Annotated in this window: 47 protein-coding genes and 1 pseudogene (1 of these 48 running past the window's edge); 27 read left to right on the forward strand and 21 right to left on the reverse strand. The window is 69.6% G+C overall.

Annotated features, from left to right (window positions below):
- Positions 1-392: pseudogene (locus tag ACFPOE_RS17265) on the forward strand (tripartite tricarboxylate transporter permease) (it extends 1,079 nt beyond the left edge of the window).
- A 175-nt stretch (positions 393-567) separates the two neighbouring features.
- Positions 568-1,026: a hypothetical protein gene (locus tag ACFPOE_RS17270; protein WP_376851526.1), complete on the forward strand. Its 459-nt coding sequence runs from the start codon at positions 568-570 to the stop codon at positions 1,024-1,026.
- 47 nt (positions 1,027-1,073) lie between these two features.
- Here the strand turns inward: ACFPOE_RS17270 and ACFPOE_RS17275 are convergent, their stop codons facing one another.
- Positions 1,074-1,484, reverse strand: a complete 411-nt coding sequence (locus ACFPOE_RS17275; protein ID WP_376851527.1) for a hypothetical protein — start codon at positions 1,482-1,484, stop codon at positions 1,074-1,076.
- A gap of 174 nt (positions 1,485-1,658) precedes the next feature.
- Between ACFPOE_RS17275 and ACFPOE_RS17280 the strand changes: the two genes are divergently transcribed.
- Together ACFPOE_RS17280 and ACFPOE_RS17285 are read left to right on the forward strand one after the other, a co-directional pair.
- Complete coding sequence (locus ACFPOE_RS17280) at positions 1,659-2,366, forward strand: response regulator (protein WP_376851528.1); 708 nt, start codon at positions 1,659-1,661, stop codon at positions 2,364-2,366.
- A complete protein-coding gene (locus tag ACFPOE_RS17285; RefSeq protein ID WP_376851529.1) occupies positions 2,363-3,766 on the forward strand; it encodes a sensor histidine kinase in 1,404 nt (467 codons plus the stop codon). Before ACFPOE_RS17280 ends, ACFPOE_RS17285 begins: the two co-directional genes overlap by 4 nt.
- Before the next feature lie 362 nt (positions 3,767-4,128).
- Here ACFPOE_RS17285 and ACFPOE_RS17290 read toward each other — a convergent pair whose 3' ends face one another.
- Positions 4,129-5,397, reverse strand: a complete 1,269-nt coding sequence (locus ACFPOE_RS17290) for an SURF1 family cytochrome oxidase biogenesis protein (RefSeq protein ID WP_376851530.1) — start codon at positions 5,395-5,397, stop codon at positions 4,129-4,131.
- 132 nt (positions 5,398-5,529) lie between these two features.
- Positions 5,530-6,753, reverse strand: a complete 1,224-nt coding sequence (locus ACFPOE_RS17295) for a lanthionine synthetase C family protein (RefSeq protein ID WP_376851531.1) — start codon at positions 6,751-6,753, stop codon at positions 5,530-5,532.
- Between the two features lie 105 nt (positions 6,754-6,858).
- On the opposite strand from ACFPOE_RS17295, the gene ACFPOE_RS17300 reads away from it, so the two are divergent.
- Both ACFPOE_RS17300 and ACFPOE_RS17305 read left to right on the forward strand, forming a co-directional pair.
- A complete protein-coding gene (locus ACFPOE_RS17300) occupies positions 6,859-7,332 on the forward strand; it encodes a MarR family winged helix-turn-helix transcriptional regulator (protein ID WP_376851532.1) in 474 nt (157 codons plus the stop codon).
- Between the two features lie 11 nt (positions 7,333-7,343).
- Positions 7,344-8,237, forward strand: a complete 894-nt coding sequence (locus ACFPOE_RS17305) for a CPBP family intramembrane glutamic endopeptidase (RefSeq protein WP_376851533.1) — start codon at positions 7,344-7,346, stop codon at positions 8,235-8,237.
- Here the strand turns inward: ACFPOE_RS17305 and ACFPOE_RS17310 are convergent.
- The 8 genes from ACFPOE_RS17310 to ACFPOE_RS17345 all read right to left on the reverse strand — a co-directional run bounded on the left by ACFPOE_RS17310 (position 8,230) and on the right by ACFPOE_RS17345 (position 16,616).
- Entirely contained in the window at positions 8,230-8,463 is a 234-nt protein-coding gene (locus ACFPOE_RS17310) for an HNH endonuclease (protein WP_376851534.1), read from the reverse strand. The genes ACFPOE_RS17305 and ACFPOE_RS17310 overlap by 8 nt on opposite strands.
- A 98-nt stretch (positions 8,464-8,561) precedes the next feature.
- Positions 8,562-10,919: a DUF6600 domain-containing protein gene (locus ACFPOE_RS17315; RefSeq protein ID WP_376851535.1), complete on the reverse strand. Its 2,358-nt coding sequence runs from the start codon at positions 10,917-10,919 to the stop codon at positions 8,562-8,564.
- A 146-nt stretch (positions 10,920-11,065) separates the two neighbouring features.
- On the reverse strand, positions 11,066-11,785 hold the full coding sequence (locus ACFPOE_RS17320) for an arylmalonate decarboxylase (RefSeq protein ID WP_376851536.1): 720 nt from the start codon (positions 11,783-11,785) through the stop codon (positions 11,066-11,068).
- A gap of 2 nt (positions 11,786-11,787) precedes the next feature.
- Positions 11,788-12,759, reverse strand: a complete 972-nt coding sequence (locus ACFPOE_RS17325) for a tripartite tricarboxylate transporter substrate-binding protein (RefSeq protein ID WP_376851537.1) — start codon at positions 12,757-12,759, stop codon at positions 11,788-11,790.
- Positions 12,760-12,790: 31 nt separating this feature from the next.
- Positions 12,791-13,945 (reverse strand): mandelate racemase/muconate lactonizing enzyme family protein, encoded by a 1,155-nt coding sequence (locus ACFPOE_RS17330; protein WP_376851538.1) that lies wholly within the window; start codon positions 13,943-13,945, stop codon positions 12,791-12,793.
- 84 nt (positions 13,946-14,029) lie between these two features.
- The gene (locus tag ACFPOE_RS17335) at positions 14,030-15,691 is read right to left on the reverse strand and encodes an L-lactate permease (RefSeq protein WP_376851539.1); all 1,662 of its coding nucleotides are present in this window, start codon (positions 15,689-15,691) and stop codon (positions 14,030-14,032) included.
- 117 nt (positions 15,692-15,808) lie between these two features.
- Positions 15,809-16,282: a MerR family transcriptional regulator gene (locus ACFPOE_RS17340; RefSeq protein WP_376851540.1), complete on the reverse strand. Its 474-nt coding sequence runs from the start codon at positions 16,280-16,282 to the stop codon at positions 15,809-15,811.
- A gap of 37 nt (positions 16,283-16,319) precedes the next feature.
- Entirely contained in the window at positions 16,320-16,616 is a 297-nt protein-coding gene (locus ACFPOE_RS17345; RefSeq protein WP_376851541.1) for a hypothetical protein, read from the reverse strand.
- A gap of 327 nt (positions 16,617-16,943) precedes the next feature.
- Here ACFPOE_RS17345 and ACFPOE_RS17350 point away from each other — a divergent pair, with 327 nt between their 5' ends.
- From ACFPOE_RS17350 to ACFPOE_RS17375, 6 genes are all read left to right on the forward strand, one after another.
- On the forward strand, positions 16,944-17,444 hold the full coding sequence (locus ACFPOE_RS17350; RefSeq protein WP_376851542.1) for a spore coat protein U domain-containing protein: 501 nt from the start codon (positions 16,944-16,946) through the stop codon (positions 17,442-17,444).
- Between the two features lie 11 nt (positions 17,445-17,455).
- The gene (locus tag ACFPOE_RS17355) at positions 17,456-18,169 is read left to right on the forward strand and encodes a fimbrial biogenesis chaperone (RefSeq protein ID WP_376851543.1); all 714 of its coding nucleotides are present in this window, start codon (positions 17,456-17,458) and stop codon (positions 18,167-18,169) included.
- A gap of 90 nt (positions 18,170-18,259) precedes the next feature.
- Positions 18,260-21,058 carry a fimbria/pilus outer membrane usher protein gene (locus ACFPOE_RS17360; RefSeq protein ID WP_376851544.1) on the forward strand — a complete coding sequence of 933 codons (2,799 nt, stop codon included), beginning with the start codon at positions 18,260-18,262 and terminating at the stop codon, positions 21,056-21,058.
- The gene (locus ACFPOE_RS17365) at positions 21,055-21,495 is read left to right on the forward strand and encodes a spore coat protein U domain-containing protein (protein ID WP_376851545.1); all 441 of its coding nucleotides are present in this window, start codon (positions 21,055-21,057) and stop codon (positions 21,493-21,495) included. The genes ACFPOE_RS17360 and ACFPOE_RS17365 overlap by 4 nt, the downstream gene beginning before the upstream one ends.
- A 53-nt stretch (positions 21,496-21,548) precedes the next feature.
- A complete protein-coding gene (locus ACFPOE_RS17370; protein ID WP_376851546.1) occupies positions 21,549-22,553 on the forward strand; it encodes an alpha/beta hydrolase in 1,005 nt (334 codons plus the stop codon).
- A 32-nt stretch (positions 22,554-22,585) separates the two neighbouring features.
- Positions 22,586-22,849: a VF530 family protein gene (locus ACFPOE_RS17375; protein WP_376851547.1), complete on the forward strand. Its 264-nt coding sequence runs from the start codon at positions 22,586-22,588 to the stop codon at positions 22,847-22,849.
- A 32-nt stretch (positions 22,850-22,881) separates the two neighbouring features.
- On the opposite strand, the gene ACFPOE_RS17380 is transcribed toward ACFPOE_RS17375, so the two are convergent.
- On the reverse strand, positions 22,882-23,118 hold the full coding sequence (locus ACFPOE_RS17380) for a hypothetical protein (protein WP_376851548.1): 237 nt from the start codon (positions 23,116-23,118) through the stop codon (positions 22,882-22,884).
- A gap of 106 nt (positions 23,119-23,224) precedes the next feature.
- Between ACFPOE_RS17380 and ACFPOE_RS17385 the strand changes: the two genes are divergently transcribed.
- Together ACFPOE_RS17385 and ACFPOE_RS17390 are read left to right on the forward strand one after the other, a co-directional pair.
- Complete coding sequence (locus ACFPOE_RS17385; RefSeq protein ID WP_376851549.1) at positions 23,225-23,974, forward strand: ABC transporter ATP-binding protein; 750 nt, start codon at positions 23,225-23,227, stop codon at positions 23,972-23,974.
- Complete coding sequence (locus ACFPOE_RS17390) at positions 23,971-26,289, forward strand: CPBP family intramembrane glutamic endopeptidase (protein WP_376851550.1); 2,319 nt, start codon at positions 23,971-23,973, stop codon at positions 26,287-26,289. Before ACFPOE_RS17385 ends, ACFPOE_RS17390 begins: the two co-directional genes overlap by 4 nt.
- An 18-nt stretch (positions 26,290-26,307) precedes the next feature.
- Here ACFPOE_RS17390 and ACFPOE_RS17395 read toward each other — a convergent pair whose 3' ends face one another.
- Positions 26,308-26,691: a VOC family protein gene (locus ACFPOE_RS17395; RefSeq protein WP_376851551.1), complete on the reverse strand. Its 384-nt coding sequence runs from the start codon at positions 26,689-26,691 to the stop codon at positions 26,308-26,310.
- A gap of 300 nt (positions 26,692-26,991) precedes the next feature.
- Here ACFPOE_RS17395 and ACFPOE_RS17400 point away from each other — a divergent pair, with 300 nt between their 5' ends.
- From ACFPOE_RS17400 to ACFPOE_RS17430, 7 genes are all read left to right on the forward strand, one after another.
- Positions 26,992-29,634 carry a PAS domain S-box protein gene (locus ACFPOE_RS17400; RefSeq protein WP_376851552.1) on the forward strand — a complete coding sequence of 881 codons (2,643 nt, stop codon included), beginning with the start codon at positions 26,992-26,994 and terminating at the stop codon, positions 29,632-29,634.
- Between the two features lie 185 nt (positions 29,635-29,819).
- Positions 29,820-31,175 carry a substrate-binding protein gene (locus tag ACFPOE_RS17405; protein WP_376851553.1) on the forward strand — a complete coding sequence of 452 codons (1,356 nt, stop codon included), beginning with the start codon at positions 29,820-29,822 and terminating at the stop codon, positions 31,173-31,175.
- 61 nt (positions 31,176-31,236) lie between these two features.
- A complete protein-coding gene (locus ACFPOE_RS17410) occupies positions 31,237-32,112 on the forward strand; it encodes a branched-chain amino acid ABC transporter permease (RefSeq protein WP_376851554.1) in 876 nt (291 codons plus the stop codon).
- 13 nt (positions 32,113-32,125) lie between these two features.
- On the forward strand, positions 32,126-33,976 hold the full coding sequence (locus tag ACFPOE_RS17415) for a branched-chain amino acid ABC transporter ATP-binding protein/permease (RefSeq protein ID WP_376851555.1): 1,851 nt from the start codon (positions 32,126-32,128) through the stop codon (positions 33,974-33,976).
- Positions 33,963-34,661, forward strand: a complete 699-nt coding sequence (locus ACFPOE_RS17420; RefSeq protein ID WP_376851556.1) for an ABC transporter ATP-binding protein — start codon at positions 33,963-33,965, stop codon at positions 34,659-34,661. The genes ACFPOE_RS17415 and ACFPOE_RS17420 overlap by 14 nt, the downstream gene beginning before the upstream one ends.
- A 31-nt stretch (positions 34,662-34,692) precedes the next feature.
- Complete coding sequence (locus ACFPOE_RS17425) at positions 34,693-35,121, forward strand: MarR family winged helix-turn-helix transcriptional regulator (protein ID WP_376851557.1); 429 nt, start codon at positions 34,693-34,695, stop codon at positions 35,119-35,121.
- Positions 35,122-35,129: 8 nt separating this feature from the next.
- Positions 35,130-35,417 carry a DUF1330 domain-containing protein gene (locus ACFPOE_RS17430; RefSeq protein WP_376851558.1) on the forward strand — a complete coding sequence of 96 codons (288 nt, stop codon included), beginning with the start codon at positions 35,130-35,132 and terminating at the stop codon, positions 35,415-35,417.
- A gap of 4 nt (positions 35,418-35,421) precedes the next feature.
- Here ACFPOE_RS17430 and ACFPOE_RS17435 read toward each other — a convergent pair whose 3' ends face one another.
- Both ACFPOE_RS17435 and ACFPOE_RS17440 read right to left on the reverse strand, forming a co-directional pair.
- Positions 35,422-36,072, reverse strand: a complete 651-nt coding sequence (locus ACFPOE_RS17435) for a glutathione S-transferase family protein (protein WP_376851559.1) — start codon at positions 36,070-36,072, stop codon at positions 35,422-35,424.
- A gap of 141 nt (positions 36,073-36,213) precedes the next feature.
- Positions 36,214-36,960 (reverse strand): FadR/GntR family transcriptional regulator, encoded by a 747-nt coding sequence (locus ACFPOE_RS17440; RefSeq protein WP_376851560.1) that lies wholly within the window; start codon positions 36,958-36,960, stop codon positions 36,214-36,216.
- Positions 36,961-37,111: 151 nt separating this feature from the next.
- Between ACFPOE_RS17440 and ACFPOE_RS17445 the strand changes: the two genes are divergently transcribed.
- From ACFPOE_RS17445 to ACFPOE_RS17470, 6 genes are all read left to right on the forward strand, one after another.
- On the forward strand, positions 37,112-37,933 hold the full coding sequence (locus tag ACFPOE_RS17445; protein ID WP_376851561.1) for an NAD-dependent epimerase/dehydratase family protein: 822 nt from the start codon (positions 37,112-37,114) through the stop codon (positions 37,931-37,933).
- A 44-nt stretch (positions 37,934-37,977) separates the two neighbouring features.
- Positions 37,978-38,964, forward strand: coding sequence for a TRAP transporter substrate-binding protein (locus ACFPOE_RS17450; RefSeq protein WP_376851562.1), 987 nt, complete (start codon positions 37,978-37,980; stop codon positions 38,962-38,964).
- A gap of 30 nt (positions 38,965-38,994) precedes the next feature.
- Positions 38,995-39,489 (forward strand): TRAP transporter small permease, encoded by a 495-nt coding sequence (locus ACFPOE_RS17455; protein WP_376851563.1) that lies wholly within the window; start codon positions 38,995-38,997, stop codon positions 39,487-39,489.
- The gene (locus tag ACFPOE_RS17460) at positions 39,480-40,832 is read left to right on the forward strand and encodes a TRAP transporter large permease (RefSeq protein WP_376851564.1); all 1,353 of its coding nucleotides are present in this window, start codon (positions 39,480-39,482) and stop codon (positions 40,830-40,832) included. Before ACFPOE_RS17455 ends, ACFPOE_RS17460 begins: the two co-directional genes overlap by 10 nt.
- Before the next feature lie 3 nt (positions 40,833-40,835).
- Positions 40,836-41,843, forward strand: a complete 1,008-nt coding sequence (locus ACFPOE_RS17465; protein WP_376851565.1) for a lactonase family protein — start codon at positions 40,836-40,838, stop codon at positions 41,841-41,843.
- A 178-nt stretch (positions 41,844-42,021) separates the two neighbouring features.
- Positions 42,022-42,396, forward strand: coding sequence for a hypothetical protein (locus ACFPOE_RS17470; RefSeq protein WP_376851566.1), 375 nt, complete (start codon positions 42,022-42,024; stop codon positions 42,394-42,396).
- A gap of 196 nt (positions 42,397-42,592) precedes the next feature.
- Here the strand turns inward: ACFPOE_RS17470 and ACFPOE_RS17475 are convergent, their stop codons facing one another.
- The 6 genes from ACFPOE_RS17475 to ACFPOE_RS17500 form a co-directional block, all read right to left on the reverse strand.
- Complete coding sequence (locus ACFPOE_RS17475; RefSeq protein WP_376851567.1) at positions 42,593-43,888, reverse strand: alpha/beta fold hydrolase; 1,296 nt, start codon at positions 43,886-43,888, stop codon at positions 42,593-42,595.
- Positions 43,885-44,262, reverse strand: a complete 378-nt coding sequence (locus ACFPOE_RS17480) for an ArsR/SmtB family transcription factor (RefSeq protein WP_376851568.1) — start codon at positions 44,260-44,262, stop codon at positions 43,885-43,887. The genes ACFPOE_RS17475 and ACFPOE_RS17480 overlap by 4 nt, the downstream gene beginning before the upstream one ends.
- Positions 44,263-44,361: 99 nt before the next feature.
- Positions 44,362-45,672: an NRAMP family divalent metal transporter gene (locus tag ACFPOE_RS17485; RefSeq protein WP_376851569.1), complete on the reverse strand. Its 1,311-nt coding sequence runs from the start codon at positions 45,670-45,672 to the stop codon at positions 44,362-44,364.
- A gap of 21 nt (positions 45,673-45,693) precedes the next feature.
- Positions 45,694-47,424 (reverse strand): response regulator, encoded by a 1,731-nt coding sequence (locus ACFPOE_RS17490; protein ID WP_376851570.1) that lies wholly within the window; start codon positions 47,422-47,424, stop codon positions 45,694-45,696.
- A gap of 40 nt (positions 47,425-47,464) precedes the next feature.
- The gene (locus tag ACFPOE_RS17495) at positions 47,465-54,475 is read right to left on the reverse strand and encodes a HAMP domain-containing protein (RefSeq protein ID WP_376851921.1); all 7,011 of its coding nucleotides are present in this window, start codon (positions 54,473-54,475) and stop codon (positions 47,465-47,467) included.
- Between the two features lie 541 nt (positions 54,476-55,016).
- Entirely contained in the window at positions 55,017-56,726 is a 1,710-nt protein-coding gene (locus ACFPOE_RS17500) for a hypothetical protein (RefSeq protein WP_376851571.1), read from the reverse strand.
- Between the last annotated feature and the right edge of the window lie 15 nt (positions 56,727-56,741).

Genomic DNA, 56,741 nt, shown 5'->3' on the forward strand with positions numbered 1-56,741 from the left:
GCTACTGGCTGTCGGTGTTCAAGATCCCGTACGCGGTGCTGTTCCCCTCGATCCTGTTTTTCTGCTGCATCGGCACCTACAGCGTCAACAACAACCTGGACGACGTGTTCATCACGGCCGTCTTCGGTTTCCTGGGCTACATGTTCGTGCGGCTGGACCTGGACGCGGCGCCGCTGATGCTGGGCTTCATCCTGGGCCCGATGCTGGAGGAGAACTTCCGCCGTGCCATGCTGCTGAGCCGCGGCAGCTTCGGCACCTTCTTCACCCGTCCCATCAGCGCCACCCTGCTGGGCGTGATCGCGATCTTCGTCGGCTGGCAGATCCTGGCCTTCTTCCGGCAGCTGCGCCGGGCCAGGATGCCCCTGGTGCCCGTAGCGATCCCGGAGGGTTGATCGGAGCGCCGACCCGCGCCGCGCGCCGGCGGCTTTCACGGGCCGCGCTTTAAGGTCAGGCTAAGCGTCACCGGCCAGAGTGACAGCAGGTGCATGAACGGTCTTCGTACAGCAGTGCCGTGGAGCAGTGCACCGCGTCAACCGGCTGCTCCGACCGGCGCGAAGGAGAGTAGACATGAAACCCATGGCAAGGACCTCGACACTGGCCGCGACGCTGGGCGCGCTGGCGCTGTTTTGCAGCGCCGGGCCGGCGATGGCGACGGCGGAGCTGCCGCCGGTGCAAACCAGCGGCCAGATCGAGTACCTGACCGGTGGCATCGGCACGCAGGAGTCGGCGGCGCTGGAGCGCGCCAGCAAGCAGTGGCCGCTGACCCTCGAGTTCGCCGTCAAGGACAAGCCGCGCGCCGATTTCGCCGCCGATGTGGCGACAGAGATCCGTGACGCCGGCGGCCACCAGGTTCTGCAAGTCACTTCGGGCGGGCCCTTCATCCTGGCCCGGCTTGCACCCGGCACTTATACCGTCGACGCGACATTCGCCGGGCGGACGCTGCACGAGAAGGTCCGCGTGCGGCACGGCCAGCCGGCGAAGGCGCTGTTCCTGTGGCCGGCCGGGTCGCAGGCGCCCCGTTCGTGATGGCGGTCGCCACCGGTTCACGGGCGGCGCTGGGCGGCAGCGGCGGGTCAGTCGCCCCGCATCGACGTGGCGAACGGCGCGCTTCGCACCGCCAGCAGTGCCAGGCGCTGCGCGTTGATCTTGCAGAACAGGCGAAACGTGCGGGTGAACAGGGCGTCGACGTCCGCCGGGCACCGGGGCTCGCCGGCCGGGGCCCGCAGCAGCGGCGCCTCGCCTAGCGTCGCATCGGCTTCCCCCACGAGCACGCTCGGCCCGTCCAGCCGCAGCGCAAACTCCCACTGGCCGACCGGGCCCTGCCGGCCCTGGCGTTGCAGGGTGACGCGCACTGCTGCGGGCTGCGCGTCGGGTTCGCGCAGGGCAATGAGCACCGCGAATTCGCCGGTGCTGGCGTGCAGCGAGCCGTCCAGGAAGGTGGAAACCGGCGGGCTGCCGGATGGAGGAAGTCTGGCTGGGCACATGCGCCGATGGTCCGCCCGGGCCGGCGTGCGCAGCAGCGTGGCTCCAGCCGGAGCGTGACATTTGATTGCCCGCGGCCCCCCAGCAAAGAAACATTACATTGGAGGCGGCCGCCCGCGCCTGCGGGCCGCTTATCTTTCCCCTATCCGATGGCGTCGAACGAAAAATCAGTCTCCGTGCTCGTGGTCGACGACGACTACGAGATCCGCACCCTGCTCGCGCAGTTCCTGGAAAAGCACGGGATGCGGGCCCACATCGCGGCCAACGGCAGCCAGATGTTCAGCGCGCTGCGCGACGTGCCCGTCGACCTGATGGTCCTGGACGTCATGATGCCGGGTGCCGACGGCATCTTCCTGCTGCGGCAACTGCGCCTCCCGGGACGCCACGCCAGCCTGCCGGTGATCATGCTGACCGCGCGCGGCGAACCCATCGACCGCATCCTCGGCCTCGAACTGGGCGCCGACGACTATGTTGCCAAGCCCTTCGTTCCGCAGGAGCTGCTGGCGCGCATCAGGTCGGTCCTCAAGCGCAGCGGCGCGCGGCGCACCCTGTCGGACCCGGAGACCACGCTCTACTTCTTCGATGGCTGGCGCCTGGATACGCAGAAGATGGAACTGACCAGCCCCGGCGGCGGGCTGGTGGCGCTGACGTCTGGCGAATTCCGGCTGTTGCTGGCCTTCGTGCAGGCGCCCAACCGCCCGATCAGCCGGGAATACCTGCTCGACGTGACGCGCGGACGCGAATACGAAGCCTTCGACCGCAGCGTGGACGTGCTGGTCAGCCGGGTGCGGGCCAAGCTGGTGGCCGGGGGCGGTGCGCCGGAGCTGCTCAAGACGGTGCGCGGATTCGGCTACACGCTGACGCCGACCGTCACGATGCAATGAGGCTGCCGCGCTGGCTGGTGCCCGACACGCTGTTCGGACGCGTCGTGCTCATCGTCGTTGCAGGGTTGTCCGCGGGCTATTTCCTGAGCGCCACCCTGGCACTGCGGGAGCTGCACAGGAACGTGCTCCAGTTGAGCGCCGGCGATGTCGCGCGCCAGGTGGACGCAGCCTTTCGCGTCGCCAGGCTGCGCCGGAGCATGGCCGCCGGCGCCGGCGCCGGCGTCGACCTGTCGACACCCGAGATCGCCGTGTCGGCCGGCCCGGGCCAGCTTGCGGCGGCCGCGCCCTCCAGCGGCCAAGTCGAGGCCGATGTGGCGGGCGCACTCGACGCCGCCATCCGCGCCCGTGTCCCCCAGGTCGAAGCGCTGGCCATTCGCGTCACCCGGGCCACCGTGCTCAAGCCGTGGGATCCCCGGCCGCCGGCCAGCGGGGGCGCCTTTTTCGGTCCGGTCGAACTGGAATTCGTGGTCGACGCGATTGCCGGCGGCGAGTCGCTGCACTTCGCCTCCAGGCCGTCGCCGCCGCCCCGCACGCAGGCGCCGTCCATGCCGGTGGCCGCCGCCATCGGCAACATGGCGATCCGCTTCCTCGCCGTGCTGGCCTGTGCGCTCGTCGCGGCCAAGGTGGTGACGATGCCGTTCGCGCGGATCTCAGCGGCGATCGCCAGGCTGGGCGACGACATCGCGCGCAACGAGCTGGAGGTGACCGGGCCGGTGGAGGCGCGCCGGCTGGCGTCGAGCTTCAACGAGATGCGGGCGCGGCTGGTCCGCTTCGTGGAGCAGCGCACCGCCCTGATGGCCGCGATCTCGCACGACCTGCGCACGCCGCTCACGCGGGCGCGCCTGCGCGTCGAACTGCTGGAGGAGGGCGAGCACAAGCGCAAGCTCGAAGAGCACCTGGACGACATGCAGCAGCTGCTGAACCTGACGCTCGACTACGCCCTGGCGCAGGCCCGCACCCGCGAGCCCGTGCCGGTCGAGATCACCGCCGTGCTGAACCAGGCCCGCGAGGCACTCGGCGAACGCGGCGTGCACGTGCGCATCGAGGGGCCGCCCGTGTCCATCGTCGGCGATCCGCTGGCGTTGAAGCGGTGCTTCTGCAACCTGTTCGACAACGCCGTCAAGTACGCAGGGCGCGCCGATGTCGCCGTCGCTGCGGCCGCCGGCGGCGTCGACGTGGTGATCAGCGACCGCGGACCGGGCATCCCGCCGGAACTGTTCGAGGCGGTGCTGGAGCCGTTCGCACGGGTCGAGCCGTCGCGCCATCGGGACCATGGCGGAGTGGGGCTGGGCCTGACGATCGCCAGGGACGTCATCTATGCCCACCAGGGCAGGTTGACCATGGCCAACGGCGAGTCCGGCCAGGGGCTGGTGGTGCGGGTCTGGCTGCCGGGGAGCTGAGGCCGCGCGGTGGCCCTTGCTTGCAGAGGCCCTCGCACAAGAGCGAAGAATACGCATGGGGTTGTCGCCGCCGGCCGTTGCGGACTCCGCCTTCGCTGGTTCCACCAGGGTCATACCGGATCTGGCCGGAGTCGAGCCGGTCCTTCGGCTTCGGCAGCTATTCGAGTTCCACGTTCAGGGCTGCACCTGCACCGCTTCACCTGCCGCACCTGGCCAAGCTGTATGGCACGTACCTGGCGTTCTATCTCTTCCTCTTGATCGCGGACAAGGTGAGCAGGGGCTAGGCGCCGCTGGCAGCGCCGGGGGAAGCAATGGAAAGCCGCAATCCCGTCGCAGGCCGAAGCCGCTGCGCGCCTGCGCGCTCAATCGAGGAACGTGGTCTTGTGTGCCGATTGCATCGGCCGCCAGGTGACCCACCACGCGCTGCGCTCGATCCCGAAGGGGCCGCGCCAGACAGCCTCGCAGGATTTCTCGCGGATGATCGGCGGCACGCGGCCCGCATATTCGGGATTGACGTCGAATTGAACCGATGCGTTGGGCGGCAGGACGACGGCGCCGGAAAAAAGCGGCTTGCCGCCCGCGCGCACCTTGTCATGGCAGTGCAGCAACATGGCGATCCTGCTGGCCGAGTCGTTCCTGAAGACAAGCTGCCCGAGGCTGCCCGGCTGCAATGGAGTGCTGCCAACCTCGACCTGCTGGAGTCGGGAGAACTCGTTCTGGTAGCGCACGACCATGGACGCGGCGGCGACCGCGGCGATGCCGAGCACGGCCAGGACCTTTGCGTGGCGCCAGAGAGGAAACACGGCGCCGGCTGGATGGCCTGCATCGGCGGCCGGATCGGGAACGGTCTCGGCGAATGCCGGCGCCTTGTCATGGCGGCGCCTGGGCCTGGCCCAGAGGCCGAGGGCTGCCAGCGCTGCCGCCAGGACCAGCATCGCCCAGCCCTTGCGCGCCCTGGATTTGTCCTGCGGGTACAGCTGCGGCCAGCGGCGCTGAAAGGCATCCTGCCGGATGTCCCTCTCGCTGGTATCGGAGTTGGGTTGCTCCAGCACCACCATCGGGACCAGGGGAACGCCGATCTCGCTCGCGTAGCGCGGCAGGCTGAGGTTCTTGCGGAACAAGCCGCTTTCGACCGCCGCCTTCGATTCGGTTCCCAGGGCCGGAATTGCAAGCCGGCCCTGGATGGACACGTCGTGTTTGGGCGGGATGAGGACCTGTGCGCTTTCGCGAGTGGGCGTCCAGCCCCGCTGCACCAGCACGGCAAGGCCCGTCTCGGAGCCGTCGGCATAAGACGATCGCCGTTCGGCCAGCGGCGCCAGCACGTAGAAGCCGCTGCGGCCCGCCATCTCGCCCTCCACGACGACGGTGTGTCCGGTGAATCGGCCCAGCAAGTTCACCTGGCGGTGCTGCAGCGGCTTCAGGTCGCCGGCCCCGGCGACGTCCTTCAACCAGAAGCGTTCTCCGGCGCCGGGCGGCAGGGGCCTTGCAATCGGCATCGGTCCCCACAGCATCCACCCTCCCCAAGCCGCCGCGAGCAACGCGGCTGCCAGCAGCAACCAGTGCCAGGGCAAGCGGCGCCCGGTATTGGCGTGCTCCGGGGAGCCGTTTCGGTGTGGCTGGATCGTGTTCATGCAAGTGGCCCGCAAGGGAGCGGGCGCGGGTTGTGTTTCGAAGGCGGCGCCCGGCCTGTGTGGGCAGGAGTGTATCGAGGCCTGTTGCGGGCCCGAGCCGGGAGCCAGCGCTGCGTCTCGACCGCAGCGGCCTCAGAAGACATCCAGTGTCGGGAAGTTGCTGTCGGCAGCGATGCAACTGCAAAGGTACAGGGCCACGCCGACATCCCCGGTCCACAGGGAATGGCGGCCACCGCCGCGCGCGAGGCGTTGCGCCTCCACCTGGTCGATCGCGTGCATCGCAAAGGAACGCGCCCGGGCCAGCCACAGGGGATCCGAGGTGCGCGTCCAGAGCTTGAGGAATGCGTATCCGTTGCCGGCGGTGCCGTGGCACAGGCCAGGTCCCTTGCGCAGCGGACCGGCGCGCCAGGTGAGCTCGCCGGCCTCCCGCAGCAAGCGGTCCCACTGCGCCGTTTGCGGCGCCGACGCCAGGCGCACCACGATGCCGGGCGCCCCGTGGCAGTCCTGCACCAGGGGAAGGCGGCCGGTCACGGCCACCGGGTCATGGACTGGGTGCCAGTTGGCGCAGCCGTCGGCGCGCAGCGCGAGCCTGTCCAGCGTGGACCACGCCCGTTCGGTGAAGCGGTCGACCAGTTCGCCGGGCAAGAGCGCCGCGCCGTGCAGGAACGGGAAGACGTTGCCGGCCAGGCCGTGCCCCGCCCCCAGGAAGCGACGGACCCGCCCATACAGGTCCTGCTGCCAGGTCCAGCCGCCCACTGCCTCGTCGAACACCATCTCCTCCAGCAGGATGCGCGCGCCGCGCTCGAACAGGCCGACCCAGCGCCGCTCGCCCGTCGCCTGCGCCATGTGCAAGGCCGCCAGCAGCGTGCCGGGCGATCCCCACAGGGGTTCCCTGGCCGGATGACGCAGGTTGCCCTGCACCGTCTCGAACAGCCGGTCCGCGAGGTCCTGCGTGGGGCGTGCCTGCCACTGCAGCAGCAACAGGCCGGAATCGCCCATCAGGAACGACGCCGTCCCTCCCTGTTGCGTCTCACCCAGCGCCCGGTTGCGCTCGACCAGCGTGGGAACGACGTCGCCGAAGTGAAGCCGGTCGTCTTCGACGAACCCGAGCCGTGCCAGCCGGCGCAGCGCCCAGATCACGCCGCCGGCGCCGAGGTAGAGCATCGAGTAGCCCCCGTGCGGCGTCGCCGGTTCGTCCAGCGCGTGGGCGGGCCACAGGCCCTGCGGGGTGAAGGCGGCCAGGCTGTCGTCGACGATGGCATCGAGCGCGGCGCGCGCATGCTTCTCGCTCCACGGCGCCGCGTTGACGCGTTCGTGGCGCCCCGGGTCGAACAGGTCGGTGAATGCGTGGCTCATGACATGAATGCGGTGGTCTGGTGGCAGGCTCTGCGCAATCTTATCGGCGGCTGCCGCTGTGGCGGGTATTCATATAAGCGCTTATGTTTCTGCTAGGATCGCGGCGTGAACCAAGGACTCGGAACCCAGCTTCGACACCTGATCGAACTGCTCGATGGGGCAGTCGAACAAGCCTACGCGGACGCGGGCCTGGATTACCGGCCGCGCTATACGCCGGTGATGCGGGTATTGGCGCAGCGGCAGAGCGCGACCATCGGCCAGCTGGCCGAGCTGGCCGGCATCACGCAGCCGGCCGTCACGCAGACGGTGGCATTGATGAAGAAGGAAGGCCTGTTGCTGGTGATGGCCGGCGCCGAGGACGGCAGGCATCGTGTCGTGCGCCTCGGCCGGAGGGGCCAGGCGCTGCTGCCGCGCCTGCAGGCCTGCTGGAAGGCGACCGCGCGCGCTGCCGACAGCCTTGACGCGGAGCTGGAGGTTCCCCTGTCCGCGTGTCTGGCGCAGGCCATTGCCGCGCTCGGGCACAGGTCCTTCGCCGAGCGCATCCGCCACGCCGGCAAGAAAGCACAACCAACGCCATGACGAGAGCGACGATGAAAAACAAGACAGGCGCGGCAAGGAACAAGGCTGCGATGGCGGCACGTGTGACGGCGTATCCCCTGGTCCGCATCGTCCTGGGCATCGTGCTGACCTTTGCCCCGGTTCCGCTGACGATGATCGTCGTGTCGCAGCTGGTGGCAAAACCGTACCGCATCGTCTGGCCGCAGCTGTTGGCCGCCGTCCTGGTCTGGTTCGGCTACCGCTTCTACGTGCGCCGTGTGGAAAAGCGCCAGCCGACCGAGCTGGCCACGCAGGGCATGGCGCGCGAGCTGGGGACCGGAATGTTGCTCGGTGCCGGCCTGGTCGTACTGACCTTTGCAGTGCTGGCGGCGCTGGGCACGTACCGCTTCGGCGGCATCGACGCCCCGAGCATCGTGCTGTTGATCCCGCTGGCCGAGATGCTGCTGCTCGGGATGGCCGAGGAGATGATGTTTCGCGGCGTCGTCTTCGGCGTGACGGAACGCTCGCTGGGCAGCAAGGCCGCCATCGCGATCTCGGCGCTGGTGTTCTGCCTGGCCCACCTGTCCAACGAAGGCGTCTCGGTGCTGGCGGCGGCGGCGATTGTCGCCTATGGCGTGATGCAGGCCGCGCTCTACCTGAAGACGCGCCGCCTGTGGGCTTGCATCGGCAGCCACATCGGCTGGAACTACTGCCTCAGCCAGGTGTTCTCGTCGACCGTGTCGGGCCACGCGACCACGCACGGCCTTCTGCGCGGCGGGCTGGTGGGCGATTCGTTGCTGACCGGGGGCGTGTTCGGCGTGGAAGGATCGCTCGTCGCGTTGCTGCTGATCGGCGCTGCCGCTGCGTTCTTGCTGCTGGGCCCGGCGACGGACCCAGGCTCGCCGGCCGCCGGCGCGCAGCTGCCTTCGAGTCAACCGCTCAGGTGATGGCGGCTGCGGCGGCCTTGGCGTGCCGTCCGTTGTTGCATGCCGAGTGGCTGATCGCAAGGTTGTCGAGATGGCTGCTACCGCCGTCGGCGATGGGCCTGATGTGTTCCAGGGTGGCGTCGGCCAGCAGCACCGGTTCGCCGCAAAGCCAGCACGGCACCACCCCGTGCAGCTGGCGGGCGACCGTGCGGTAGATCTTCAGGCGGGTCAGGGACAGGCGGCTCATGGGCGGCTAGGTTAGCTCAGTCTGCCTAGCGCTTTTCACGTCCGCTGCAGTCCCCGAGGCGACCGCCACTGCGGCCGGTGCCGGCGCGGCTCGGCCCATCAAGGACGGCGCTGTCCTTCCGGGTCGCGGCCACGCCCGCGTTCACCGCCACGGCGCTCGCCGGCGCCATCTTCAGCCGCGGGAGCGGATGCGGCGGACGCCGCGGGGCGAGCAACCTGCCCGCCTGGCGCGGGTGCCGCCGGCCGCGATGCGGTTGGCGCGGCAGCCGCAGCCGGGGCGGCAGGCGGCCGCGGCGCAGGTGCAGGCGCAGGTGCCGGCGCAGGTGCACGTGCCGGTGCCGGTGCGGGTGCGGGTGCGGGTGCGGGTGCAGGCGGCCGCGACGGCGGCGGCACTGCAACCGCGGCTGGCGGCTGCGGCGCGGCGACGGGTGGCGCCGTCGGCGCACGCGCCGGTTCGCCACGCTGGCTGGCGGGCGCTTCGGGCTGGCGGGACTGGGGCGATGCAGCGCCGGGACCGCGTCCGCGCTCTTCGCGGGCCTCGCCGGCGCGTTGCCGTCCGGCCGCCCCCGGTCCGGCGGCAGGAGGTGCGGCGGCAGGAGGTGCGGCGGCGGCAGAAGCAGGCGGGGCTGCTCGGGCCGGAGCCGGAGCCGGAGCTGGTGCTGGTGCTGGTGCTGGTGCTGGTGCTGGTGCCCGGGCCGGGGCCGGGGCCGGAGCCGCAGGCGGGGCCGGAGTCCGCGTGGCCGCCGGGGCAGGCGTCGGCGGGACCACCGTGGGAGCTGTGGTTGCCGGTGCAGGTGCGGGCCTGGCAGCGGCAGGTGCGGAGGCCACCGGCGCGGTGGGCGTGGCGGCCGGCGCGGCTGCCGGCGAAGGTTCACCGCGCTGCCGGCGACCGCGCCGTTCGGCAGCGGCCGGTGATGCGCTGGCGGGCGGCTGCGCAACGGCCGAGGCCTGGGTCTGGGGCAGCACCTTGACCGCCGGCGCGCTGGCCGGCGCGGCCGGCTTGATGGCGGCGATGGCAGCGGCGTCCAGCGGCCTGCCGGCGTTGGCAGCGAGTGCGCCTTGCCTGGCGGCAAATGGCGGCGGCGGCGGGGGCGGCGCCACTTGCGCAACCACCGGGCGCGCGGGCGCCGTCTCGGGCGGCCGGGCCGCCGGCGCGGCGGCGGGACCGACCACGCTCGCGTGCTGCGGCACCACCGGTGGCGCCGCCATCACGGGCGCGCGGGTGATGGTCTGGTCTGCGCTGCGCACGGCCTGGCGCGCCACCGGCTGCGACTGCGCGAACGCAGCGGCGAGCATCGCGATGATCGCCCCCGGCACTTGCTGGTTGGCGTAAGTGGCCTTCGCATTGCGGTTGTCGTAGCTGGTGGCGACCGCCTGCCGGTCGACCCGGGCATTGCTCGCATTCACCTCGTCGAAGTACTCGCGGCTGGTGGCGTAGGCGGGGCGGTACACGTCGCCGGGGCCGAGCGGGAACCAAGCGACGGTCGAATTCGCGGCGCTGGGAGAACCGCTGCCGACGAAGGCCACCTGCGCCGGCGCATAAACCGGGCGCCTGTCGGCCGGGCCGGGCACCCAGGCCCAGGCGTTGTCCACCCGCGTCCAGCGGCCGTAGTGCGACGGCGCAAAGCCCCAGGGCGCATCGTCGATCCAGGTCCAGCCCCAGGGCTCGACCCACGACCAGTGGCCGTCGCGGTAAGGCGCCCAGTCGGCAGCGACCCGGCGCGGGGTCCAGACCGGGCCCAGCTGCGGGACCGTCTTCCAGGTGCCGAACTGGTCCAGGTCTTCATAGCCGATCATCTCGGGCGCCACGTAGCGGCGCGACGGCGAGCTGTCCCAGCGGCGGTCGCGGGCCACGGACCAGCGCTCGAATTCGTCTGGCGCTCGCAGCGCAACCGGGTCGTAGTCGTCCAGGCCCTCGCCATAGAAGGTGAAGCCCTGGCGCTCGCCGACGATGAAGGCGCGGCGGTCCCCGGAGACCTGCGCCTGGCCCTGGCGCACGGCGACCGTGGTCGAATCGTCGCGCGGACTCACGTCGATGCGGTAACTGCCGGGACGGCGGATCGAATAGGCCAGGTTGGGCGTGTCGACCTCCACGATCTGCCCGCGGTCCAGGCGGCGCACGCGCAGCTGCAGCGTGCCCTGCGTCAGCTCGATCTGGGTGGTGCGGTCGTCGAGATTGAGCAGCGTCAGGCTGGTGCTGCCGGCGGCGCGCACCGCCACGGCGCCCATCTGCAATTCGGCGCGCGCGCCGCGCTCGACCCACAGCCGGTCGCCGGTGATGAGGGGACGGTTGACGACTGCACGGCCCCAGTCGCGCTCGCCGCCGGGCGAGAAGCTGGCGTCGCCGCTGACGTAGGCCAGCCGCGCGACCCGCGTCGGCGGGTCGGCGAGGGCGGCGCCGGACAGCAGCGCGAACAGAACGAGCGAGAGCAGCGCGCGGGCGCGGGACAAGGCCATGGTGTCTCCTGATGGGCAAGCGGTGCGCCCGCGCCCAGCATGTACGCGCAATGGCCGGTCTGGCGTCGGAAAGCAGGCCGTGGCGCTGTCGGGCGTCTTCCCGCCCCGACCGGCCGCTCCGATCGGCGGCGCATGCGCAGCAGCCGTCAGCCTTGCTCGAACAGGCGCCCGAAGCCGCTGCTGCCCGCGTCCCACCCGCCCAGCCGCACGACGTCCCAGAAGCCCGCGGGCGAGCTGGCGGTGGCCGGCAGGCCGAGGTCGTCCTCGATCTGGCGGATGGCGTCGAGCGTCAGCAGGCCGCCGCAGGAGATGAAGATCCCCTGCGCCGACCGGTCCCGGGCATGGACCTTCTTGGCCAGGCGCACCAGCGCTTCGGTGCTGACCTCGCCCACTTCCTTGACACCGGTGATGGCCATGCCTTCGATCGCCGTCACCGTGAAGCCCGCGTGCGCCAGGTAGGCTGCCAGCCTGTCGTTCAGTTCGTCGATGTAGGAGGTGGCCACCGCCACGCGGCTGATCCCCAGCCGCTGCAGGGCGCGCACGATGGCGTGGCTCATGGTGGTGCAGGGGACGCCGGTCGCCTCCTGCATCGCGTGCCGCAGCGACTCGGTGAATTCCGGGCCGCGGTAGAAACTGATCGAGGTGCCCATCATCGAGATCACCTCGGCGCCCGCGTCGCGCAGTTCGACGGCGCGCTGCACGATGCTGTCCACCACCGGCGCGAAGCCTTCCGGCGACACCCCGCCGATGCCCAGGCCGCGCGCGATGAAGCGGTAGCGCCCGCCGTACAGCGTCGGCCCGTCCTGCGGCACCTGCCCGTGACCGGGCGGCACGACCAGGCCGATGCAAGGAGTTTGGTCGTGCATGGTCACTGCGCCGAAATGTGCTGCGCCTTGATGATCCTGGCCCAGTCGGCCGACTCCCGCTTCATCTCCGGCCCCAGCTGCGCCGGCGCCATGTAGGCGGGGAGGGCGCCCTGGGCGGCCGCGGCCTGCGCCAGGTCGGCGCTCGCCAGCACCGTGCGCACGGCCTCGTCGATCCTGGCCACCACGGCCGCCGGCGTGCCGTTGGGCGCAAGCAGCATGAGGCGCGGCGCGACGTCGAAGCCGGGCAGTGCATCGGCCATGGCCGGCACGTCCTCGGCGCCCGCCAGCTTGCCGCTGCTCATGAGGGCAATCGCGCGCAGCTTGCCGCCCCTGGCCTGCGCCAGGCCGGCCGCGGCGCTGACCACGCCGATCGGCACCTGGCCGCCGATCACGTCGGGCACGATCTGCGAGGCGCCGCGGTAGGGCACGTGCACGACGAAGGTGCCGGTGCGTGCCTTCATCAGCTCAAAGCCCAGGTGGTGCACCGTGCCCACGCCGGAGGTGGCATAGGAGTAGCGGCCCGGATTCTTCTTCAGCAGGGCGATCAGTTCCTTCGGGTTGGTGGCCGGCAGGTTGTTGTTCGCCACGATCAGCAGCGGCGCGACGAAGGTCCCGGCCACCGGCGTCAGCGCCGTCAGCGGGTCGATCGGGCTCCTGGCCTGCAGATGCGGCGCGATCAGCAGGCCGCTCTCGCCCATCAGCAGCGTGTAGCCGTCCGGCGCCGAGCGCGACACCAGGTCCGCGGCGATCATGCCGGTGGCGCCCGGGCGGTTTTCCACCACCACCTGCTGGCCCAGCACGGCGGGCAGCCGGGCGGCCAGCATGCGGGCCAGCGCATCGACGCCGCCGCCCGCGCTGTAGCCCACCAGCAGGCGGATCGGCTTGTTCGGGTAGTCCGCCTGGGCCAGCGCGAGGGGCGCGGCCGAAGCCAGGGCGGCGGCCAGCATGGCGCGGCGCGTGAGCGAAGTTTTCAATGCGTTGTCTCCTGTTGTTCTGTTTGTGCCGTCATGCCTTGCCGGCGCCGCGCGAGCCCGGGCGCCTGGCCAGTTCGGCAATCCGTTCGCGGTTCGGCCGGAAGCCCAGGCCGGGCGTCTCGGGCAGCGCCAGCGTGCCCTGGCTGGGCTCGGGCAGGTCGTCGAACACCTGCCTGCAGACCTCGACGGCCACCGAGTGGTATTCCACCAGCGAGCCGTTGGCCAGCCCGGCGTGCAGGTGCATGTTGTGGTGCGGCCAGGCCCCGCCGTTGGCGAATTGCGTGTTGAAGGCAGCCGCCATGCCGGCGATGCGCAGGCACTGCGTGTAGCCGCCGGTGATGCAGGCATTGGGCTGCACCACGTCGACGGCCTGCGCCACCAGCATGTCGCGGAAGCGGCTGGCCAGTCCTTCGTTCTGGCCGGCGGCCAGCGGGATGCGGGTCTTCGCGCGCAGCTTCACCAGGTTCGGGATGTCGTTCTGCGCCACCGGCTCCTCGAAGAAGGCGATGTCCAGGTCCTCGATGCGCTGCGCCAGCGCGGCGGCGTGGAAGTAGTCCAGGCTGCAGTTGGCGTCGATGAAGATCTGCACGTCGGGGCCGACGGCGGACCGCACTGCCTCGATGCGCTTGACGTCCTCGGCGATGACGCCGGCCAGCGGCCTGGGCTCGTCGCGCCGCTGCAGGGCATGGTGGCCCACCGTCATCTTCAGCCGGCTGAAGCCGCGCTCCACCCAGCTCTTGGCCGCCGCAGCGAGTTCGTCGCGCTCGAAGAAGGCGAAGCCGAAGGTCGCATACACCGGCACCTGCGCGCGCGCGCCGCCCAACAGGCGCCACACCGGCTGGCCCAGGATCTGTCCTTTCAGGTCCCACAGCGCCAGGTCGATCGCCGCCATGGCGTGGCTGGCATAGCCGGACTGCCCGCGCGGCGCCAGCAGCCAGTACAGCCTGTCCCACAGCTGCTCATGGCGCAGCGGGTCCATGCCGACCAGCGCGTGGCCGGCGACGTCGTTGACGATGGAGGCGACCACCTCCTCCTCGGTGATGGCCGTCATGCCGGTGCCGATGCGGCCGTCGTCGAGCTCGACGTCGACCAGGCACAGGGACAGGGAGGTGGACTTGGCGCGCGCGCCGGTGCCCATGGTGACGGGCAGGTTCAGCGGCGTCGCCCGAACGGATGTGATCTTCATCGCCCGAGTCTGCGGGCTGGCGGGCGCGCAGGCAAGCGGCGGTTGCGCCGGGCGCTCAGGCGACCGGCGCTACCCGCCCGGTCCTTACTTGACCACCATCGCGGTGAACGGGAACACGTAGGCCTGCAACGTGACCAGGATCCCGACCAGCGCGGCCAGCGCCAGCGAGTGGAAGAACACGTAGCGCAGGATCTCGCCTTCCTTGTTCAGCCAGCCGGTCGCCGTCGAAGCCACCACGATCGACTGGGCGTCGATCATCTTGCCCATCACGCCGCCCGAGCTGTTGGCGGCGCCCATCAGGTTCACCGGCAGCCCGAGCTGGCCGGCCGCCACCTTCTGCATGCCGCCGAACAGCACGTTGGACGCCGTGTCGGAGCCGGTGAGCGCGACGCCCAGCCAGCCCATGAGGGTGCCGAAGAACGGGTAGAACGCGCCGCTGGCGGCGAACGCCAGGCCCAGCGTGGTGTCCAGGCCGGAGTAGCGCGTCAGCGTGCCCAGCGCCAGCATCAGCGCAATCGTCAGCAGGGAGAAGCGCACCTTCCAGAAGGTGGCGCCGTAGGTGCGCACCAGCTCGATCGGGTTGTAGCGGGCCAGCAGGCCGCCGATGATGGCCGCGACCAGGATCGCCGTGCCGGTGGCGGACAGCAGCGTGAAGGCGTAGACCGCGCCTTCCTTGGTCACCTGCGGCACCACCGGGGGCACCCGCTCGATCAGGTTGTGCAGCCCCGTGATCGGGTAGTTGGGCGCGAACAGGCCGTTGAGCCAGTTCTTCACCGGCGGCAGGCCCCACAGGAACACGAACACCGCCAGCAGCACCCAGGGCATCCAGGCGCGCAGCACGTCGCCGGTGGGATGCACCGTGCGCGGCGCGGCCGGCGCGGCCGAGCCGGCATCCGCCTCGTGCCCGCGCGGCACCACCGAGGTCCAGATCTGCGCCGGCTTCCACACGCGCAGGAACAGCGCCAGCGCCAGCATCGAGACGCCGGCGGAGATCACGTCGACCAGTTCCGGGCCGATGTAGTTGGAGACGATGAACTGCGGCACGGCGAACGCCACGCCCGTGACCAGGATGGCGGGCCAGATCTGCAGCATGCCGCGACGGCCGGCGAAGGCCCAGATCAGCCAGAACGGCACCAGCAGCGAGAAGAACGGCAGCTGGCGGCCGACCATCGCCGAGATCGCCATCACGTCATAGCCGTGCACCTTGGCCAGGGTCAGGATGGGCGTGCCCAGGGCCCCGTAGGCCACCGGCGCGGTGTTCGCGATCAGCGACAGGCCCGAGGCCGCCAGCGGCGAGAACCCCAGCCCGATCAGCATCGCCGCCGTGACGGCGACCGGCGTGCCGAAGCCCGCTGCGCCCTCGAAGAACGCGCCGAAGGAAAAGGCGATCAGCAGCAGCTGCAAGCGGCGGTCTTCGGTGACGCCGGCGATCGAGTCCTGCAGCACCTTGAACGAGCCGTTGCGCTCGGTGAGCTGGTGCAGGAAGATGATGTTCAGAACGATCCAGCCGATCGGCAGCAGGCCGGTGAGGGCGCCCAGCCAGGCCGCGCGGGCCGCCATGCCGGCGGGCATGCCGAAGGCGAAGATGGCGATCACCAGCGCCGCCGTCAGGCCGGCGGCCGCGGCGACGTGCGCCTTCATGTGGAGGAACCCCAGCCCCACCAGCATCACGACCACCGGGATGGCCGCCAGCAGCGTGGACAGCACCATGCTGCCCATCGGGTCGTAGACCTGTTGCCATGACATCGCCTGTCTCCTCTGTTGTTGATGAAAAAAAGGCGTAATAGCAGAGCTTGCCCGAGCCTGGCTGAACGCTGGCTGACGCGTCCCTGAAAATCTGGCGCTACGCCGCGCGCTCGTTGCTCAGGAGCAGCACGACCGGCCGGGCCCGGGCGGCCTGGCCGGCGGGGCAGCCGATGCGGGCGTCGCCAGTTCCTCCAGGATGGTGCAGTCCACCGCCGGACCTCCGGCGCAGGCCGTGTCGCAGCTGCAGACGAACGCCGACAGGCTGGCCTCCAGCGCCTGGAGCTCGGCGAGTTTCTGTTGCACCTGCTGCAGGTGGGCCTGGGCGATGTCCCGTACTTCCACGCAATCGCGGGTCGGCTGGTCCACCAGGCCCGCCAGCTCCCGCACCTGCTCGAGGGTGAAGCCGAAGTCGCGGCAGCGGCGGATGAAGGACAGGCGCCGGATGGCTGCGGCATCGTAGTGCCGCTGGTTGCCTTCGCTGCGGGCAGCGGGCGGCAGCAGCCCCACTTCCTCGTAGTACCGGATGGTCGGCACGCTGCAGCCGGTCTGCCTGGAGGCGGCACCGATGGAGTGGGCTGGAAATGCGCTCATCCCCCGATCCTAGGGCCAGCGGGTCGTCGTTCCATGGTCAGCCAACCTTGGTCCGGCAGCTCGCTCCTGCGGCGCTGCCGCCGGAGCAGCCGCAGCCCGCGGCCGGTCCGGTGGCGCGTTGGCGTCGCCAGGCGACCAGCGCGGTGGCGGCCGCCAGCACGGCCGCGCCGGCAGCCAGCGGCCACCAGGACCGGGTGGCCGCGCTGAGCACGCCGACCCCGCCGGCGAACAGGCCGGAGCCGGCGCCCAGGGCAGCGATGCCGCCGATGATGGGGGCGGCGCAGCAGGCCGCGCACGCCGCTGCGGCGCCGAGAACGAGTTTCCAGGGCTTCATGTGCCAACTTTCTATGGTGCATGGGCAAGGTGCCCACATCCACACGGTAATACCTCAAGCAACCTGAGGTGCAAGCCCACCGCCCAACTGCTTTTGGACCACAGGCCCGGACGGCGAAAGCGGCGGCACGAATGCCATGTCGCCGCGCTGCGCGAGCGGCCATGGCGGATAGGCAATCGGCTGTCGCGCGGTAAGGCAACGGCCCCTGTCGCACATTTCACATCCGCTTACATTGACCTCGTGGTAGCGAGGACCCCGCCAGAGGGACTTGCGAATCACAGGTCCGAAGTTGTGTTTCGAGCATCCGCTCCATCCATTGGAAAGAATATGAAGAATTTCAAACTGTTGGTCGGTTCGATGTTGGCTGCCGGCGCGATGGGCGGAGCGTCCCTGGCACATGCTGCGACGACTGTTGGCGGGGACATGATCGTGTCGGCCACGTTGACGAGCGCTTGCGAAGTGTCGGCATCCGGCGGCATCGCGTTCGGCTCCGTGACCGCGCTGGCGAGCACCGGCGACAAGGCCGCCAGCAACGCGACCGGTTTCACCGTCGCCTGCAGCAGCGACATGAGCCCCAAGATCTATTCGACCACGACCCGCGCCATGCTCAACGGCGCCAATTCGCTACCGTTCGAGTTGTGCCTCGGCGCTTCCTGCAGCGGCTCGAACGATGTGCCCTTGACGCAAGGCACAGCCGCCGCGCTGTCGATCACCAAGGATGGCAGCATGCAGGCTGTGCCGCTGTCCGCGAAGATTCTGGCCGCCGACTTCAAGGCGCTTCCTGCCGGCGCCTACGCCCAGACCGTCACCATCAACGTCGACTATTGATCGCACATCCCGTGCGCCCACTTCGTCGCGTTCTTCTCGCGAGCCTGCTGATGCTCGGAGCGGGCTGGGCCGCGGTCCACGCGCAGACGATCGCGCCCGTGCTGGTGGAATTGACACCGGCACGGCGCGTGGTCTCCGTCACCATGACCAACACGTCATCGCGCGCGATGACCTACCAGGCGCAGACCGTGGCCTGGACCCAGACCGAAGGTGCCGACCGCTATGCCGACAGCACCGACCTGCTGGTGGTGCCTCCGGTGGCCGAAATCGCGCCCGGCGGCAGCCAGATCTTCCGCGTCACGCTGCGGCGGCCGCAACCGGCCCGGGAGATGGCCTACCGGCTGATCTTCGAGGATGTCACCGAAGACATCTCGCCCCCGGCCGATGGCGCGACCGTGCGCCTGCAGTTCCGCCACAGCCTGCCGGTTTTCGCCGGCCCCCCGCCGAACAGCAAGGGCCAGGCGCGCATGGCCGCGTGCGAACCTGCGTCCAGCCATTGCGCCAGGCTCTACAACGACGGCGATCATCGCCTTCGCATCACCCAGGTCACCGGCGAGCAGGACGGATGGCGCGGCGAGGTCAAGGCGCCCGCCACGCTGCTTGCCGGCGCGTGGAAGCAGTGGACCTTCGAGCCTCCCCGATCATCGATGACACAACCGCTGAAGGTCAGCGCCGACACCACGGCCGGCGCGGTTTCCCTGGAGTTGCCCAACCAGGGCCGATAGCGCCTGCGGCACCACGGCGGTTCTGCGCGAAGGCAAACGGTCTTCGCGCCCCGGCTGGCGCGTCAGGCAGCCCTTCGACTCTGGAACCTCATGTGTTCCCCCGCCACTCCCCCGATCCCGAAGGCCGGCCGGCCCGGACATCGCTTTCAGCCGCGGCAGCTCGCGCTGGCGGCAGCGTGCCTGGCCGCCCTGGCGCCGGCCTGGGCCGCGCCGGCGGGCACGCTCGATGCGGGCTGGGCCACCGCCGCCGACGGGTCGGTGCAGTTGCGCCTGCGCACCGCGGAAGGGGTCGAGCCGGTCCTGCATTGGTCGGGCACGGCGCGGCCTCCGCCCTATCGCCTGGCGCTGACATGGGACGACGCGGTGATGAAGCTGCAGCAGCCACTGCCGCGGCTGCCGCCGGGCGGTGTCGGCCCGGTGCGGGCGATCCTCTGGCAGCCCGCCACGAGCACGCTGCAGCTGGAGCTCGATGCCGCCGTGACGCCACGGCTGCGCCGCAGCGGTGACGGCTGGATCCTGCAGCTGGATGCGGCCGCGCCCGCGGCACTGGTCGCGCCGCCGCCGGCGGTCGATCCCGTCGCCACGCCCGGCCCGGCCGCCACGCCCGTTCCATTGACCCGGCGCGGCCCGGACAGCGGCAGGGCGGAAACCCTGCTGGTGGAAGTGGACGTCAACGGAAATGCCCTGCCCGGCATCGTGCAGGTGGAGCGCGTGGCCGGCGGCCGGCTGGTGGTGCCCGAGTCCGTCTGGCGCGCCGCGCGCCTGCGCGTGGCGGGCGAACCGGTGCCCGGCCCCGACGGCGAAGCCGGCCACGCGCTGGAAGCGGTGCCGGGCCTCACCTACCGCATCGACCGCAGCCAGCTCAAGCTGTTCGTGACGGCGCCGCCCGACGCGTTCGACGGGAGCAAGCTGTCGCTCGCCGGAGGCCGCCTCACCCCTCCGAACGCGGCACCGCCCGGGGCCTATCTCAACTACGACTTCTCCGCCACGCGAGGCCCGGGCGGCAGCAGCTACGGCGGGCTGGTGGAAGGTGTCTTGTTCAACAGCTGGGGCTCTGTGTCCAGCGGCACGGCGGTGAGCGGCGCAGGCGGGTCGACGCGCTTCGTGCGCACCGAGACCTTCGCCCGCCGCGACATGCCGGCCGACATGCAGGCGCTGGTGGTCGGCGACACCATCGGCAGCGCGGGCGCGTGGAGCCGGCCGGTCCGCTATGGAGGCGTGCGCTTCGCGCGCGACTTCTCCCTGGCGCCCGGCTACGTGGTCACGCCGATGCCGGCGCTGTCCGGCTCGGCCGCATTGCCGTCCACCGTCGACGTCCTGGTCAACAACCAGCGGCAATCGACCACCAGCGTTCCCGTCGGCCCGTTCTCGTTGACGAATGTTCCGGTGGTGAACGGCGCCGGCGAGGTGAACCTGGTGGTGCGGGACCTGCGCGGCGTGGAGACGGTGGTGACGCAAAGCTATTACGCATCGCCCGCGCTGCTGGCCCCGGGCCTGTCCGACTTTTCGGCGGAGGCCGGCGCACTGCGCCAGAACTTCGGCACCGCGAGCAACGACTACGGGCCGCTGTTCGCGGCCGGCGGCTATCGCCATGGATTTTCGCCGGGCATCACGGGCGGCAGCCGCATCGAGCTCCAGCGCACGCGCCAGGCCGGCGGCGTGGATGCCACCGGGCTGCTGGGCACCTACGCATTGGTGCACGCGGCGGCGGCCTGGTCGCGCAGCACGGCCCTGGACCCCTCCGGCAAGGGCAGCGGAGGGCGATGGCTGGCCGGCCTCGAGCGCGTCACGCCCCAGGGCGGCGGCTCGTTGCAGGTGGAGCAATTCAGCGCTGGTTTCCGGCAGTTCGCCGCCGTGGCGGGTGAAGTGCGGCCGCGGCTGCGGGTGCAGGCGGCCGCAGGGATGGCGCTCGGAGGCGATGTGAACGCGGGCGCGAGCTTCACCCGGCAGACGAACTGGGACGGGGACGGGTTCGACCTCGCCGCCGTGAATCTCGGCATTCGCCTGCCGGCCAACATGTATCTCTCGGCCTATGCCAGCAAGCAGCTCAGCGGCGCCAGGAACTGGAGCGTGGGGGTGAGCCTGCTGGTGCCGCTCGAGTCGCAGATCGCGCTGAGCGGCTCGGCGCGCCGCAATCCCGACGGGTCGCGCAGCACTTCGGTGCAGGCAACGCGCTCGCTGCCGCAGGGGCCGGGCTGGGGCTGGACCGTGGGCGCGAGCGACGAACCCGGCCGGCTCGCGCAGGCGAGCGCCACGCTCAACACCAACCACGGGCAACTGCTGGCCGAGGTCAATGCGGGCAGAAACAACAACGCGGTGAGGCTGGGCGCCAACGGCTCGATCGGATGGCTGCAGGATCTTCCGTTCGCCTCGCGCCGCATCGACCAGGGCGCCTTCGCGGTCGTCAGCGTCGGGGATCTGGCCGGCGTGGCGGTCTTGAGAAGCAATCAGGTGGCGGCCACGACCAACGGGAAGGGACTGGCACTCGTCACGGGCTTGCTTCCATACGAGACCAACCAGATCAGCGTCAATGCGGAGGACCTTCCCATGGACGTCGACGTGGCGGGCGTGCAGGAGACCGTCGTGCCCTACGCGCGCAGCGGCGTGGTCGTGAAGATCCCGGTCAAGCGCGCGCGCAATGCCCTGGTGACGCTGCACCTGGCCGATGGCAGCGCGGTGCCAGCCGGAACGCGGGTGCGGATGATGCCCGGCGGGCAGGAGTTCGTGGTTGCCAGGCGCGGCGAGGTGTACCTGATGGACATGCAAGCCGAAAACAGCATCGACGTCCGGCTCAAGGGCGGCAGTTGCATTCTGGCCGTGAAGGGCGAGGCGGCCGGCGCTGGGCAGGCTCCCATCGGGCCGTTGACCTGCCCGGGCGGCGTCCCATGATCCGCTGCCTCGCCGCGGCGGCCATGCTCGGATCGCTCGCCGTGCCCGCGATGGCGACACCGCAATGTTCGGTGGCGACCGGCGCGCAGCTCCTGTTCGGTACCGTGGTGGTCCTGGAACGCACCGGGGACAAGACCACCGACAGCGCAAGCAGCTTCTGGATCAACTGCAACAGCGAAGTGATCGCGGCACCGCAGATGTATGCGACCGGTGCGCGGGTCATGCAGTCCGGCACGCAGCAGCTGCCGTTCAAGCTCAGCCTGGTGTCGCCGGGCGGCGGCGACCTGCCGGCCGGCTCGCCGGGGACGGCGCTGGACTTCCCGCACAACGGCGCCAACCAGACGGTGACGCTATACGGAAAGATCCTGGTCAGCGACTTCAAGTCGCTGCCCGGCGGTCTTTATTCCGGCTCGGTCCACCTGACGATCGAGTACTGATTCCAGGCGTGCGCGCCGTGGACAATGGGGCCCTGTCCTGCAACGAGATCCCCATGCGAAAAAATCCAGGTACCCCGGCCGGAACCGTTCACCGGCTGACGCTCGACAGCGAGGCGCTCAAGGGCAACCTGCTCGGCGACCCCAGCCGCCGGACCGTCGACGTCTATGTGCCGCACGGCCATGACGGACGCGGCCTTCCCCTGCTGGTCGACCTGGTGGGCTTCACCGCCGGCGGCCCGGCGCACACCAACTGGAAGAACTTCGGCGAGAACCTGCCCGAGCGGCTGGACCGGCTGATCGCCGATGGCAGCATGCCGCCGGCCGTGGTTGCCTTTCCGGATTGCTTCACCAGGCTGGGCGGCAACCAGTACGTCAACTCGGTGGCGATGGGGCGGTGGGATGACTTCCTGCGCGCCGAAGCCGTCCCTGCGGTCGAAGCCCGGTTCGGCTGCGGCGGCGCCGGCCGGCGCGGCCTGTTCGGCAAGTCCAGCGGCGGTTACGGTGCCATGGTGCACGCGCTGCTGCACCCGGACTTCTGGAGCGCGGCGGCGGTGCACTCGGGCGACATGGGCTTCGAGCTGCTTTACCGCCACGAGTTCGTGCCGGTGCTGCGGGCGCTGGCCAAGCAGCCCGACATCGGCCAGTGGGTGGACGACTTCTGGCAAGCCAGGAAGACCAAGGACAGCGACGTCCACATCCTGATGATGCTGGCGCAGGCCGCGAGTTTCGACCCCGACCCCCAAGCGCGCTACGGCCTGCGCCTGCCGGTCACGCTGGACACCTGCGAGATCGTGCCCGAGCGCTGGGCCAGCTGGCTGGCGTGGGACCCGCTGACGCTGGTGGAGCGGCACGGCCCTGGCCTCCAGGCCATGAAGGCGCTGTACATCGATTGCGGCGACGTCGACCAGTACAACCTGGTCTATGGCGCACGCCGCATGCACAAGCGGCTGGCCGCCCTGGGGGTGCAGCATGTCTACGAGGAATTCGCGGACGACCACACCGCGGTGGACTACCGGATGGACGTGAGCCTGCCGATCCTGGTGAAGGCACTGGCCTGAGCTTGCCCATCGGCCGGCCACGCAATCACGGCATGAAGGACGCCCCATCGCAGCCCGCCCAGCCGCGCAACGCCCTGCACGGCGTGACGCTCGAGGCCATCGTCCGCGCCCTGGAGGCGCATTTCGGATGGCCCGAGCTCGCGCAGCGGATTCCGGTGCGTTGCTTCACGCACGACCCCAGCGTCGGCTCCAGCCTGAAATTCCTTCGCAGGACGCCCTGGGCGCGCGAGAAGGTGGAATCGCTCTATCTGTTCATGCTGCGGGAACAAGGGCGGATGCAGCGTCCGCCCGGGTGAGGGCCGGCATTGTGCGCCGGACCGCCGGGCGGTCAGCGCCGGACGTAATGGCCCCTGACCAGGCGGCCCCTGGACCGATGGGCCGGCACCCAGCGCTGCTGCTTGTGGCCCGCCACCCGGGACTCGTGCACCTTGGCGCTGCCTGAATCGAAATACACCGTGCCGGCTTGTGCGGTGGATGCGGCGAGGGAAACGGCCAGCGCGGCCAGTGAAAGAAGAACCTTGTACATCTCGATCCGATCCGGTGTTGTGCAACTGTTGCGGGTCATTGCAGTATCGATGCACCGTGTAAAGGCTTGAACAACATGCAGGGCGGCCTTGCATTCCGGTGGCGCCCATCTTCGGCCAGAATGCCGGATCTTTCCGGGAGGCATCGTGATTGAGTTCCGCTCGCTCGGCAAGGCCTATGGCGCGTTCGACGCCGTCAAGGCCCTGGAACTGACCGTTGCCCGCGGCGAGGTGTTCGGGTTCCTCGGGCCCAATGGCGCCGGCAAGACCACCACCATCCGCATGATGATGGGCATCCTGGTGCCATCGGCCGGCCGCGTGACGATCGCCGGGCTGGATTGCCACAGCCAGCGCGCCCTCGTGCAGCAGCGGGTCGGCTATCTCCCGGACAACCCGGTGTTCTACGACTACCTGCGCGGCCGCGAGATCCTGCAGTTCGTCGCCGAGATGCACGGCCTGTCGCGCCGCGACGCGGCCGCGCGCTCCGGGCAGGCGCTGCGCGACTGGGGCCTGGACGAGGCCGGCGACGAATTCGCGGTGAACTACTCGATGGGCATGAAGAAGAAGCTCGGGCTGGCGTGCGCATTGATCCACGAGCCAGAGGTCCTGATTCTCGACGAGCCCACCAACGGCCTCGATCCGCGGGCCGCACGCGAGGTGCAGGAGCGCCTCAGGACCATCGCGGGGCAGGGCCGGACCATCTTCGTGTCGACCCACCTGCTGGACATGGCCGAGCGCCTGTGCTCGCGCATCGGCATCATCGACCGCGGCGGCCTGGTCGCGGCGGGAACGGCGGCGCAGCTGCGCCGGGACGGGGCGGCGTCGGAATCGCTGGAAGACATCTTCCTGCGCATGACGGAGCAACCCGAAGCGGCCGTGCCGGCTCCCGCGCGATGACTCACCCGCTGCTGCCGGCCGCCCGGGTTGGCTGGCTGCTGATCCGGTTGCGGCTGCGCCGCCTGGTCAACCTGGCCGGAACCCTGAATCGCCGCGGCAACAAGCAGCGCAGCGGCACCGCGTCCAAGCGCACCGGTTCGGCCTTGCTGACGGCCTTGCTGGTGCTTGCCATGGTGCTGGCGTACGGCAACCTGGCCCACGAGGCGGTCGGCCGCCTCGCGCGGCTGGCGGCGGAGCCGCCGCTGGCGGGCGGCGCTGCCTTCGGCCCGGCGCTGCTGCACCTGCTGTCGGTGGAGACGGCGCTGCTGACGCTGGCCGGCGTGCTGGTGCCCTTGGGGTCGCGCGAGCTGGCGCAGGCCGACTGGGACCTGGAATGGCTCGTCACGCTGCCGGTGGACATCGGACCGCTGCTGTGGGCCCGCATCGCGGAACGCTCGGTCGCCAATGCGTTCGGCCTGCTGGCCCTGTGGCCGGCGTGCACCGTGCTGGCCTGGCAGGCCGGCTTGCGCCACGGCGCCCTGCCGGCCGGAGTGCTGGCCGCGCTGCCGCTGCTGGCGCTGGCGGCGATGGCGCGCACCATCGTCGACACCGGCCTGCGGCTGCGGCTGGCGCCTTCGCGCTTGCGCAACCTGCAGGCGGCGATCTCCGTGGCCAGCATCCTGGTGTTCTACCTGACGATTTCACCGGCGACCGCGGTCGCCGGCAGGTTCCTGCTGCCCATCGCGCAGCGGCTGCCGGACTGGATCAGCTGGACGCCGCCCGGCCTGGTGCTGCGCGCGCTGGGTGCCGCGTCGCCGGCGCAGGCTGCCATCGCCGGGTTCCTGCTGCTGGTGGAGACCGGCTTGCTGCTGGCCGCGGGCATGCAGCTGCTGCGCGCCCTGCTGGCGCGCGGCGTGGCGGCGGCGGGGGCGCGCGAAAGCGCACGCGCCAAGCCGGCCTCTGCCGGCCGGCCGCCGGCGCGCGCCACGGCAGGCTGGGCGCTGGCGTCGCCGGTGCAGCGGCGCGAGCTGACCCTGCTGGCGCGCGACCGGAACTTCCTGGTGCAGACCATGGTGCTGCCGGTGCTGATCGTCGGCGTCCAGTGGGTGCTGAACGGCCGCGCCGAATCGTTGGCGCAGCTGTGGGCCAGCCCGCAGCTGGTGGCCGCCGCCGCCTTCGGTGTCTCGGCCTATGCGCTGATGCTCTCGGCGTTCCAGACCCTCGCTGCCGAAGGCGGGGCGTTGTGGATGCTCTACACGTTTCCGCTGTCGATCGAGGCCGTCTTGCGCGACAAGGCCAGGCTGTGGGGCGTGCTCGCGCTGGCGTACCCCGTCATCGGCTTCGGCTGCATGCTGGCGCTCGGGCCGCCGGTCTCGGCCGCCTCGCTCGGCCTGATGGCGATGGTGGTACTGGCGGTGCCGACCTATTCGGCGATCGCAGTGGCGCTTGGCGTGTTCGGCTGCGACCCGCTGGCCACCGACGCCCGCCACCGGCTGAAGGTCGGCTACGTCTATCTGTACATGCTGCTGTCCGGGTTGTACGTCGGCGCGTTCTTCGCGCCCCATTGGTGGCAATCGCTGGTGTCGGTCGTCCTGGCCGTGCTGCTGGCGCTGGCGTTGTGGCAGAAGGCGCGCGACCAGCTGCCCTACCTGCTGGACCCGGTGGCCGGGCCGCCGGCGCGCGTCTCCACCGCCGACGGCCTGATCGCCACGATGATGTTCTTCGCCCTGCAGCTGACCATCGGCGCGCTGGTGGCCGCCGGTGGCCGGGCCCAGCGGGGCGCGGACACGGTGGTCGTCTTCGCGCTCGCCGGCGGGTTGACCTATGCCGGCGTGCGCCTCGTCCACTGGCGCGCCAAGGCGCTCGACGCGCCCAGGATGTTCGGCGGGCAGTGGCGCCGCGCGCTGGCCACCGGCGCGGCCTTCGGCCTGGGCGCGGCGGTGCTGGGGATCGCCTACCTGCAGGCGGTGCACGGGCTCGGGTTGCTGGAGGCGCCGGCCCGGCGCGCCCATGGCGGGGGCGTCGCCAACCTCGGTGCCTGGGTGGTGCCGCTGGGCGTCCTGGCAGCGCCGGTGTTCGAGGAATTCATCTTCCGCGGCCTGATCTTCGGCGGCCTGCGCCGCTCGATGGGCCTGCTGCCGGCCGCCGCTGCCAGCGCCGCGGTGTTCGCCATCGTGCACCCGCCGCTGTCGATGCTGCCCGTGTTCGCACTGGGGCTGTGCGCGGCCTGGGCGTACGAGCGCTCGCGGCTGCTGCTGGCCCCGATGGTCGTGCACGCCGTCTACAACGCGGCGGTGATCGGCTGGCAGAGTTACGGGCCGGGCGTTGCCGGCTAGGCCCGGGACGGCGCTGCCTCAGCCTTTCGGCAGGCGGTGCATCGCGCAGAGCTTGTTGCCGTCCGGGTCGCGCAGGTAGGCCAGGTAAAGCTTGCCCACCGTGCCTTCGCGCACGCCCGGCGGGTCTTCGCAGCTCGTGCCGCCGTTGTGCATGCCGGCCGCGTGCCAGGCGTCCACCTGGGTCGGGGAGTCGCATGCGAAGCCCACGGTGCTGCCGTTGCCGATGGTCTGCGCCTGGCCGTTGATCGGCAACGAGGTGCCGAAGGCACCGGCCGGCGAGCGCCAGAACACGCGGTGGCGGTCGACGAAGCCGGAGGCGATTCCCAGCGTCGCCAGGGTCGCGTCGTAGAAGCGCTTGGAACGGTCCAGGTCCGAGGTGCCGACCATCACGTGTGAAAACATGCGAACTCCTGAGGAGGTTGAATTGCCAAACCGCAACGGGCAATGGTAAGCGCCCGACCGCAGCGGCATCGGCGTCATTCATTTCCTCGGGGCGGTCAGTAAGCAGGAACGGCTAAGCAAATGGCCTACCCGGGGCGACCACAGCCCCTAGCCGCCAGCCGCCGATCGATGGTCTGATTGCGCCATGCCGGCGCCGTGCGACCGGCGATGCAGCCGAGAGTGAGTCCAGCCGGACACCCCTTGGAACGATGGCAGCTGCCACGAGTTCGACCGCCCGGACCTCTTCATGAACATGTGCCTGTGAACCCGCTGCAACGCCTGGCCAAGCCGGCAAGCTGGGCCTGGGACCTCGGCACGGACGAACTCTGGTTGTCACCGGGGTGCTCCGCGGTGCTCGGCGTGAGCATCAGCGAGTGCAAGGGCACGTTCGAAGGCTTCATCGAACTGGTCCACCCGGACGACCGGCAGAACCTGCGGGAAGCCGCCATGCTGGCGCAGTCGTCGCGCGGCACGGTGTCGTTGCGCTACCGGCTGCGCCCGCCCGACCATGCCGAGAAGCTGATTGTCGGAGAGGCCGAGGCGCACCTGAACGACGACGAGGTGGTCAGCGTCCTGGTCGGCACGGTCACGGACGCCAGCAGCGAAGAGGAAGGCTGGCAGACGCTTCAGCGCAGCGCCGAACGGCTCAAGAGCGTCGTCGGGACGGCGACGGAGTGGTATTGGGAGCAGGACGCCGACTACAGGTTCACGCTGTTCGCCGGCGGCCGCAACGGCGAGATCAACCCCAAGCGGGGCCAGGTGCTCGGCACGCGGCGCTGGGACACACCCGGCAGCCTGCCGCGCACCGGAACCTGGGAGCAGCATGTGGCGCTGCTCGACGCCCGCCAGCCGTATCACGAATTCGAGTACCGGACCGGGCCGCAGGACACGCCGCGGTTCGTGTCGTCCAACGGCCAGCCATTCTTCAACGCCGAGGGCAAGTTCAAGGGGTATCGGGGCAGCGCCCGGGACGTCACGGCACGCGTGCTGCTCGAGATGCAGGCCCAGTCGGCCAAGACGCAGCTGGAGATGGCCACCCGCCTCGGACGGCTGGGTGCCTGGAGCGTTTCCCTGCCGGACCTGACGATCACCTGGTCGGACGAAGCCTTGCACCTGTACGACGTGGCAGACGACCCGCCGCGGACCGCCGAGACGGCGCTCGATCTGATCCATCCCGACTCCCGGGCATGGGTGCACGACGCCATGCGGGCCTGCAGCGAGCAGGGCCTGGCGTTTGACCTGGCCGTGCGCGCGTTCGCGGGGCGGCACAGGCTGATCTGGGTCCGCATCATCGGGGAGGCCGACCGCGATGAGGCGGGGCAGATCCGGCGGATCCAGGGGGCGGTGCAGGACATCTCCGAGCGCATGGACGCGGCCGAGGGCATGCGCATCCTCAACGAGCGGCTGACGACGACGCTGGAGAGCATCACCGAGTCGTTCTTCACGCTCGACCGCGACTGGCGCCTGACCTACGTCAACCGGGAGGCGGAACGGCTGCTGGCGAGGCCGCGCGCCGAACTTCTGGGCACCGTGCTGTGGGACCAGTTTCCGAGCGAGGTTGGAAACCTGTTCCACCAGCAATACGAGAAGGCGCTGGCCGAGGGGGTGACCGTGCGCTTCGAGGGCTACTCGGTGGCCCTGGACATGTGGCTGAAGGTGGTGGCCTATCCGTCCGCACAGGGCCTGGCCGTGTACTTTCGCGACATCACGCAAGCCAGGCGGGCACGGCAGGACCTGGCAGCCAGCGAGGAACGCTACCGGATGCTGTTCGAGACCAGCCGCGACGCCATCCTCCAGACCGACGGCGAAGGGAACATCCTGCGCGCCAATCCGGCCGCATGCAGGGCGTTCGCCATGACCGCGGCCGAAATCTGCGCCCGCCGGCGCGAGGAACTGGTCGACCCCGCCGATCTGCGGCTGGCCGCGCTGCTTCGGGTGCGCGAGGCAATCGGGCATGCCGAGGGGATGCTGACGCTGGTGCGCAAGGATGGCAGCCGCTTCGAGGGGGAGTTGGCGACCGCGAAATACGTCGGCAAGGACCAGTGCGTCGTTTCCAACACCGTGATCCGCGACATGACCAAGGAGCTGGCCTACAAGCAGCAGATCCTGCGCATGAATTCGCAACTCGGAGACCGTGTCAGGCAGCGCACCGCGCAGCTCGAAGAGGCGAACTCGGAGCTCAAGAGCTTCTCCCATGCGCTTGCCCACGACCTGCGGGCGCCGATTGCCGCCATCTCCGGCTTCGGCCGGGTCGTCGAGGAATCGCTGATGAAGGCCGGCAGCGAGCGCGACCTGCAGTACGTGCGCAAGATCCGCAGCGCCGCCCAGCGGATGGACGAATACGTGGAGGCACTGCTGTCGCTGGCCACCATCTCGCAGACGAGCCTGCGTGTCGCGGACGTCGACATGAGCGCCCATGCGCTGGCCATCGTGGGCGAGCTGCGCGACCGCTGGCCGGAGCGCGAGGTCGAGACCGAAGTCCAGCCGTCGCTGGCGGTCCGGGGTGATGCGCGGCTGCTGCGGATGGCGCTGGAGAACCTGCTGGGCAACGCCTGGAAGTTCACGGCGCGCAGCGAGCGCGTCCGGATCTCCTTCACGGCGCAAACACGTTCCGACGGCGAGCTGGTCTTTTGCGTGCGCGACAACGGCGCCGGCTTCGACATGGCCTACGCCGACAAGTTGTTCGGCAACTTCCAGCGGCTGCACAACCTCAGCGAGTTTCCGGGCACGGGAATCGGGCTGGCCAACGTCAGCCGCATCGTGCGCCGCCATGGCGGCAGCATCTGGGCCGAATCCAGGGAAGGCGAGGGCGCGGCCTTCTTCTTCACCCTGGGCGGCGCCGCCGGGGAAGCGACGGAGGCGCCCGCAGGACTGCACCACGAGGGGTTGGGCGACCTGGTCTGATCCAGGCCTGCCGCGCCGCCGCCCTCCGGTTGGGATTGTTCTTTCCCGGCTGGAACATGCAGGCGCTGCTGCCGATGGTCTTCGTCCCGGCGCGTGCCGCCAGCTAGGGTAATTTCGGAGGCCCAAACATGTCGGGACCCGATATATTGGGCGCTCTGGTTTCACCACAACGTGCAGGAGTGCCCATGAAGGATCCGAAAGCCGAGCCATCCGCGGACCGCAGCCGCCGTGAATTCATCCGCACCGGACTGCAGGTGGCAGGCGGGGTGGCGTTGCCGTCGCTGCTGACCTCGCCGGCCTTCGCGCAGAACCAGCCGCCGGTGGGAACGTGGCCGGCCGGAGTGGCCGGCGACTCGGTCTTCATCGGCATCAGCGTGCCGCGCACCGGCACCTACGCGCTGCAGGGCGAAGACGAACTCAAGGGCTACCAGCTGGCCATCGAGCACATCAACGAGGGTCATGCCCTGATCAAGGCGATCTCGCCCAAGACCACCAGGGGCGTGCTGGGCAAGCAGCTGAAGTACGGCGTGGCCGACTCGGCCGCCAAGCCGAACGACGCGGTGCAGGCGCAGCAGCGCTTCATCAGCGAGAACAAGGCGATCATGATCACCGGCGGCACCTCCAGCGCCGTCGCCGTGGCCCTGAACAAGCTGGCGCAGCGCGAGAAGGTGCTGTTCGTCTGCGGCATCTCCGGCTCCAACGACACCACCGGCAAGGATTGCGTGCGTTACGGCGTGCGCCAGAATTTCTACGGCGAAACGGCCGCCAACGCGATCGGCCCGGCGCTGCTCAAGGCCTACGGCAAGAACAAGAAGGCGGCGTTCATGACGCCGGATTACACCTACGGCCACACCGTGACCAAGTCGGTGAACGACTACCTGACCAAGAACGGCGGCTGGACCATGGTCACCAACCAGGTGTCGCCGCTGGGCGCGCCTGACTACAGCTCCTACCTGACCAACATCGCCAACTCCGGCGCCGAGTTCCTGATCAACGTCAACTGGGGGCACGACGCCGTCCTGTCGACGCAGCAGGCCAAGAACTTCGGCCTGCTGCCGAAGATGAAGCTGGTGATCCCCTACCAGATCCCGTTCCTGGCCCGCGAGGTCGGTGCCGCCGTGACCGAGGGCGTGTTCGCCGCCACCGACTTCTGGTGGACGATGGAGGACAAGTACCCGCTGGCCAAGATGTTCGTCGAGACCTTCGAGAAGAAGTACGGCTACAAGCCGGAGTGGGGCGCGGAGAACGCCTACATGGAGTTCGCCCTGTGGGCCGAAGCGGTGGAGCATGCCGGCACCTTCTATCCGCCGGACGTGATCAAGTCCTACGAGTCGCCGCGCAAGCTCAACTCGATGGTGGGCGAAGTGAGCTGGCGGGCGCAGGACCACCAGCTGGTCCGCCCGGTGGTGATCGTCCGCGGCAAGGCGCCCAGCGCCATGCGCAACAAGGAAGACTTCTGGGAAGTCGTGGAGGTGGTGCCCGGCGCCGGGCTGATGCAGGCGCCGACGGCCTTCGGCTGCAACCTGGGCGGCTACACCTGAGCCCTCGCCCCCGCCGTGTGCAGCAGGCCGGCTTGCCGGCCTGCGTTCGTCCGACGTTCCCATGCTGACCTGGTCCAACTTTCTTTCGCAGCTGTTCAACGGCCTGGCGCTCGGCGCGCTGCTGGCGCTCATCAGCTCGGGCCTGACGATCATCTACGGCACGCTCGGCGTGCTCAATCTCGCCCACGGCGCGATGTTCATGCTCGGGGGCTACGCCGGCTACGCCGCGTGGCACGCCACCGACTCGTTCCTGCTGGCGCTGCTGGCCGGCACCCTGTGCGTCGGCCTGCTGGGCATCGTGATGGAGCGCGTGATCATCCGGCATTTCTACGACCGGCCGGACGAAGACCAGCTGCTGGTCACCTTCGGCCTGTCGATCTGCTTCGTGGAGGCGGTGCGCTTCATCTTCTCCAGCCAGTCGCTCAGCGTGCAGGCGCCGTCCGTGCTGCAGGGGATCACGTCGCTGGGCGTGATGATGTACCCGACCTACCGGCTGGCCGTGGTCGGCATCTGCGCCGTCGCCTTGCTGGCGCTTTACATCGTGCTGTACCGCACCCGCCTGGGCATGATCGTGCGCGCCGGCATCGACGACGCCGTGATGGTCGATTCGCTGGGCATCAACGTGTACCAAGTGTTCATGGTGGTGTTCGGCATCGGCGCCATGGCGGCGGGCTTCGCCGGCATCGTCAACGCGCCGGTGGCGTCGCTCACGCCCGAGGTCGGCGAGGCGATCCTGGTGCAGACCTTCGTCGTCGTCGTGATCGGCGGCGTCGGCTCCTTCCCCGGCGCGGTGATCGGCGGCCTGATCGCCGGCGAGATCATCAGCCTCACCTCCATGGTCAACCCCGGCTACGCGTACGTCATGCTGTTCGCGGCGATGACGCTGGTGCTGCTGGTGCGCCCGCACGGGCTGCTTGGCATGCGCGGGCGCGAGTGAACACGACTCCCGGATGACGAAGAACCGCAGGCTCCAGTTCGAAATCCTGGCCGCGATCTGCCTGATCGCCGTGCCCTTCGTGCTGCCGCACCTCAACGCGGCGCCCAACACCGTCAACCGGATCCTGGTCTGGGGGCTGTTCGGCCTGGGATTCGACATCCTGTTCGGCTACACCGGGCTGCTGTCCTTCGGCCAGTCGGCCTTCTACGGCACCGGCGGCTTCGTCGCCGCCTACCTGCTGACCCGGGCCGGCTTCCCCAACGTCATCCTCGCGCTCGGCATCGGCATGGTGGCCTCGACGGTCGTCGGTTACCTGATCGGGCTGCTGGCGCTGCGCCGCACCGGCATCTACTTCGCGATGATCACGGTGGCGATCGCGGAGATCTTCTTCTTCGTCGAGTTCAATCCGCTGTCCGAGTGGACCGGCGGCGAGAACGGCCTGCCGGGCGTGCCGACGCCGAGCCTGGACCTGGGCTTCACGACGCTGCAGTTCACCTCGGGCTGGTCGCTGTATCCGTTCCTGGCCTTCTGCTACTTCGTCGGGCTGGTGCTGGCGCTGCGGATCGTGCGCTCGCCGGTCGGCGCGGTGCTGTCGGCCATCCGCGAGAACCCGCTGCGCGCCGCTGCCGTCGGCCACAACGTGCGGGCCTACAAGCTCACCGCCTTCGTGATCGCCGCGGCCTATGCCGGCCTGGCGGGCGGGCTGCTGGGCGTGCTGCAGGGCTTCATGCCGCCGGACGCCTTCATGTTCGAAACCTCCGGCCAGCTGGTGATCCAGACCGCGATCGGCGGCCGCGCCACCCTGCTGGGGCCGCTGGTGGGCGCCGCGATCTGGCTGTTCCTGCAGGACTTCCTGCAGGGCACGCTGAAGCTGGGCGCCGAATGGAAGCTGGTGCTGGGCGTCGTCTTCGTGCTGCTGGTTTGCTTCCTGCGCCAGGGCGTGATCGGCGGGCTGCGCGACCTGTATGCGCTGGTGGCAGGGCGCGCGCGCAGGCCGGTGCCCGAGCCGGCCACCGCCCCCGCGCCGGCGCGCCCGCCGCCGCAGGAGGCGCCGATGCCGGCCACCCACCACGCCAACGCCAGCTACACCGGCCCGATCCTGCAGGCCACCGGCCTGACCAAGCGCTACGGCGGCGTGGTGGCCAACGAGAGCATCGACTTCACGGTGCGCGCCGGCGAGCTGCGCGGCATCATCGGCCCCAACGGCGCCGGCAAGTCCACCTTCTTCAAGATGCTGACCTGCGAAGTGCCGCCCACTGCCGGCAAGATCGTGTTCGAGGGCCGCGACATCACCGGAATGAACGTCACCGACGTCTGCCACCTGGGGCTGACCAAGAGCTACCAGGTCAACCAGCTGTTCAACCAGCTGACCGTGCGGGAGAACGTCACCATCGCGGCGCTGGCGGAACTGCGCGGCACCTTCAAGCTCGACCTGCTGCGCGGCGTGGGCAGCGTTCCCGGCCTGGCCGAGCAGGTGGAACGCACCATGGCCCTGGTCAACCTCACGGCCCGCGCCGACGCGCCGGTGGCGCAACTGGCCTATGGCGAAAAGCGGCGGCTGGAGATCGGCCTCGCGCTGGCGTCGTCGCCCTCGCTGCTGCTGCTGGACGAGCCGCTGGCCGGCATGAGCCCGGTGGAGCGCGCCGAAACCGTGACGCTGCTCAAGTCGATCGCCAAGGGCCGCACCATGATCATCATCGACCACGACATGGACGCGCTGTTCGAACTGGCCGAACGCATCACCGTGCTGCAGGAGGGCCGGCTGCTGGTCGAGGGCACGCCGCAGGAGATCCGCGGCAACGCCCAGGTGCAGGACGCCTACCTGGGCGGCATCCACGAGGCACTGCAAGATGAGCCTGCTTGAAGTCAACGGGCTGAACAGCCACTACGGCGATTCGCACATCCTGTTCGACGTGGGGCTGCGCGTCGAGAAGAACGAGGTGGTGGCGCTGCTGGGGCGCAACGGCGCCGGCAAGAGCACCACGCTCAAGAGCCTGATGGGCGTCGTGACGCCCACCTCCGGCTCGGTGGTGCTCGATGGCGTGGAGCTGGCCGGCCGCAAGAGCCACGCGGTGGCCCGCGCGGGCATGCAGCTGGTGCACGAGGAACGCCGCATCTTCGCCAGCCTGAACGTGGAGGAGAACCTGGTGCTGGCCGGACTGACGGCGCCCAACAAGTGGCCGCTGGAGCGCATCTACGAGATGTTCCCGCGCCTGAAGGAGCGGCGCGGCAGCCGCGGCACCGACCTGTCGGGCGGCGAGCAGCAGATGCTGGCGATCGGACGGGCGCTGATCCGCGACCCCAAGATCGTGCTGCTGGACGAACCCTTCGAGGGGCTGGCGCCGGTGATCGTGCGCAACCTGATGGACGCCTGCCGCGAACTGGCGGCGGCAGGGCAGACCATCGTGCTGGTGGAGCAGAACCTGGCGGCAACCCTGGCGCTGGCCCACCGCGTCTACATCATCAACAACGGGCACATCGTGCACGAAGGGTCGGCGGCCGACCTCAAGCGCAGCCCCGAGATCCTGCAGCGCCACCTGGGCGTCTGACCTGCCGCCACTGCATGCCACCGGGGGGACCGTGGACAAGCCCAAGCGACTGAGCAAGGCGGATTTCGAGGCCCGGGCCCGCTTCCGGCGGCAGCTGCGCAGCTTCGAGCGCTTCGGGGAAGAACAGGCGGCGCGCCACGGCATCACGCTGGGGCAGTACCAGCTACTGGTGCAGATCAAGGGAATGCCGGGACGCTCCTGGGCGCTGGTCGGCGAGCTGGCCGCGGCGCTGCTGCTCAAGCACCACACGGCCGTGGAGCTGGTCGCCCGCTGCGATGCCGCAGGGCTGGTGCGGCGCGAGCGCGATCCCGACGACCACCGGAAGGTGCGCGTGTTCCTCACGCCGGTGGGCGAGCGCAAGCTGCACGCCATCGCGCTGCGCCATCGCGAGGAGCTCGGCCAGCTGCTGGCGCACATCAGGCAAGCCGTCGGTGCCGAATCCGGCCCGCCACCACGATAGGAGACACCATGTCCGTCTATGCCATCGCGTTCCTGCGCTACAAGGATGCCGCCGCCTACCAGCGCTATTCGGACGCGCTGGCCCCGATGCTGCCCGCCTACGGCGCCGTGCTGCTGGTTGGCGACAACCACCCGAGCGCGCTGGTCGGCCCGACGTGCGACCGCGTGGTGCTGCTGCGCTTCGAGGACAAGGCTGCGGCCCTGAGCCTGTTCGAGTCGCCCGAGTACCTGCGGATCGCCAAGGACCGCGACCTCGGGGCCTATGTGGAACTGCAGCTGGTCCAGGGCGCGGGGTAGCGCGTCAGGCCGGGTCCGCGCCCGCGGGTGCGTTGTCGCGAAAGGCCTGCAGCTGCGCCTGCAGCGAGCGTGCGAAGGCCGGTCGCGCCTCGCACCGCAGCCGGTAGCGATCGAGCAGCGGGAAGTCCGCCAGCACCCCCGAATCGACCAGCTCGCGCAGCACGCTGGTCATCATCAGGTCGCCGGCGCCGAAGCCCTGTTCCAGGTACTCGCTGTCGGCCAGCCAGGTGCTCAACGCCGCCAGCCGTGCATGCAGTGCCGCGAGGGCGCGTGCGCGGGCGCCATCGCCCGCAGCGCCGGCGTCGAGCTCGATGAACTTCTGCGCCTGCGGCTCGACCGAGTTGAGCGCCGCGACCACCCAGGCGGCTGCGCGGGAGAAGCCGGCAACGCCCGGCGGCGCCAGGGCCGGCGACTTCGCCGCGATGTGCAGCACGATCGCCCCGGACTCGAACAGGCTGACGTCGTCGTCCCGGTAGGCCGGCACCTGGCCGAAGGGCTGCCACGCCCGGTAGGCGCCGGAGCGGGCCACCTCGGCGTCGATCAGCCTGACCTGGTAGGCGAGCCCGGCCTCTTCCAGCGCCCAGCGCACCCGCAGGTCCTTGACGTAGCCCTGCGCGAAGGCGGGAACCCACTTGAATGCGGTCATCTCGATCATGGTCCGGGGTCCTTGTGCGGCGGCCGAAGGGCCGTCAAGGGTATGACGAACGGCAGGGCCTGAGATCGACAACGCCTTACCATCTTATACGTCATCGTACAACTAAACGAGACAAGGGGCCCATTCGGCGCCCCGGGCGCTTCAGTGCGCCAGGGCGGCGGCCCCGGCCCGCCGCCGGCGCTCGCGGCTGTTGGCCAGGTGCGTGCGCATCGCCGCCCTCGCGCCGTCGGCGTCCTGGTTGGCGATGGCGTCGAAGATGCTTTCGTGCTCGCCGTTGACGCGCCGCAGGTAGTCGCGCCGCTCCTCGCCGGCGGCCTCCAGCGCGTCCAGCCGGGCCCGCGGAATGATCATGATGCCCAGGCTGGTCAGCAGCTGGACGTAGTGCGGGTTCTGGGTGGCCCGGGCCACGCCCAGGTGGAACTGGAAATCGGCCGCGACGGCGTCCTGCCCGGCCTCGATGGCGGCGGCAAAGGCGTCGAGGGCGGCGCGCATGTCCGCCAGGTTCTCAGGGGTGCGGCGCTGGGCCGCGAGCGCGGCGGCCTCGGTCTCCACCCCCGCGCGCAACTCCAGCACGGCGATCACGTCGCGCAGGGTGGCGACCTGTTCCGGCGCGATCCGGAAGGCGCCGCCCTCGGTGCCGCCGACGCCCAGCACGAAGGTGCCGATCCCGTGCCGGGTGACCACCAGGCCCGAGGCCTGCAGCTTCGAGATGGCCTCGCGCACCACGGTCCGGCTGACGCCGAACTCCTGCATGATTTCCGCCTCGGTCGGCAGCTTGTCGCCCGGGGCGACCCGGGCCTGGCGGATCCGGTCGCCGATCGCGTCCACCAGGTCGAGGGCGAGCGAGCGTGGGCGGCGGCGGGCGGGAGGACTGGCGGGAAGGGACATGCTGCGGGTTTTTACTAGGCCGGGAGCGATTGACAGGGCAGGGACAGTCGACGAAGATAGTTATACGACAAGTGACAACGAATGACAACGGGGTCGTCCCAAGGCCGCTGAGACAAGGCAGACCTGGACGGCCGCCACCGGAACCACCTCCATGCTCCTTGAACCGATTTCATCGCTGCGCTTCGGCCGCCTGCTGCTGACCGGCGCCGCCGGCCATCTGGGCCGCGAGTTGCGCCCCCGTCTCAAGCGCTATTGCGACACGCTGCGCCTGAGCGACCTCAGCCCGCTGGAGCAGGCCGGCGCCGGCGAGGAAACGGTGGTCGCCGACCTGGCCGACCAGGCCGCCGTCGAATCCATGGTGGCCGGGGTCGATGCGATCGTCCATCTGGGCGGCGTTTCCACCGAGATGCCGTGGGAGCCGATCCTGGCTGGCAACATCGTCGGCCTGTACAACCTCTACGAGGCGGCGCGCCGCCAGCGCGTCAGGCGCATCGTGTTCGCCAGTTCCAACCACGTGACGGGCTTCCGCCGCCAGGACGAGGTCGTCACCACCCGCGATCCGGTCCGCCCCGACGGCCTGTACGGGCTGAGCAAGGCCTTCGGCGAAAACCTGGCGCAGCTGTACTGGGACCGCCACGGCGTGGAGACCGTCAGCCTGCGCATCGGATCGTCCTATGCCGAGCCCAAGGACCGGCGCATGCTGGCCACCTGGCTGAGCTTCGACGACCTGGAGCGGCTGCTGGTCTCCAGCCTGACCGCGCCGGTGGTCGGCCACACCGTCATCTACGGGATGTCCGACAACCGCACGACCTGGTGGGACAACCGCTACGCCAGCCACGTCGGCTACCGCCCGCAGGACAGCTCCGAGCAGTTCCGCGCCGCGGTGGAGGCGCGCCAGCCGAGCCTGGACGTGGCCGATCCGGCCACGCGCTACCAGGGCGGCGCTTTCGTCACCCAGGGCCCGCACGACTAGTGCGGCCCTGCATCCATTTCAACGTCCGCTTCACGGAGACAACCATGTCCATTCGAACCCGGGCCCTGCCCAGCCTGATCGCAGCCGCGCTGCTCGTCCTCGCGACCTCCGGCGCAACGGCCCGGACCTTCCGTTCGGCCGACGTCCATGCCAAGGACTTCCCGACCAACGTCGCGGTCGTCGCGATGGGCGCCGAACTGTCCAAGGCCACCGGCGGCAAGGACACGATCAAGGTGTTCGGCGACAGCTCGCTGGGCTCCGAGAAGGACACGGTGGAGCAGGTCAAGATCGGCGCGCTCGACATGGTGCGCGTCAGTTCCGCCTCGTTCCACGGCATCGTGCCGGAGTCGCTGATCCCGTCGCTGCCCTTCCTGTTCCGCGACATCGAGCATTTCCGCAAGACGATGTACGGCCCGCAGGGCGACAAGATCCTGGCGGCCTTTGACAAGGCCGGCTTCGTCGGCCTGGCCTTCTATGAAAGCGGCGCCCGCTCGATGTACGCCAAGAAGCCGATCAAGACGCTGGCCGACATCAAGGGACTGAAGGTGCGGGTGCAGCCGTCGGACCTGATGGTGAGCCTGGTCAGCGCGCTGGGCGCCTCGCCGACGCCGATGCCCTACGCGGAGGTGTACACCGGCCTCAAGACCGGGCTGATCGACGCCGCCGAGAACAACTATCCCTCGTTCGACGAGAGCAAGCACTACGAGGCGGCGCCGGTCTATTCCGAGACCATGCACGTGATGACGCCGGAAGTGCTGGTGTTCTCCAAGAAGGTCTGGGACACGCTGACCAAGCAGGAGCAGGCCGCCATCCGCACCGCCGCCCACAATTCCATCGCCACCTACGTCAAGCTGTGGGAGCCGCGCGAGAAGGACGCACGGGCCGCCGTCGTCAAGGCCGGCGCCAAGATCGTCCCGGCCGCCGAGATCGACCGCAAGAGCTTCATCGCCGCCGAGAAGCCGGTGTGGGACAAGTTCGCCACGACGCCGCAGCTCAAGGCGCTGGTGTCCGAGATCGTCGACGCCAAGTAACGGCGGCATGCTTGCCCGGGGAATGACGCCATGCGCTGGCTGACCGCCGTGACCTCCAGGCTGTCGCGCTGGGCGATGTACATCGCCTGCGCCTGCCTGGCCGGGTTGCTGTGCATCGTCGTCTACGGCGTGGTGATGCGCTACGTGTTCAACGACGCGCCGCCCTACGTGGAGCAGGTGGCGCTGCTGCTGGTGATCTCGGTGGCCATGTTCGGTGCCGCCGCCGGCGTGCGCGACGCCGGCCACATCGGCCTGGACTCGCTGGTGGCGATGCTGTCGCCCAAGCTGCGCTTCTGGTGCGACATCGCCGTGCAGGTGCTGAGCGTCGCGTTCGGCGTCGCCCTGCTGGCTGGCAGCGTGGAGATGGGCCTGTCCACCTACGCCAGCACCATTCCCACCCTCGGCCTGTCCGAGGCGTTCCGCTACCTCCCGGTGTTGCTGGGCGGGATCCTGTTTGCGGTGTTCTCGATCGAACACCTGATCGCCCGCTTCGCGGGAACCGAGGTGGTGCGCTCATGGCATTGACCGTTCTGTGCCTGGGCTTTGTCGTCCTGCTGCTGCTGGGCGTGCCGGTCGCCATCGCGATCGGCCTGGCCTGCCTGGCGACCTTCGCCGTCGAGGGCCTGCCCTTCGAGACCGCCATCCAGATGATGGTGTCGGGAATGAACGTGTTCTCGTTCCTGGCGATCCCGTTCTTCATCTTCTCGGGCGAGCTGATGCTGCACGGCGGCATCGCCGACAAGATCGTCAATTTCGCGCGCAGCCTGGTCGGCCACTGGAAGGGCGGGCTGGGCCTGGCCAACGTGGTGGCCTCCACGCTGTTCGGCGGCGTCTCCGGCTCGCCGGTGGCCGACACCTCGGCCATGGGCGGGGTGATGATCCCGATCATGAAGCGCGAGGGCTACAGCGCAGCCTATGCGGTCAACGTGACCACGCACGCGTCGCTGTCGGGCGCCCTGATGCCGACCTCGCACAACATGATCATCTACGCCTTCGCCGCCCAGGCGGCGACCGGCATGATCGACGGCACCGCGATCCGGGGCGTGTCGATCGGCGACCTGATGTTCGCCGGCCTGGTGCCGGTGTTCTGGATCATGGTGTGCATGCTGGTGGCAGCCTACTGGCAGGCCGCCAGCCACGGCTACCCGCGCAGCGTGGACGGCCGCTCGATGGTGCAGCGCTTCCCGGGCTGGAGCGCGGTGCTGGGCGCGTTCATCGCCTCGCTGCCGGGCCTGGGCGTGATCCTGATCATCCTGGTGTGCGTGATGAAAGGCATCACGACCGCCACCGAGGCGGCGGCGATCGCGGTGACCTATTCGCTGCTGCTGACGGTGGTGGTCTACCGCACGATGACGCGGGTCAACCTGATGAAGTCGCTGGCGCGGGCCTCCAAGACCACCGGCGTGATCCTGCTGCTGATCGGCGTGTCCAACATGCTGCGCTACCAGATGGCCTACCTGGAGATCCCGGACGCGATCGAGGCGGCGCTGCTGACCGCGACCACCACGCCCTGGGTGATGCTGCTGTACATCAACATCATCCAGATCATCCTGGGGATCTTCCTGGACATGGCGGCGCACATCCTGATCACCACGCCGCTGTTCCTGCCGCTGGCGATCCAGATGCACGTGGGCCCGGTGCAGTTCGGCATGATGCTGCTGCTCAACTGCGCGCTCGGGCTGGTCCACCCGCCGGTGGGCACGGTGCAGTTCGTCGGCTGCGCGATCGGCAACATCTCGATCGGCGAGGCCACCAAGACCGCCTGGCCGTATTACCTGGCCATCCTCACCGCGATCATGCTGGTCACCTATGTGCCGGTGTTCTCCACCTGGCTGCCGTCGCTGATCACGGGCCATCCGGTGCTCTGAGCGGTGGGCGCGGCGGTCTACGTCTCCAACGCCGACAGCGGCGAGATCTCGGTCCTGCGGCTGGGCGACCGGGGCGAGCTGCAGACGCGCCAGCAGCTGGCTGTCGGCGGCCAGGTGATGCCGCTGGCCATCAGCGACGACCGGCGCTTCCTCTACGCGGCGCGCCGCTCGGCGCCGCTGGCGGTGCTGGGCTTTCGCATCGACCCCGCGAGCGGCGAGCTGACGCCGGCCGGGCAGGCGCCGCTGCCCGAGAGCATGGCCTTCATCGCCACCGACCGCAGCGGCCGCTTCCTGTTCAGCGCGTCCTATGGCGGCGGCCTGGTCGCCGTCAGCCCGATCGGCGCCGACGGCTGCCCGCGGCCGGCGCAGCAGGTGCTGGCCGCCGGACCGAAGGCCCATGCCATCCGCAGCGATCCTGCCAACCGCCACGTGTTCGCCACCGCGCTGGGCAGCGACCGCGTGCTGCAGTACCGCTTCGATCCGGCGAGCGGCCGGATCGCCCCGAACGATCCGCCGGCCTTCGCCGGCCGCCCCGGCGCCGGGCCGCGCCACTTCGTCTTCCATCCGCGGCTGCCGCGCGTGTACCTGCTCAACGAGCTCGACGCCGGCCTGGACGTGCTGGCCTACGATGGCGCCGCCGGCACCCTTGCGGCACTGCAGACGGTCAGCACGCTGGCGCCGGAAGTTGCGGGCGAGCCCTGGGCCGCCGAGCTGCGGCTGACGCCCGACGGCCGCTTCCTCTACGCCAGCGAGCGGCGCGCCAGCACGATCGCCGGCTTCGCGGTGGACGGCGCCAGCGGCCGCCTCGCGCCGATCGGGCACTGGGCGACGCAGTCCCAGCCGCGCGGCATGGCGGTGGATCCGCAGGGGCGCTTCCTGATCGTCGCCGGGCAGCTCTCGCACCGCGTCGGCGTGCACCGCATCGACCCGCAGGGCGGCGCGCTGGAACTGGTCGGCGAGCATGAAGTCGGCCGCAATCCCAACTGGGTCGAGGCGATCGCGCTGGGCTGAAGTCGCCCGCGCGGACGCTTCTTGCGCCACCTTCATCCGTTCGAGTGATGCCGCAGCGGGCGCTGCCTGCTTCAATTCACCCATCGCCGCACGCTGCGGCGCCTGAACGCAGCCGGCGCATGCGGGTTCCCGTGACCGATCCATGCGGATCTTCACCACTTGATACGGAGCGATTTTCATGATCAAGCAAATCTTGTTGACCACTTTTTGCGCCGCAGCGGGCCTGGCGGCTGCGCAGGTTCCGGCGGCGTTCCCCGACGGGGCGCAGGTCCTGATCGGCGATGCGCTGCGCGCCAAGATCGCCGGCAAGACCTTCGGCGGCGCCGGCGGGACGATGAAGCCGGCGCGCCTGCAGTACACCGAGGGCGGTTCCGTCTACCTGGACGTGTCGACGGGCTTTCGCGACACCGGCAAATGGCGGATCGAGGGCTCCAACATCTGCACCGAGTGGCGGCAGTCGCCGACCTCCGGCTGCGGCGAAGCGCGGGTGATGGGCGACGTGGTCTACGTGCTGCGCGCCAACGGGGAAGTCATCTCGCTGACGCCCCGATGACCGCGGCGCGTACGCGGGGCTGCGTTTCCAGCAGTGCGGCCGTCACCAGCTTGGCGTCCGGGAAACGCTCCATGCATGTGGCATGCGGACTCCGGTTGATGTCGAATGGATCAGCCGCAGGGGTGCAAGGGAGCCGAGCCGCGCGAGGCCCGCAACCGGGTTGTCCCCCTGGTGGGCCCAGCAGGACCCCCGCAGCTCAGGGCCGCGAGAAGAATTCGGCCAGCGCCGGAGCGTGGGCCCGCGGCTTGAGCATGTGCGTCTGCCCCGGCAGGGTGACGTATGCAGCGCCGGGAAGCGCTGCGGCCAGTGCCCTGTTGCCGGCGCGCATCCAGGCCGCGCTTTTTTCGCCGTCCATCACCAGCACCGGGATGGTGATGCCACGCCATCTCGCGGCATCCAGCGGCTGCCCGAGCTGCTTGTCGCCCACCAGCGCGCCGTCATAGGCCAGCGTGTGGGCAATGGCGCGCAGCTTGTTCCAGGCGGGCAGCAGGCGCATGGCGGCGCGCACGATCGCCGGCACGCCCACCGATTTCATGAACAGGGCGACTGCGTGGCCGCTCCGGCCGGCCGCCAGCGCCGCCCCGATCTGCCGCCAGTCATCCTGCGTCGTCGGCCGGCCGCGGTCGACGATGAAGGGCGCCTCGTAGAGAGCGAGCCTGGCGATCCCCGGCAGCGCCGCCGCTGCTTCCAGCCCGAGGGCCGCACCCGACGACATGCCCCAGACATTGGCGCTGCCGCCGGCGTGCTGCAGCAAGGCGTCGATGTCCTCCACCTCGCGCTGGACCGCATACGGTGGCGTGTCGCCGCTGGTGCCGCGGCCGCGCCGGTCGTAGGTGAACACGGTGAAGCGTGACGCCAGCAGTTCGGCCAGCTGGCCGCTCGCCCCCATGCCGCGGTAGCACAGCGCCCCGTCCACCAGGATCAGCGGCAGGCCCTGCCCGACCCGGTCGAACCCGATCCGCGTGCCGTCGCGCGACAGCACGGTCCCCGACGTGCGCCCGGGGCCGCCCGGGCCGGCTGCTGCAGCCATGCCGGCCAGGTGGCGCGCGAGATTGGCGAGCGTCTTCCCGGTGCCGACGTCCACGCGCATGGCCAGCAGCGCATCGCGCTCCTGCGCCGACCCGCAGACGATGGTCATGTCCAGCCGGGTGCGGCCGCCGACGTCGTGGAACAGCAGGGTGGCGACCGATTCGGAACGTCCGCCGGCGCCGCGGGTGGTGAACACCAGCAGCTGCGCCGGCTCGATCTGGCGATAGACGCCCTCGAACGGGAAATCCGGTTGCCCGCTGTTCACCCAGCGGAAGCACCCGCCGGGACGAAGGTCCACTTCGCAGGCGGCCAGCGGGGCGCCGCTCGGGTCCCACCACTTCGAGATGTGTTCCGCGCGGGTCCAGGCCTCAAAGACGACGGCCGGCGGCGCATCGAACAGCCGCGTCATCGCGATCGAGCGATCGGTCGGCGTGCTGACCTGGAAGCTCTCGTCGTTCATCATCGGGGCGCCCTTGTTTTTTTCGCGGCGCGCGGTGCGCTGCGCTTGCTGCTTTTCTGCATCTCTTGCAGGTGGGCATCCAGCCCGGCGAAGCGCTGCTCCCAGCAGGCGCGATAGGGTTCCAGCCAGTCGGCGATGTCCTTGAGCGGCAGCGGCGCCAGCGTGCGGGGCCGCCGCTGCGCATCGCGCCCGCGCACCACCAGGCCGGCCCGCTCCAGGACCGTCAGGTGCTTGGAGATCGCCGGCTGGCTCAGTGAAAAGGGCTTCATCAACTCGCCGACATCGGCCTCGCCGGCTGCCAGCCGCGCCAGGATCGCCCGCCGCGTCGGGTCGGCCAGCGCCGCGAACGCCACGCTCAAGCGGTCATTGATTTCCATATGGCTATATTACCCAGAGGAAATCGACGGGTCAAGCGCGGCCGCGCATCCGGCGCCCGGTGCGCAGCCCGGCGCGCGGCTCGATGCTTCAGCGGGCCTTCAGAACAGCAGGGTGTAGCCCATCACCATGGTGGCGGCCAGCATGGCGGCGGTTGCCAGCCAGCCCAGCACCTTCCACTTGGTGTGGAGCGCGATGTTGGACATCAGCTTCATGTTGGAGGCCGTCAGCATCACGGCGACCATGATCGGCACCGAGATCACCGCGTTGATCACGGCCGACCAGTAGAGCGCCTTGATCGGGTTGAAGCCGGCCAGGCTGATGGCGACGCCGACCAGCATGGCGGCGGCCAGCACCCCGTAGAACGCGCTGGCGCGGCCTGGCGGCTGGTCCAGGCCCTTGCGCCAGCCGCGCAGGCTGGCGATCGCATCGGCGGCCGAGCCGGCCAGCACCGGCAATGCCAGCAGTCCCGTTCCGATGATGCCGATGGCGAACAGCAGGTAGGCGAAGCGGCCGGCGATGGGTTCCAGCGCCTGCGCCGCCTGGGTGGTGGTCTCGATGCTGACGATGCCGTGCGCGTGCAGCGTCGCGGCCGCCGCGACGATCATGAAGAAGGCCACCAGGTTGGACACGCCCATGCCCGCATAGGTGTCCAGCTTGATGCGGCGCAGCTGCGCCCGCACCTGCTCGGGGGCCGTGCGCAGGGGCTTGTCCTCGGGCACGCGCCTGATCTCCTCCACCTCCTGGGCCGCCTGCCAGAAGAACAGGTACGGACTGATCGTGGTGCCCAGGATGGCGACGATGGTGGTTGCATAGTCGCGGCTCCACACGATGTGCGGCATCAGCGCGTCATGTGCCGCTGCCGCCCAGTCCACGTGCGCCGTGAAGGCGACGCCGATGTACGAGAACAGCGCCAGCGTCAGCCACTTCAGGATCCGCACGTAGCGCGCATAGGGCAGGAAGACCTGCAGCGCCAGCGACAGCAGGCCGAAGCCGGCGGCCATCCATCTCGGGTCACAGTGGGTGATCAGGTGGGCCGCGTCGGCCATGGCATTGATGTCGGCGCCCAGGTTGATCGTGTTGGCAACCACCAGCAGGCTGATCAGCAGATGGACGACGGGCCGCGGAAACTGCCTGGCGAAATTCTCGGTGAGGCCGCGCCCGGTGACGCGGCCGATGCGCGCGCTCGCCAGCTGGATGCCCACCATCAGCGGGAACGTGAACAGGACCGTCCAGGCCACCGTGTAGCCGAACTGCGCCCCGCCCTGCGAGTAGGTGGCGATGCCGCTGGGATCGTCGTCGGCGGCGCCGGTGATCAGGCCCGGGCCGAGCGAGCGCAGCCACGACTGCGGCTTGGGCGGCCCCGGCGCTTCCAGCGCCGGAGCGGAGCGGATCAGTTCACCGTTCGGCACAGGTCCCTCGTCGACGGGCTCTCACGGCCTCGCGCGTTTGCCGTTGCGCGCCAGCAGGGCGGCGGCCAGCTCGCTGAGCACCCGCGGGCTCACCGGCTTGACCATGTGCACGTCGAAGCCGGCCTCGGCCGAGCGCCGGCGGTCGTCCGGCTGGCCCCATCCGGTGACCGCGACCACCGTCCTGGCCTGGCCGCCGGGCAGGGCGCGGATCTTCCGGCAGGCCTCGTAGCCGTTGAGCCTGGGCATGCCGAGGTCCAGCAGCACCAGCTGCGGGTCGAAGTCGGCGGCGGCCGCCACGGCGGCCTCGCCGTCGTGGACCTGCCGCACCTCGTGCCCCGACAGCTCGAGCAAGGCCGCAAGCGTCTCGGCAGCGTCGACGTTGTCGTCCGCCACCAGGATGCGCAGCCCGGTGCTGGCGTCGGCCACTGCCGCGGAGACCGGCCCCGCAGCGGCGACCGGCGGCTGCGCCGATGGCTGCGCCGGCACGCCGGCCAGCGGCAGCCGGACCACGAACTCGCTGCCCTGGCCGAGGCCGCGGCTGCGCGCCACCACGGTGCCCCCGTGCATCTCGATCAGCTTGCGGGTCAGCGACAGCCCGACGCCGAGCCCGCCGCGCGACCGCGACAGCGCGGTTTCCACCTGCGAGAACATCTCGAACACGCCTTCGAGCCGCTCTGCGGCGATGCCGATGCCGGTGTCGCACACCACGACCTCGACGGCGTCGCCATCCTGCTTCGCCGTCACTTCGATCCGGCCGCCCGGGTCCATGTACTTGCAGGCGTTATTGAGCAGGTTGGTGAAGGCCTGCGCCAGCCGGGCCCGGTCGCCGTCGACCATGAACTGGTGCTCCGGCAGGTCGAGCTTGAGCTGGTGGATCGCCTCGTCGACGACCGGCAGGGTGGTCTCGATGGCGTCGTTCAGCACGCACAGCAGGTCCAGGCGCTCGCGCCGCAGCTCGATCTTTCCCTGGTCGATGCGGCTGACGTCCATCAGGTCGTCGATCAGCCGGCTCATCGCCTGCACCTGGCGCTCGATCAGTTCGGCGGCCCAGCTCACTTCGGGCGCGCCCTGTCCCTTCATCCGCAGGATGTGGACCGCATTGCGCACCGGCGCCAGCGGGTTGCGCAGCTCGTGGGCCAGCGTGGCCAGGAATTCGTCCTTGCGCCGGTTGGCTTCGCGCAGCTGCGCCTCGCGCAACTGCAGTTCGTTGGTGCGCTCGGTGACGCGCCGGTCCAGCGTGTCGTTCAGTTCGTTCAGCCGCGCTTCCGCCCGGCGCCGCTCGGCCACTTCCGCCAGCAGCGAGCGGTTGGCCACCTCCAGCGCCCGGCTCTTGCGATAGACCTCCGCGAACACCGCGACCTTGGATCGGAGCACCGCCGCATTGACCGGCTTGAGCAGGTAGTCGACCGCGCCGGTGCCGTAGCCCTCCAGCACGTGCTGGTCCTCGTTGAAATACGCGGTCAGGAAGATGATCGGGATCCGTGCAGTCTTGCGGCGCTCCTTGATCATCTGGGCCAGCTCGAAGCCGGTCATTCCGGGCATGCGCACGTCCAGCACCAGCACCGCGAATTCGTGCGCCATCAGCGACAGCAGCGCCTCTTCGCCGGAATTGGCGCGGATCAGCCGGTAGCCGGGATCGTCCAGCACGGTCTCCAGCACCATCAGGTTCTTGGGCTCGTCGTCGACGATCAGGATGTTGACCCGGTCGGCGAGTGCCGTCGCCGCGGGCGCGGCTGCGATGACGCTGTTCACTTCAGGATCCGTTCATCGGCTTGGCAATTCATGGAGTGCTTCACCGGAACAGCCAGACCCGCATCAGCGACAGCAACTGGTCGGTGTTGACCGGCTTGGCGATGTAGTCGCTGGCGCCGGCGTCCAGGCACTTCTCGCGGTCGCCCTTCATCGCCTTGGCGGTCAGCGCCAGGATCGGCAGGGTGCGGAACTCCGGTTCGTTGCGGATCTCGCGCATGGTTTCGTAGCCGTCCATTTCCGGCATCATGATATCCATCAGCACCATCGCGATGCCGGGGGTGCTCTTGATGATGTCGATCGCCTGCCGGCCGTTGGTGGCGCTGATCACGTCCACCTCGTGGTTCTCCAGCACCGAGGTCAGCGCGAAGATGTTGCGCGCGTCGTCGTCCACCACCAGCACCTTGCGCCCGCGCAGCACCTCGGCCGAGTTGTGCAGCCGCTCGAGCATCGCCTGCTTCTGCTGCGGCAGCTGCGTCACCACCCGGTGCAGGAACAGCGCCGTTTCGTCCAGCAGCCGCTCGGGCGACTGCACGTCCTTGAGCACGATGCTCTTGGCCATGGAGCTCAGGCGCTCCTGCTCGTCGCGGCTCAGGTCCTTGCCGGTGAACACCACCACCGGCAGCTGCGCCAGCGAAGGCTCGGTCTGCATCTGCTCCAGCAGCTGGAAGCCGGTCATGTCCGGCAGCCGCAGGTCCAGCACGATGCAGTCGAAGGCCTGCTCGCGCATCGCCGCCAGCGCCTGCTCGCCCTGGCCGACCGCGACGATCTCGATGTCGTCGAATCCCAGCAGTTCCAGCACGGCGTCGCGCTCGATCTGGTTGTCTTCCACCACCAGCAGCCGGCGCGTGCGCGGCACGGTGAATTCCTTGATGCGGTCGAAGGCGGCTTCCAGGCCGGTGGTGGTCGGCTCCTTGACCAGGTAGGCGAAGGCGCCGTGCGCCAGGCCGTGCTGGCGTTCCTCTTCCATCGTGATGATCTGCACCGGGATGTGGCGCAGCGCCGGGTCGAGCTTGAGCTGGTTGAGCACCGTCCAGCCCAGCATGTCGGGCAGGAAGATGTCCAGCGAGATCGCCGCCGGCGTGAACTGGCGCGCCAGCGCCAGGCCGTGCGCGCCCTTGGTCGCGACCAGGCCCTTGAAGCCCTTGTCGCGCGCCAGTCCCAGCAGGATGCGCGCGTAATGCGGATCGTCCTCGATGATCAGCAGCACCAGGTCGCCGGCCTGCACGATGTCGCGGTCGTCGGCGATGTGTTCCTCGCGCACGCCCGGCAGGGCGATCACGCGCCCCGCGTCGGCCTTGCTGTCGGGGCCGCGGGCGATGGTGGCGCCGTCCGGGCCGGCGTAGTGCAGCGGCAGGTAGAGCGTGAAGGTGCTGCCCTTGCCGTAGACGCTGGACAGCCGGATCTCGCCGCCCAGCAGCACCGCCAGCTCGCGGCTGATCGCCAGGCCCAGGCCGGTGCCGCCGTACTTGCGCGAGGTGCCGGCGTCGGCCTGCTGGAAGGCCTCGAAGATCAGGCGCTGCTTTTCCGGGGCGACGCCGATGCCGGTGTCTTCCACCGCGAAGGCGACCACGTGCTGGGCCTGCCGCAGCACCGGATGGTCGGGGCTCCAGCCCTGCGACGCCAGGCCGACGCGCACTTCCACCTGGCCATGGGCAGTGAATTTCACCGCGTTGGACAGCAGGTTCTTCAGGATCTGCTGCAGCCGCTTGGGGTCGCTGTCCATCGAGCGCGGCAGGTCGTCGGCGAAGCGGATGTGGAAGGGCAGGTTCTTCGCGTCGGCGACGTGGCGGAAGTTGCGGTCGATGTTGTCGCGCAGGCTGGCGAAGCCGATCTCCTCGACTTCCACCGTCACCGTGCCGGACTCGATCTTCGACAGGTCCAGGATGTCGTTGATCAGGTGCAGCAGGTCGGTGCCCGAGGAGTTGATGTTGCGCGAGAACTCCACCTGCTTGGCCGACAGGTTGCCCGGCGAGTTTTCGGCCAGCTGCTGCGACAGGATCAGGATCGAGTTGAGCGGCGTGCGCAGCTCGTGCGACATGTTGGCCAGGAACTCCGACTTGTACTTGGAGGTGAGCGCCAGTTCCGACGCCTTTTCCTCCAGCGCGCCGCGCGCCTGCTCCACTTCGCGGTTCTTGCGCTCCACCTCGGCGTTCTGTTCGGCCAGCAGCTTGGCCTTGGTGCCCAGTTCCTCGTTGGTCTGCTGCAGCTCGCTCTGGCGCGACTGCAGTTCGGCCGTCAGCTGCTGCGACTGCGTCAGCAGGCCTTCGGTGCGCATGGTCGCCTCGATGGTGTTGAACACCGCGCCGATGCCCAGCGCCAGCTGGTCCAGGAAGTTCAGGTTGACCACGCTGAACGGGTGCAGCGAGGCCAGCTCGATCACCGCCTTGGTCTGGTTCTCGAACAGCACCGGCAGCACCACCACGCTGACCTGGCGGGCGCGCCCGAGGCTGGAGCTGATCGTGACGAAATCCGGCGGCGCATCCGTCAGCAGGATGCGCTTGCGCTCGATCGCGCACTGGCCGACCAGGCCTTCGCCCAGCGCCACCGTCGGCGCCAGCGGCACGTCGCCGCTCTGCGCATAACTGGAGAGCAGGGCCAGCCGGCCGGCGCTGTCGCCGGCGCCGCTGTAGTGGTAGATCGTGCCCTGGGTGGCGTTGACCAGCGGCGCCAGCTCGGACAGCAGCATCTTGCCCACCGTGCTGAGCTCGCGCTGGCCCTGCAGCATGCCGGTGAAGCGCGCCAGGTTGGACTTGAGCCAGTCCTGCTCGCGGTTGCTTTCCGTGGTCTCGCGCAGGTTCGAGATCATGGTGTTGATGTTGTCCTTGAGCTCGGACACCTCGCCCTTGGCATCCACCTGGATGGAACGCGTCAGGTCGCCCTTGGTCACCGCGGTCGCCACTTCGGCGATCGCGCGCACCTGGGTCGTCAGGTTGGCGGCCAGCAGGTTCACGTTGCCGGTCAGGTCCTTCCAAGTGCCGGCCGCGCCCGGCACGTTGGCCTGGCCGCCCAGGCGCCCGTCCACGCCCACCTCGCGCGCCACGTTGGTCACCTGGTCGGCGAAGGTGGCCAGCGTGTCGGTCATGCCGTTGATGGTGTCGGCCAGCGCCGCCACCTCGCCCTTGGCCTGCACCGTGAGCCGCTGGGTCAAATTCCCGTTGGCCACGGCCGTCACCACCTTCACGATGCCGCGCACCTGCTCGGTGAGGTTGGAGGCCATGAAGTTGACGTTGTCGGTCAGGTCCTTCCAGGTGCCGCCGACGCCGCTCACCTCGGCCTGGCCACCCAGCTTGCCTTCGGTGCCCACTTCGCGCGCCACCCGCGTCACTTCGCCGGCAAAGGAGTTGAGCTGGTCGACCATCGTGTTGATGGTGTTCTTCAGCTCCAGGATCTCGCCCTTGACGTCCACCGTGATCTTGCGGTTCAGGTCGCCGCGCGCCACGGCGGTGGTCACTTCCGCGATGTTGCGCACCTGCGAGGTGAGGTTGGCGCCCATGGTGTTGACCGAGTCGGTCAGATCCTTCCAGGTGCCGGCGACGCCGGGCACCACGGCCTGCACGCCGAGGCGGCCTTCGGTGCCGACCTCGCGCGCCACCCGCGTCACCTCGGAGGCGAAGGAGCGCAGCTGCTCCACCATCGTATTGATGGTTTCCTTCAGCTGCAGGATCTCGCCGCGCACGTCCACCGTGATCTTCTTGGACAGGTCGCCGTTGGCCACCGCGATGGTCACTTCGGCGATGTTGCGCACCTGGCCCGTCAGGTTGGACGCCATCGAGTTGACGTTGTCCGTCAGGTCCTTCCAGGTGCCGGCGACGCCGGGCACCGCGGCCTGGCCGCCCAGCTTGCCTTCGGTGCCGACCTCGCGCGCCACCCGCGTGACTTCGGAGGCAAAGGCGGAGAGCTGGTCCACCATCGTATTGATGGTTTCCTTCAGCTGCAGGATCTCGCCCTTCACGTCCACCGTGATCTTGCGGCCGAGGTCGCCGCGCGCGATGGCGGTGGCGACGTCGGCGATGTTGCGCACCTGGCCGGTCAGGTTGTTGGCCATCGAGTTGACGTTGTCGGTCAGGTCCTTCCAGGTGCCGGCCACGCCGGGCACCTGCGCCTGGCCGCCCAGCTTGCCGTCGGTTCCCACTTCCTTGGCCACCCGGCTGACCTCGGCCGCGAACGAGCGCAGCTGGTCGACCATGGTGTTGATCGTTTCCTTCAGCTCCAGGATTTCGCCGCGCACGTCCACCGTGATCTTCTTGGACAGGTCGCCGTTGGCCACGGCGATCGTCACTTCGGCGATGTTGCGGACCTGGCCGGTGAGGTTGGAGGCCATCGAGTTGACGTTGTCCGTCAGGTCCTTCCAGGTGCCGGCCACGCCTTCCACCGCCGCCTGGCCGCCCAGCTTGCCGTCGGTGCCCACCTCGCGCGCCACCCGGCTCACCTCGCCGGCGAAGGCGTTCAATTGGTCCACCATGGTGTTCATGGTCTGCTTGAGCTGAAGGATCTCGCCCTTCACTTCCACCGTGATCTTGCGCGAGAGGTCGCCCCGCGCGATGGCGGTGGCGACGTCGGCGATGTTGCGCACCTGGCCGGTCAGGTTGAACGCCATGAAGTTCACGTTGTCGGTCAGGTCCTTCCAGGTGCCGGCCACGCCGGGCACTTCGGCCTGGCCGCCCAGCTTGCCTTCGGTGCCCACTTCACGCGCCACGCGGGTCACTTCCGAGGCGAAGCCGTTGAGCTGGTCGACCATCGTGTTGATGGTGTTCTTCAGCTCCAGGATCTCGCCCTTCACTTCCACCGTGATCTTGCGCGACAGGTCGCCCCGCGCCACCGCGGTGGTCACGTCGGCGATGTTGCGCACCTGGCCCGTGAGGTTGTTGGCCATCGAGTTGACGTTGTCGGTCAGGTCCTTCCAGGTGCCGGCCACGCCGCGCACCTGCGCCTGCCCGCCCAGCTTGCCGTCGGTGCCAACCTCGCGCGCGACCCGCGTCACTTCCGAGGCGAAGCCGTTGAGCTGGTCCACCATCGTATTGAGCGTGTTCTTCAGCTCCAGGATCTCGCCCTTCACGTCCACCGTGATCTTCTTGGACAGGTCGCCGTTGGCCACGGCGGTGGCGACGTCGGCGATGTTGCGCACCTGCGCCGTGAGGTTGGACGCCATCGAGTTGACGTTGTCGGTCAAATCCTTCCAGGTGCCGGCCACGCCCAGCACCTGCGCCTGGCCGCCGAGCTTGCCGTCGGTGCCCACCTCGCGCGCCACCCGGCTCACCTCGCCGGCAAAGCCATTGAGCTGGTCGACCATCGTGTTGATGGTGTTCTTCAATTCGAGAATCTCGCCGCGCACGTCGGCCGTGATCTTCTTTGAGAGGTCGCCGCGCGCCACGGCGGTCGTCACTTCGGCGATGTTGCGCACCTGGCCGGTCAGGTTGGAGGCCATGAAGTTGACCGAGTCGGTCAAGTCCTTCCACGTGCCGGCGACGCCCGGCACCGCGGCCTGGCCGCCCAGCTTGCCTTCGGTGCCCACTTCGCGCGCCACCCGCGTCACCTCGGAGGCGAAGCCATTGAGCTGGTCGACCATCGTATTGATGGTGTTCTTCAATTCGAGAATCTCGCCCTTCACGTCCACCGTGATGGTCTTGGACAGGTCGCCGTTGGCCACGGCGGTGGTCACTTCGGCGATGTTGCGCACCTGGCCGGTCAGGTTGGAGGCCATGAAGTTCACGTTGTCGGTCAGATCCTTCCAGGTGCCGGCCACGCCGGGCACGTCGGCCTGGCCGCCGAGCTTGCCTTCGGTGCCGACCTCGCGCGCCACCCGCGTCACTTCCGAGGCGAAGCCGTTCAACTGGTCGACCATCGTGTTGATGGTTTCCTTCAGCGCCAGGATCTCGCCCTTGACCTCCACCGTGATCTTGGACGACAGGTCGCCCTTGGCGATCGCGGTGGCCACGCCGGCGATGTTGCGGACCTGGCCGGTGAGGTTGGAAGCCATCGAGTTGACCGAGTCGGTCAGGTCCTTCCAGGTGCCGGCGATGCCGGGCACCTGCGCCTGGCCACCCAGCTTGCCCTCGGTGCCCACCTCGCGCGCCACCCGCGTCACCTCGGAGGAGAAGCCGTTCAACTGGTCGACCATCGTGTTGATGGTTTCCTTCAGCTCCAGGATCTCGCCCTTCACGTCCACCGTGATCTTGCGCGACAGGTCGCCCCGCGCCACCGCCGTCGTCACGGTGGCGATGTTGCGCACCTGCGAGGTCAGGTTGTTGGCCATGGAGTTGACCGAGTCGGTCAGGTCCTTCCAGGTGCCGGCCACGCCCGGCACCACGGCCTGGCCGCCGAGGCGGCCGTCGGTGCCCACCTCGCGCGCCACCCGCGTCACTTCCGACGCGAAGGAACGCAGCTGGTCGACCATCGTATTGGTCGCTTCCTTCAGCTGCAGGATTTCGCCGCGCACGTCCACCGTGATCTTCTTGGACAGGTCGCCGTTGGCCACCGCGATGGTCACCTCGGCGATGTTGCGCACCTGCGCCGTCAGGTTGCCGGCCATCTGGTTGACCGAGTCCGTGAGGTCCTTCCACACGCCCGACACGCCCTTGACCTTGGCCTGGCCGCCCAGCTTGCCCTCGGTGCCCACTTCGCGCGCCACCCGCGTCACTTCCGACGTGAACACCGCGAGCTGCTCGATCATGGTGTTGACCAGTTTCGCCGAGCGCAGGAATTCGCCCTTGAGCGCGCGGCCGTCCACCTGCAGGTCCATCGACTGGCCGAGGTCGCCCTTGGCCACCGCGCCGATGGTCCGCGCGATGTCGGTGGTGGGACGCACCAGGTCGTCCATCAGCGTATTGAGCGAGTCGACCTGAGCCGCCCAGCCGCCGACCGCCCCCGGCGCCGCCATCCGCTGCGACAGCCGGCCTTCCTTGCCGACCGTGCTGCTCAGGCGTGCGGCCTCGATCGTGATGCGCTCCGCATTGCCGATCGATTGGTTGAAGGCCTCGGCGATCCGGCCGTCGGTTCCGGACCAGTCCAGCGGCAGCCGGGCGCTGAAGTCGCCGGCGGCAAACGCCATCATCGCCGCCAGCACCTGGCGCGACCGCGCATCGGCGAGATCGCTGGGCAGGGTCTGGATTCCGGCGAGGGCGGCTCGCGTGCCGCCCGCCTGCTTGACGGTCGCGACGGGTGTCTTGCGGGCCTTCGTTCGCAAAGTAGTGCCTCGGGCTGCCTGGTCCATGTCGTGGGCTCCGGTGGCCGGGTCGCGGTCGTGCTCCCGGCTGTTGTTACAACACCCCGGGGCAGCGCGGGGCGGCAAAGGGGCGTCACGAGTGTCCGCGCAGAAATTCGAGGCCGCTGTAGGACGACGTAGACACAGCTTGAAGCAATGTAGGGATTCGCCTAAAGATTGACGACTTTGGTGTGCCGTGGGAGCAGCAACTGCTGAGGCGCCGTCGAATTTTGGGCGTTGCGCATGGCTGGTTGGCGCCGGGTTTGCGCCTACTCCAAACGGAGCATGCCCGCGCCGGCCCGGCGGTCGGCGCCGCGCGCGCCACTGGCGCAATCAGGCCGCGGCGAGCCGGGCCAGGCGGCGCAGGGCAAAGGCCCTGCGCATCTCTCGTTTACAGCAGGCCGAGCACCGACTTCAGCGCGGTCCAGGCGGTTGTATCGAGGCGGTTCTGCACGCTGATGGCCGTGGTCCGGCCCATCTTGTTCTCCCGCGCTGCGAACACCCGGTTGCCGACCACACCCAGTTCGTCCTGGACCTCGACGAACACCGGGTTGGAGGTCAGGCTGATGACCGGCGGCAGCGCCGACAAACGCAGCACCCGGCGGCCGTTGACGGTGTCGATCGAATAAGTGCCGGTGGTGGTTGGGGTGCAGTTGCTGACGGCGCTGCGGGTCGCGTTGATGTCGCAGTCCAGGAACTGCGCCTCGCCCGTCGTCGCGCTGGACGCGGCGCCGAAGGCCAGCCGCAGGTTCTTCAGCCCGGTGACCCCGAGCGACACCGAGCCAGCGCCGTTGGCGGATGCACCGCTGGCGGGCTTGCTGGCGATCATCTGCTCCAGCGTCGATTCCGACTGCGGGCGCGCGTCCGTCGATGTGTTGCCGATCTGGATGGCCGGCTTCAGGGTGATGATGGTGCGCCGATCGATGTTGCTGCCCTCGGGGAAGGTGGCCTGGCCCAGATCCGCCAGCAGGGCGTCGCTCGGCAGGCCGTTGTTGATGGTGTTGGTGGCCGGGTCGGCCTGCATTTCCGTCACGACGCTGGCCATGGTGCGCCCGGCGATGCTGATGGGAGCCGTGTAGCCCAGTTGCGTCAGCGCCCCGCAGTAAAGGCTGCGCCCGGGCGCGCCGATGGTGCCGGCGATCGTCACCGCATTGCAGCGGGTCCAGCCGTTTGCCCCGAGATAGGCGAAGGTGAACAGGCTGTCCTGGGTCGGCGCCGCGCCGCCGGTCAGGCCGCCGCGCACTTCCTGCGTCTGCACCCCGGCGACGCCGGCAGCTTTGGCCAGCCGGCTGAAGTAGCGGTAGAAGTAGTTGTTGGCATTGGTGTAGTTGAACGTGCCGAGGTCGCCGGGCGCGGCCTCGAAGCCGGCAGTCTGGTTGCCTGCCGACACCGCAAGCCCTGCCGCCAGCATCGCCGCCACGCCGTCGACCGCAACCTGGCGCGCGGTATCCACCACCTGTGCGCTGTCGAGCGCCGGGTCGTCCTGGTAGTTGTCGATCTTCGACGGCGCGATGGCCAGCTCCGCCGCCACGTTGGCCCGGGCATCCGCCTCGGTCATGCCCTTGGACATGCCGATCGCCACCAGCGTGGTGAGCGGGTTGATCTGCCCGGCCTTGCCCGGCACCTGGCGCAGCACATAGGGCTTGTCGGTGCTGGCAGGGGCGGGGCCGGCGGCGTCGATGGTCGCTGCGGCGTCGCTGGCGGTGCCGGGGACGATGCGGGCAATCAGGGAGGCCGAGGCAGCCTGCGCTGCGGAGACCTGGTCGCTGGTGTAGCTGAGGGTGTATGCGCCATCCGCGCCGGTCGGCGCCGAGGCCGGTTCGCCGGCATCGCAGCTGCCGCTGGCATTCAGGTCCATGCAGACCACTGCGTTCATGACCGCGCCGTTGACTGCCACGCTGCCCTGGACGGTGGAGACCGCCGGTGCAGGTGCAGGTGCAGGAGCAGGGGCCGGGGTGGTTGCTGGACCGGGAGCGGGAACCGGAGCCGGCGCTGCCGCCGTCGGCGTCACGTCCTGTCCGCCGCCGCCGCCGCAGCCGGCCAGGCCGAGGGCAACAACCGCCTGCATCGCAAGCGCCAATGTGGTCAGTTTCGAATTCATCACGAGCTTCTCCTG

Origin of the sequence: Caenimonas terrae (assembly GCF_042655405.1) — a bacterium.
GTDB lineage: Bacteria > Pseudomonadota > Gammaproteobacteria > Burkholderiales > Burkholderiaceae_C > Ramlibacter > Ramlibacter terrae_A.

Coding starts and splice junctions, on each gene's coding strand:
- ACFPOE_RS17275 (WP_376851527.1), bottom strand. CDS start 1,484: ATGTGCCCAGCCAGACTTCCTCCATCCGGCAGCCCGCCGGTTTCCACC.
- ACFPOE_RS17305 (WP_376851533.1), top strand. CDS start 7,344: ATGAAAAACAAGACAGGCGCGGCAAGGAACAAGGCTGCGATGGCGGCA.
- ACFPOE_RS17290 (WP_376851530.1), bottom strand. CDS start 5,397: ATGAACACGATCCAGCCACACCGAAACGGCTCCCCGGAGCACGCCAAT.
- ACFPOE_RS17420 (WP_376851556.1), top strand. CDS start 33,963: ATGAGCCTGCTTGAAGTCAACGGGCTGAACAGCCACTACGGCGATTCG.
- ACFPOE_RS17310 (WP_376851534.1), bottom strand. CDS start 8,463: ATGAGCCGCCTGTCCCTGACCCGCCTGAAGATCTACCGCACGGTCGCC.
- ACFPOE_RS17270 (WP_376851526.1), top strand. CDS start 568: ATGAAACCCATGGCAAGGACCTCGACACTGGCCGCGACGCTGGGCGCG.
- ACFPOE_RS17375 (WP_376851547.1), top strand. CDS start 22,586: ATGAAGGACGCCCCATCGCAGCCCGCCCAGCCGCGCAACGCCCTGCAC.
- ACFPOE_RS17495 (WP_376851921.1), bottom strand. CDS start 54,475: ATGATGGCGTTTGCCGCCGGCGACTTCAGCGCCCGGCTGCCGCTGGAC.
- ACFPOE_RS17340 (WP_376851540.1), bottom strand. CDS start 16,282: ATGAGCGCATTTCCAGCCCACTCCATCGGTGCCGCCTCCAGGCAGACC.
- ACFPOE_RS17410 (WP_376851554.1), top strand. CDS start 31,237: ATGCTGACCTGGTCCAACTTTCTTTCGCAGCTGTTCAACGGCCTGGCG.
- ACFPOE_RS17335 (WP_376851539.1), bottom strand. CDS start 15,691: ATGTCATGGCAACAGGTCTACGACCCGATGGGCAGCATGGTGCTGTCC.
- ACFPOE_RS17370 (WP_376851546.1), top strand. CDS start 21,549: ATGCGAAAAAATCCAGGTACCCCGGCCGGAACCGTTCACCGGCTGACG.
- ACFPOE_RS17350 (WP_376851542.1), top strand. CDS start 16,944: ATGAAGAATTTCAAACTGTTGGTCGGTTCGATGTTGGCTGCCGGCGCG.
- ACFPOE_RS17500 (WP_376851571.1), bottom strand. CDS start 56,726: ATGAATTCGAAACTGACCACATTGGCGCTTGCGATGCAGGCGGTTGTT.
- ACFPOE_RS17320 (WP_376851536.1), bottom strand. CDS start 11,785: ATGCACGACCAAACTCCTTGCATCGGCCTGGTCGTGCCGCCCGGTCAC.
- ACFPOE_RS17360 (WP_376851544.1), top strand. CDS start 18,260: ATGTGTTCCCCCGCCACTCCCCCGATCCCGAAGGCCGGCCGGCCCGGA.
- ACFPOE_RS17365 (WP_376851545.1), top strand. CDS start 21,055: ATGATCCGCTGCCTCGCCGCGGCGGCCATGCTCGGATCGCTCGCCGTG.
- ACFPOE_RS17380 (WP_376851548.1), bottom strand. CDS start 23,118: ATGACCCGCAACAGTTGCACAACACCGGATCGGATCGAGATGTACAAG.
- ACFPOE_RS17390 (WP_376851550.1), top strand. CDS start 23,971: ATGACTCACCCGCTGCTGCCGGCCGCCCGGGTTGGCTGGCTGCTGATC.
- ACFPOE_RS17455 (WP_376851563.1), top strand. CDS start 38,995: ATGCGCTGGCTGACCGCCGTGACCTCCAGGCTGTCGCGCTGGGCGATG.
- ACFPOE_RS17405 (WP_376851553.1), top strand. CDS start 29,820: ATGAAGGATCCGAAAGCCGAGCCATCCGCGGACCGCAGCCGCCGTGAA.
- ACFPOE_RS17460 (WP_376851564.1), top strand. CDS start 39,480: ATGGCATTGACCGTTCTGTGCCTGGGCTTTGTCGTCCTGCTGCTGCTG.
- ACFPOE_RS17470 (WP_376851566.1), top strand. CDS start 42,022: ATGATCAAGCAAATCTTGTTGACCACTTTTTGCGCCGCAGCGGGCCTG.
- ACFPOE_RS17480 (WP_376851568.1), bottom strand. CDS start 44,262: ATGGAAATCAATGACCGCTTGAGCGTGGCGTTCGCGGCGCTGGCCGAC.
- ACFPOE_RS17415 (WP_376851555.1), top strand. CDS start 32,126: ATGACGAAGAACCGCAGGCTCCAGTTCGAAATCCTGGCCGCGATCTGC.
- ACFPOE_RS17315 (WP_376851535.1), bottom strand. CDS start 10,919: ATGGCCTTGTCCCGCGCCCGCGCGCTGCTCTCGCTCGTTCTGTTCGCG.
- ACFPOE_RS17445 (WP_376851561.1), top strand. CDS start 37,112: ATGCTCCTTGAACCGATTTCATCGCTGCGCTTCGGCCGCCTGCTGCTG.
- ACFPOE_RS17330 (WP_376851538.1), bottom strand. CDS start 13,945: ATGAAGATCACATCCGTTCGGGCGACGCCGCTGAACCTGCCCGTCACC.
- ACFPOE_RS17295 (WP_376851531.1), bottom strand. CDS start 6,753: ATGAGCCACGCATTCACCGACCTGTTCGACCCGGGGCGCCACGAACGC.
- ACFPOE_RS17285 (WP_376851529.1), top strand. CDS start 2,363: ATGAGGCTGCCGCGCTGGCTGGTGCCCGACACGCTGTTCGGACGCGTC.
- ACFPOE_RS17430 (WP_376851558.1), top strand. CDS start 35,130: ATGTCCGTCTATGCCATCGCGTTCCTGCGCTACAAGGATGCCGCCGCC.
- ACFPOE_RS17450 (WP_376851562.1), top strand. CDS start 37,978: ATGTCCATTCGAACCCGGGCCCTGCCCAGCCTGATCGCAGCCGCGCTG.
- ACFPOE_RS17395 (WP_376851551.1), bottom strand. CDS start 26,691: ATGTTTTCACACGTGATGGTCGGCACCTCGGACCTGGACCGTTCCAAG.
- ACFPOE_RS17345 (WP_376851541.1), bottom strand. CDS start 16,616: ATGAAGCCCTGGAAACTCGTTCTCGGCGCCGCAGCGGCGTGCGCGGCC.
- ACFPOE_RS17475 (WP_376851567.1), bottom strand. CDS start 43,888: ATGATGAACGACGAGAGCTTCCAGGTCAGCACGCCGACCGATCGCTCG.
- ACFPOE_RS17440 (WP_376851560.1), bottom strand. CDS start 36,960: ATGTCCCTTCCCGCCAGTCCTCCCGCCCGCCGCCGCCCACGCTCGCTC.
- ACFPOE_RS17435 (WP_376851559.1), bottom strand. CDS start 36,072: ATGATCGAGATGACCGCATTCAAGTGGGTTCCCGCCTTCGCGCAGGGC.